We start from the raw sequence: 57,671 nt of genomic DNA on the forward strand, positions 1-57,671 counted from the left end.
ACATTCATGGTTAGAAGCATCAACGGAACCAAAAATGAGCCTCCCGATACGCCTACCATCCCCGAAACAAATCCGGAGAATATCACCACAGGCACTGTCACCAAAAGATTTACATAAAATACCTGATCGTCTGATTTTAGCAATAATACCCACGCCTTATCCATATTCAGCTTTCGGTTGGGTTTTCGAAGCATTAATAAGGCTGCCAAAAACATCATCACAGCAAATGTGACCTTTAAAACCCGATCATTAAAATATGATCCCAAGAAACCGCCGGCCACAGCAGAAAAAAAGAGCATCCCCCCAAGCAATAGCGTCAATTTCCAATGATTCATTTTTTGCTTACTAAAGAGGATCGCAGCCATAAGGGATGAAAACATTAAAACAAACTGCCCTACCGATGCAGAAAGGTTCATTCCCACTCCTGAAATCACCAAGGTAAGCACATAAAAATTACCACCCCCACGGCCGGTCATGGTCATAAAAAAAGCAATGAGCATAAAGATTACAGACAGGATCAATTCGCTCATCGGTTCAATTTTTTAAACAGCTTTCCAGGCTTAACAGCTTCCATCAGACCGGCATAACCACCCGGAATAATCCTTACATTATTGTAACCTTTACTCCTCAAATAAACAAAAATAATAACCGCGCGTACCCCTGCCGAACAAAAGACACCAACCGTCTTATCTTTTGGTATTTCATCTATTCTATCCGGCACTTCATTGGTTGGGATTTCCAACACCTCACAAAAATGCGACAAAGGAAATTTCACGGTCTCCACCTCTTCTCTAGCCCGGATATCCAAAAGAACGGTATTATCAGATGCCAAAAAGGTTTCTGCATCCAGATTGTGCTGTCCCATTCCAAAATACCGGAAATCCATCTCTTTAATTACTTTTTCTAATTCGTTCATCAATAAAAAAATTATAAAACTTAAATTGGGAGAAGCGCAGCATCCTGCCACCTCATCTTAACCATGGCAGGCTGTCTCCAGGAAGTTGGCAAACTTACTAAATCGATCGTAAAAAATTTTATTGTTGCTCAATAAATTAATTCCCCGGTTAAAGAAAAAAAAGTGTAGAATTTAAAACATAGAGCATTAAATTTGTATTGTCAGACCGCAGCAATCCAATACAATATCGATATAAAATGGTCAGGCCAAATTAAAATGGAAGAGGAAAACGGAGTCAACCGGGAAGAAAAAAATATTGCATGAATTCCCCAGACAATCAACCCGCCCCAAAGTCGACTAAACGATAGGGGACGGCCCATGGCCTGAGAAACAGAACGAACGATTAATGGGCACTTACCACAAAATACCCTCGGAATAGGGACAGACAAGTTTAACCTTTTAAACACATCATTATGAAAAAGATTTTAAATGTATTATTAGGTGAAAACTATCTAACCCAAAAACCAAATGCATTCATAGCCTACCCACTCACTAAAGGAAGGGTCTCCATCGATGACGTAATCCGTATGATGAAGCAAGATGGCATGGAAATACACGAAGCCACGGCCAAGGACATCGTGGAACGATTCCATAAAAAAGTAGCAGAGCTGGTGCTTGCCGGATTCATTGTGAATATAGGACTGGCCATTTTGCGGCCCATAATTAAAGGGATATTTCTTGACAAAATATGGGATCCGGCACAACACGCTGTTAAAGTTGCTTTCGTTCAGGGATCCATTATACGGTCGGCCCTAGCAGATACCGAAGTCCATATTATTGGTAAAAAAAATTCTTCCGTTCAATTATTTTCCGTTGTCGATAAAACAACGGGCAACACTGATGGTCAGTTGAAGGTTGGTCGTCCGGTCGAATTGAGAGGAAAAGGTATTAAAATAGCCGGCGAGGCCGACCAGGTAGGCATTTTCTTCACCAACACCGATACCGGAGAATCGATTAAAATACCGGATGAATTCATCGCCTTGAATAATCCCAAACTCATCCTTTTTGTCATACCCGACTATTTCGTCCCGGGTCAGTATAAACTGTCGTTGATAACAAAATACCTAAGAAACAACAAGCAATACAAGAAGTTACGAAGTGCTGTATTGCCGTTTGCTGTAAACATTGAATAATATATTTGCGACAATAAAAAGACGGGATGAATTTCATAATTACGATTTCCATCCCGTCACCTTTTTTAGCAATACCAAAATATCGTTTTGTGGAAGAAATATCCACCCCAAAGATCCACTAACAACTGTATTACCCTCCACCTTTTCAAAGGAGATTCCACTTCCTTTATAAAGCCAATGCCTGACACCCCAGGGGGTGTTTTTTAAGCACCTTATAAGGTGTTGGCCAGACACCTTATAAGGTGTCTGCTTGCGACCTCTTAGGGTGTCTGACAGACACCTCGTAAGGTGTCTTTTAGACACCCTCATGGGTGTTCATCCACAACATTGAAGTCTATTGGATAAACCATGGGAATACTACTCCCCATAAAATCGATCCTAACGCTTGAACATTGAATGGTTAAGATGCATCTCCGTAGCTGAAACGAACTTAACAATGGTCAAAACCTACGACACAGTCCCTTCCTGCCTCAATTCGTTAAATGATTTTATCGTATTTATTGATCGAATGGAACTCGCATGGCTTACCAAAAATTTTATCCATATTCTTTGGGGGCAACAATTGCCATGCTCGTTTCGTTCCAATCATTAAACAAATCCGAAAAATTTTTTATCTACAATATCTCTCAACAACGTCCTTTGGGCATTAGAACAGAAATAAAGGATTACAACTCAAGACTCCCAACATATTCAACAAATTTCTCATAAGAGGGAAATCCTTCTTCCTTCTCACAGGCAGAAGTAACCCATAACGACAAATACTTACAAGGTTTTGAAACCAATTCAAACTGATCCTTCTTTTTGGAAATGCTAGCAAAATTATCAGGATGATAAATGATGGCAGCACCAATATTCATTTGAAAGGCGGCCACATCTTCAGGATGAATTCCCCAAGTACAGATGAAGTTATTGCCTTGTTTTGTTTTGGTTTTCTCATGGTAGTTTATTCCGGTTAGAAAATGAACAGGTTTATCGGAAAAGGCAAAGGCTTCAACTTTCGCTTCCCGAAATCCAGAGAAAACTGTTACTCGAACCAAAATATCAAGTGAATCACCCATATATGGAACATTTTCCGAAAGCATTTCCATATATGATATATTGGCCTCTTTTCGAACATGTGCCGTTCTTTTGGATACAGGATTAAGAAAAACCGACTCCTTTTTCACCGGATCCCACAATCTGACGCCCCCCATACCGACAGTAGAACCAACCTTGTACTGATCAGCGCCCCATCCTTCTTTTTGTTGCTTTTCGGTAGGATACCACTCCGCTTCAGCCAGTTCTAATCCCGGACGAGTTTTATTATAAACATCTACTGCTACTTTATGATCAAAATAAAGTCGAAGCCCCATCCATTCATTCTCAATTGCAGGTCCATGATGCGCTAATTTTTGATACAAATCACCACTTTCAGATACAATCTCAGATTCCTGCTGGGTGCTGCCCTTCCATTTAAGACTGATATCAGTCATGTTTTGAGCATTAATACTCAGGCAAAAGAACACCAGTGCAATAAATACCAAATTTTTTTTCATTTTTACTCTATTAGTTTAAACTTAAAATCTTCTTTTTTCTCGATAACATTTCCGTCACTCAAAATAACCTCAACTGACTATTTAAAACATTGGACTCTCCCTTGCTTAATCTTGGAGCAGCCCATTCATCCAAAGTTCAATATTAGTATAAATTTCGGAAAGCGTAAAACTTGAAGCATCGGAAGGATCGCTTTTATCTAGGCCATTGGCATCTTCCCAGTCATCGGGCAGTCCATCGGCGTCCTGGTCACTGGCAGCTACTGTTTCCATTATAACAGGCCAACCACCCACGTCAGTTTGAGAATCAATGATACCTCCATGTCCATAGGTTGCAGTCCCAGTTCTCACCTCATGAATAATCCTCTCGTCCACAGAATCCCTTTTTAGTGAAGCGCCTGCGTGATTCAAAACTTCATCATAGGCATCCAAAGCATTTAATGGCTCATAAGCTGAAATCTCAAAAGGGCTTTCCACCAAGAAAGATGCAACCTCCACATCTTTTACCTTTACGCCTAATGAATTCTTCGCAGTGATTCCTTCATTGTTAAAAAGAATATTTCCAGAAATCCAGTACTTCCCATAGGGTTTATAAGGTTCAAAAAAATTTCTTCCTGCACTTTTTGTTGTTGCCGGACCGGGTTTAAAATAATTATTAATGATACTGTAATGCCCAGCCTCTCCCCCATACATGCACTTGAACTGCCAGTTATAAACCACATTGTTTACCAATTCGGCACGTTCCAGTTCAGGTTCTTTATGGTACCTGCTACCCTGAAAACGTGGATTACGACTGGTATTATGAGCCAGTAGGTTCCCAATAAAGGAAGCTGTTTTACCACCCCATATACCACCGTAACCATGGTCTCCTTTATGATGAACCGAATGGTTCATGCTTTCGCTTATGATACACCATTGCACAGTCACATTTTCGTTATCATACACCGAGCAAACCTCATCACTTCCCCAGCTGAAACTACAATGATCAATGATTACATTTCGATTATTAGTACATGTAAAGGCATCCATTTCTTCACCTGCAATATCTCCAGGCCGCACTCTCAAATAACGAACAATAACATTGTCTCCTTTAATCTTCAGAGGATACCCGCGCAGACAGATTCCCCCACCAGGTGCCGTTTGACCAGCAATGGTAATGTCTCCATTATTTACGTCTAAAGGTGATTTTAAATCGATATATCCCGATACTTTAAACACAATTATCCTTGGTCCGTGTTTGCGAACGGCATGCCTAAGGCTTCCAGGACCGGAGTCATTCAAGTTAGTCACCAAAATAATTTCGCCTCCTCTTCCTCCTGTGGTAAATTTCCCAGCACCCAAGGCCCCGGGGAAGGCAGGAACAGAATCAACCTCTTTATGGCTCCCCCTAGCCGAACATGCACAAATAAAAATTCCTAACCAGAGAATAAAAACAAGCAAATAAGAATGTTTCATCATCTATCGATTTAATTCAATGGCCGCAAGAATAAAAGGCGCTACCCCTTTGGGGTCGTTATCTACCTGCTTCTCGGTAGTGTAATATTCAAACGATCCATCTCTATAAGGGTTTCCACCTAATCCACAGGGGCCACAAATGTGATGCATAGTAACCAACCCATTTTCATCCACGGAAATCAAATTTTCCAGTATACCGTCAAAAACTTCATTCGCCACATTCAGATAGGCTTGGTCCAGATATCCTTTATTAGCTCCTTTGGCAAATGCATAAGCAAACATGGCACTTCCCGATCCTTCAATATAGTTTCCTTCACGATGGCCTAAATTCAACACCTGAAACCAAAGGCCGGTTTCTTCATCTCGCACTTTAAGAAGAGCATTCGCAGTTGACTGAAAGACAGATATCATAGAATCTCTTTGCGGATGAGTTTCGGGCAAATATTCTAGCACATCCACAATAGCCATCATATACCATCCCATAGCCCGACTCCAAAAATTCGGTGAACAACCGGTTTCCGGGTTTGCCCATCGTTGTTGCTTACTTTCATCCCAGGCATGGTACAATAGACCGGTTTGTTTGTCGTGAGTGACCTTGTAAGTTAAAAGGATCTCATGAGTCACCTCTTCAAACCATTCCGGGGCATTAAATTCCCGAGCATACTGTGCCAGAAAAGGTGTCGACATATAAACTCCATCCAGCCATATTTGCCAAGGATAAATCTTCTTATGCCAATATCCACCACTGTTGGTTTTTGGATGTTGGCGCATCTGCTCCACATGAAGTTCAATGGCTTTTCGGTATTTGTCATGCCCGGTGCGCTTGTAGACGGTAATAAGATTTTTGGCCGGATTGATACGATCAATATTAAATTCTTCCGGTCTATAATGCCGAACAGTTCCTGATTCAGTCACAAAATAATTCACATAATCTTCCATGTATTGAGAATAAACCGAATCGACATGACCTAATTTATCAATGGCCTGTCCTAACATGGCAATATCGTACTGCCATTTTATTTTTTCAGGATTTAGGTAACTTACCAAAGAAGGATACCTGGTCATAACGGAATTGGCCATCTTGACCGACCATTTTAGGTTATTTTTTTTGGCTTTAGGACTCTGACATCCTATTCCACTCCCTAAACAAATAATTACAAAAAGAAAAAACAGCTGTTTCATAATGATTATTCAAAAAAAACATTAAACATTCCCAGTAAAACTAATCTAAAAATTGCATAATTAACCTATTCGAAAAAAAATAACGAGGGTGTCTAAAAACTCAAATAAACTCTTGTGCATTTCATGGACTCTATGCAACCACCTAAATTTCAAAGACTCACCAAATCAACACAAAATCCTAAAGAGTAAAAATTTGCCTTTTTAGACACCCTCTAAAAAAATCAGTTAACCCATCATGGGATCCATCTCCTATCACCAATTTGATAAAAGATAATATCTTCTTGGGAAACAGTGAAATCTGCATTGGCAGGATCAGCAAATTCAGGATCCACAGTCAGGTAGGTTGTACTACCATCAAAATGCGGGAAACTGTTGTCATACAAATTAGGTGAATTATGATAATTATTTCTGTCGAATTCAACAATATTGGTTTGGGATTGACGGGAATAGTTTGCCAAAACATTACTAAACAAATTGTTTCTTACAAAAATCGAATGATCGGCATGCCGAACATACATAATCCGTCGTGTTGTCCCTTCTTTATTTATTACGTTATACAACGTATTATTTTCAAAGGTAACCACACAGCTATTTCCAGGGAAATTATCTGAGCCATCGTCATCCATACGAATTAAATCACGGTCGGCAGCACTGTTGTAGACAGTATTATTAATAAAATCAAGTTTTTTGGTCATACCACCTCTGAAATCAATGAAGTCTCCCCCATTACATTCTATGTCTGAATAAATAGTATTTGTAATAGAAACAGACTCAATCAATACAGCCTTACTGGCATAGAACACACCTTTGGTATAATTGGATATTTCACAGCCATCGATAACGACCTTACCGTAGGGTGTAGATAATTCTTCATCGTAAATAATAGTTTGATTTCCGTCTGATGTAGAACCATCCAAAATCAAATTTCTCAGTTCGAGGCCTGCACCGCCACTCATTCGAATAATTGCACCTTTAATAACTGGTTTCTGGTTGGGATAAACCCCTTTTAAGGATACTGTTTTGCTCACTCCAATATTACCATCTATGACATATTCGCCAGGCATCAACGCAAAAGCGTCATCTGGTTCAGCATTATCAATAATTGCTACCAGATCATCCTCTGGGAATACCTGAATGGCACCACCCAGATCGATGAGGGTTCTAAAACTAATGGTACCTCTCGTATCGTTATCCCTCTTCATGACTGCAACATAATCGGTTTCACTGGACAAGCCTTCGATAAGAGCAGCCCCCTCAGCAATTTCCTCATCGGTAATATTATGAACCAAATTCCCCGGGGCAATTGTAATGGTTGTGGCCACTTCCCCTGGAGGCCATCGTAAAATAACGGAATTATGGGTCAAATCATCAGGATCTACATCATAGAAAATTTGTTCGGTCCCTGTTTCAAAAGCAGTACTCACCCATTTAGAATCAGCAATATTCTCAGCAACCGCCTTCACCCTCACCGAATATTCCGTATCTCCTCTGAATCCTGGTTCTAGGTAAGGTAAATCTTTCATGGTTAAGCCTGATTTGGTTTTAACAGGCGTACCGGCAAAATCTTCATTTCCATTTTCATAAAACTCTACCTCATAGCTTTCGGCATAATTCACAGCATCCCAAGTCAATCTCACAGAAGTCTGATTAATAACCCTCACTTCCAGATTGGTTGGAGAAAACAGACGGCTCAATTCGAGATCCGTAATTTCTGGATCAATGTCGTCGGAACATCCATAAAAACCAATCATTCCGACTGTACCCAACAATATTATTAAATATTTAAATATTGTGTTCATAAGTCTAATTTTTTAATTCATAATCGTTCAGTTTGCAACCATTATTTCCATCAGGACTATCTTCATATAACTCACTGATATGAAAATATTCATACAACAAAGTTTGACACATTTCCCTTTTTAACCAACTTTCTTGTGATGGTTGTTCCATAACTGGATCATAATATTTTAAATTCATACATACCTACCACTGCAGAAGAGGTTAGTATCCGTAACCATCGTTGTTTAACATTCCGTTACTTGTATCGACAAATACCTGCCAGATAGGCCAGTATTGCTGTGCATCCGGATTACCTCTGTAAAGGGCATCCCAATAAGTAACCAGATCACCTTCCGATTCCATGGTCCATGTTTTACTTTCAGCATAACCTAAAGCAGCCCCTTCTTCATCGGTATCTCCAAAATTTAATCCATAAATTTGCACTGTTTCGCCATCCTCAGCGGTTTGGAAATAAATGTTTTGTGGCAGATTGGCATATTTGCCCTGGCGATTTTCCAGCTGTTCCAGCTTTTCGGCGGATTCTTGCAATTTTTGACCCAAAAGATTCCATCGTATCAGATCGGCTTTCCGAAGTTTTTCTCCCACAAATTCTAATGCCCTTTCATCCACAATAGCATTAAAGAAAGCTTCTTTGCTGACAGTTACTTCAGACATATAAGTCTCCACCTTTTCGGGATTATTAGGAAATGCCCTTTCGCGCACAGTCCTCAGATAGGGAGCAGCTGCCTCTGGACCATCGAGCTCGTTGATGGCATCGGCTGCCATTAACAACACATCAGAATATCTCATATAAAGAAAGTTCAAGCCATCATCGTTGGGGGCCTCTACTCTTCTTCCTGACTCCTCAAATAACCATTCATATCTATATTTTCCAAAATAAAACTTATTCAAATTGGTTGGTACTTGCACACCATTGGTCCACTCATAAGGAACACAAGAAATATCCCGGCGTACATCATCCACGTCAAAATCGTAGAATATAGAAGGATTTGGACCATTGCTTCCACCTCTATTTTGACCGGTATATTTATCGGTAGTAGTATGTCTTACACCCAAATCAAAGATAACCCGTCCTCGGCCGGCATCGAATGGAATTTCCCATAAAATTTCTTTCCCAGCAACATAGTCTTCCCGATGCAAAGATCTAAAAACCCCTTCAAAGGTTTCCAGCTGTGCAGTACCACTATTTATAACATCCAAGCATTCTTTTTTGGCAATTTCGTACATTTTATCTGGAGCCAGATCCGGATCATTGCTTCGGCGAATTCCATCAGGTCTTTGTCCAAAACCACCAGCTGCCAAAGCCAAGCGGGCCCTTAAACCTTTCACAAAAGCCTTATTAATGCGCTCTGTAGAAGAAGTTATTTCCGTTTCATTAGGCCATGCAACCAATTCGGCAGCTTCTTCCAAATCAGCTAGCAACTGTTTATAAATAACATCTCTGTCAGCTCTGGGCAAATACACTGTTTCTGCATTAACAGGTTCAAACCTTGCAGGGACATCACCCCATGCACGAAGAAGATCATTATAAATAACCGCCCGAAGGGTCAATACTTCTCCAAGCAATTGAGCCATATGTTCATTATCCTCAATATCTCCATAGGTTCGCAATCCCCGGATAGCGATATTAGCACGTTCAATACCTTCATAAAACTTTGCCCAGGCATTATTTTCAGTATTCATATTACCATTGTTCACATTGGTATTATAGTTTGATAACCTGGCTTTATCTCCATCCACATCTTTCAATGAATGGGTCACTTCAGTATCCGTATTCATTCCATAATAAAGAATAAAACGCCCCCTGTAAGAATTGGTTTCGCCAAAAGAATGGATAATACCTGCCACGGCTCCTTCTGCGAGACTGGGATTAGAAAATATCACAGATTCATCAAGAGAAGATTCTGATTCAACTTCCAGAGCCTCCTCACATGAGGTCGCTATTCCTGCCAGAATTACCATCCATATGATTTTATATAAAATATTTTTCATCGCTAATTATTTTTCTAAGTTATTGATCGAACATAACTCACATAAAGACAATCATAAAAATCTCCACAAAAACAGGATTAGAATGTCAAATTCAAACCAAGCACAAAGGATCTGCTTTTCGGATAGGCTGAATAATCAACACCTGGTGTTAAAGGCGTTTTTCGACGAGTAGAAACCTCCGGATCGAAACCGGAATAGTTGGTCCAAACAAAAACATTATAACCACTGGCATAAACCCTTAGATTTTGGATTCCGAATCTTGACACAAAATTGTCAGGAAGAGAATATCCCAAAGTAAGAGTATTGAGTCTCAGGAAAGAACCATCTTCGACTGCCCAATCTGAAAAAACATATCTCTGCATATAAGGCGACCACAAGGTGGTATTTGCATTCAGGGCAGCCAGCTCTTCCGGATCGTTGCTAATAGTTCCATCTTCTCTAAGGTTGGTCCATCTCTTTCCATCCTGCATAATTGTCAACATATTGCGCGAATGGTATTTACTCGTCGATGAATATTCAATTTTATTGGCATTATAAACATCATTTCCGTAGCTCCAGTTAAAGGCTGCAGATAGGTCAAACCCGTATGCCCTGGCATTAATTGTTAAACCGCCTGTATGCAAAGGATTGGCATCACCAATTTCCACTCGGTCATCCACATCCACTAAATCATCGCCAGTTTCATCATATAATTTCAATGATCCTGGTCGCAATGTGCCTACAACAGGAGAACTGTCCACCACTCCTTCTTTAAGAATCCAGGCACCATCTACGTACCCCTGAAAATCATCCACTTCATATCTACCGTCATTTCTATACCCCAACATCTTTCCAACAGATCCCCCTTCGGCCACAATGTAATCTGCCCCGATTTCGGTAGATGCCCAACCAGATGCCTGAGTAAATGTATCCATCTGCCCCAAAGAAATAATCTCATTTTTATTAAAACCGATGTTTCCACTAAAGCTCAATCCAAAGTTGGGATTATTTACAGCCACCCAATTTAAAGAGACTTCGATTCCTTTATTTTGGGTTTCTCCCATATTTCGGTATTGATTATCATATCCGGTCCCCGGTGTTGGAAACTGAATCAGCAGATCCTCAGTATTGTTAATATATCCTTCGAGGGATCCATTTAACCGACCATTAAACAAGATAAAATCAAGTCCCAAATTTCGAGTGATAGTAGTTTCCCATTTAAGGTCAGGATTGGCCATGGTTTTAGGGGCAGCCCAATAACTGTCAAAACCATTAACATAATTAGTGGTTTTGACCTCAAATGTCTGAACCATCTGTCCTGAAGGGATATTATTATTACCTGCTGTTCCGTAACTAAAACGGAGTTTCAAATCGTCGAGCCAGTAAGCTACTGACTCCATGAAAGGTTCTGATGTCATACGCCAGGCCACAGCGGCTGACGGGAAATATCCCCAACGATTTCCTTCAGCAAATTTTGAAGAGCCATCAGCTCTAAAGGTTGCACTAAAAAGATATTTATCATCGAAACTGTAATTGGCTCGTCCAAAAAAGGAGAGAAGAATATCATCAGGATTAATATAGTTTTCGATGGAATGAGCGGCACCTTGTGCAGACAGTGCAGAAGCCTCCTCTAAAGTGAATGACTCAGGCAGCCCGTGAACAGTTGTGGTATGCGACTCCTGTTTTGTAACAATGTATTCTTGCCCCATCAATAAATTTAAACTATGCCTGTCACTCAGTAGATCATCAAAATCATAATTAACGGTATTGGTATTACGGAAAGAAGTTCTATCTCTTTTGGTAAATATTATCGCTGGTAATCCCTTATAATCAGAAGAAGGACGATCTTTCACATAATAGGTAGTTAAACCGTAAAACCGTTCATCATTAAACCGATAATCATCCAACCCCACTTCTGATTTAAAAGTCAAATTATCGAAGACCTCCCATCTAGCTGAGGCATTTATATTATAACGTTTCCGTCTTTGAAATCGATCATTATCTTTAATAGCAGTAACGGGATGGTACAAATTAAATTCCTGATCCGTTTCTCCTGAATCGGTCAACCCTGTAACAGGAAACGGTGGGTATATCATTGCATATTTCAGACGTGAATCGGCAGACGATATTTCATTTTGTTCATTAGCTCCACCACCTTCAATATCGATATCAGAATAACGAAAAGAAAAATCCAGCGTAACTTTATCGTGAGGTTTATTGCTCATTTTTAACATCAGGTTATCTCGTTTATACCCTGACATTTTCATAATAGCCTCATCATCCATATGACTGTAACTGAACGCATAATTAGTTTTATCACTACCTCCGTTAATGCTCAGGTTGTGATTAAATGTAAAACCAATACGTCCAAACACTTGTTCCTGCCAATCGTTGCCTACTACTTCCCGATAAAGGTCCAAGTCCTGATAGTTTCCAAAAAAATTGGTATACTTCTCTGGTTCATTGGCTAAAAGAGATCTTTCATACTGAAATTTTGCATAATCATAAGGAGATAAAACATCCAGTGTATTGGCAATTTTCTTCCATGCAGTATAGGCATTATAATTAACTTTTACCTTTCCCTTATCCCCTCTTTTAGTTGTTATAATAACCACTCCATTTGCACCTCTGGATCCATAAATGGCAGTAGAAGAAGCATCCTTCAAAACATCTATTGACTCTATGTCGCTGGGCGCTATATCGGATATGCTTTCTACGGGGAATCCATCGACTATAAGCAGAGGCGTATTGTCTCCTGTAATTGATCCTCCCCCCCTTACACGAATGGTAATTTCAGCATCAGGAGATCCTTCGGTCGTGGTGATTTGGACCCCTGCCAGCTTTCCGGTAATAGCTTCAGCTGTGGAAGAAACGGGAATGTCCTGTAGGTTTTCTCCAGACACGGAAGCGACAGATCCTGTCAGATCACGTTTCCTGACTGTTCCATAACCAATCGCCACAACTTCTTCCAATCCAATAGATGTTTCTTCCAACTCCACATTAATAATACTCTGTCCACCTATCGGTATTTCTTGATCGGCAAAACCAATAAAACGGAAAATCAAAACATCACTTTGTGCATCATTAACGGTCAGAGAATAGGATCCATCCATATCAGAAACTGTTCCGGAGTTGGTTCCTTTAATTAGAATGTTGACACCAGGCAATGGTTCTCCGGAATTATCGGTAACCGTTCCCTGCACAACTTGCTGTTGCGCACTTCCCACCGATGGAAATACGATGAGTAGCAGCCAAATTAACAAACCTTTGAATAGATAAGTTTTCATCATAACAAATACTGATTAAAAAATGATTAACAGATATCAAGATGACTGACAATTATACATTTTTCACATTTGCTAATGTAATGCTACAATTGGCCATGTATATCTGAATAACTATCCGAAAAGGTGTTGTAAATTGTTAGTTAGAAGGGTAGACAAAACACTAAAACATTCTTTTCCAACAACAACCAACTAAAAGCAATTTAACTCAAATAAACAATTAGCTGAAAGGAAACAATGGTTTTTGAAAATAAACTCTCCAATGAAAAATCAATCAGATCCTCCAAGACCCAACGACCAACCTATGATTGGATTTTACGGAAAAATGGGGTAATAAATTTTACAGAGAAGTTAGGTAACAAGACATCTTGGTAGAATTATCATGATAACATTAAACGCAGAATTTTTAGACTTTAGCTAAATGAGATTTACCTGCAAAGATCCCAACCAATAGATTTTATTAATTACAGAAAATGAGTTTCGGCTCTATTCAATCAATCACTTCTAAAACTAGCATATATCATTGCACGTAATGGCTTTCTTACCTCCCATCCGAACAAGGAGCATTTACGAACAAGCCCACTCATTCACCATACCACATAAAAAAACGCTATCCAATACCAATGATGGATAGCGTTTTTAGCTTTTAATCTTCTTTTAATAAAGAAACTAAACTCTTTTCTCTTTAATCCGAGCTTTTTTACCGGTAAGTTCACGTAAATAGTAAATTCTCTTACGACGAACCTTACCTCTACGGTTAACTTCAACCTTTTCAATAAAAGGAGAATTCATTGGGAAGATACGCTCAATACCCACGTTGTTGGATATTTTACGAACGGTAAACCGTTTATTATTCCCGTTGCCTTTAATCTGGATCACTGTTCCACGGAAAATCTGAATTCTTTCTTTGTTTCCCTCTTTAATTTTGTAGTGAACCGAGATTGTGTCTCCTGCGCCGAATTCGGGGATCTCAACCCCGGTCTTAAAGGCCTCTTCAGCAACTTTCATCAAATCCATTTTCTGTGCTTTTGAAGATTTAACTTAACCGTGCAATATAACTGACACCTGAGTTCAGAAAGAGATTACACGAAACGGCTGCAAAAGTAATGCATTTGTTTTATATATTAAAGCTTTCCGCCTTCTTTTTCTTCAATTTTGTTTTCAACAACGCAAAATTCGCCTATGAGGTGAATTATACTATTTTTGTATGTCTGTTAGCCACACGTAAAATACGAAAATTTTATAATACCAAACTCTTTTTCACATGTCTGAAAATTCAGCAGTTTCCTGGTGGTATTGGTTTTACCAATTATATAAGTGGTTGATATTTATGCCTCTTTTTTTAGTCAGCTCAGTTGTCTGTGCTATCCTGGCCGCCCTTTTTTCCATAATGGTATCGCCCAATGCCGGAGACTTTTGGGGAAAAGCATGGGCAAAAATAACTTGCTGGATCACACCGGTCAAAGTTAATGTCCACGGACGAAAAAATGTTTCCCCCGGACAATCCTATGTAATTGTGGCCAATCATCAAACCGGATTCGACATTTTCATGCTATATGGCTATCTCGGTATTTATTTTAAATGGATCATGAAAAAGGAGTTACGTAAAATTCCTTTCATCGGGTTTGCCAGTGAAAAGGTAGGACATATCTTCATCGATCGCACCTCGCCCCGACATGCCATGCAATCTCTGGAAGAAGCCAGAAACAAACTAACAGGAGGAACTTCGGTTGTCATCTTTCCAGAAGGCACTCGTAGCGAATCAGAAAAAATGAAACCGTTCAAACGAGGGGCTTTTAAGCTGGCGCTGGACCTGAGGCTTCCCATATTACCGGTAACCATTGTTAATTCTTGGCGTATTAAAAGACGTGGCTTTTTGAATATTATGCCCGGAAAAACAGCTCTGGTTATCCATCCCCCTATTGAAACTTCAGGTTTTATCAACAAGCCTGAAGAATTAATGGATTTAACCAGAAAAGCCATCAAAGAAGGTAACCATCTACAATTTACCAGATAATTTATTTATGAAAAAAAAAGCCGGAATCTGCCTTGTCATGATGTGCCTCATCGCTCTTGGCACTATTGCTCAAAACAAATATAGCATCGGAAACAAACGAATCATAAAAATTTATGAACAAGGGCGCAACGAATATGCGTCAGGCAATTATACCAAGGCTGAAGAGTTACTGGTAAAAGCCATGAACAAGGAGCCCCAATTCCTGGAACCAATGCTGTTGTTGGGAGATCTGTATCACACGAAAAAGGAATGGAAAAAAGAAATTAGCATTTTGCAAAAAGTACTTCAAACCGATTCTTTATTCTTCCTGCCCACCTATTTGAATATTGCCAATGCTGCCTTTTTTGCTCATGACTACGATATGGCTATTGGCTATTTGAAACGCTACAAAAAGGTTAATTCAGACAAAAATGCCATCAAAAGGGCCGACAGTATGATCAAACAAATATTGTTCGTAAAGCAAATCATGAACAATCCTTACGACATCACTCTCAAAAACGAAGGAACTAACCTCAATAGTGATTTCGACGAATATTGGCCAAGCCTTACTGCAGATGAGCAAACCATGGTCCTCACCGTTCTCTATCCGAGAGACATGAATCTCTATAAAGAAAAAAAAGACGCCCTACCAAAATCTTCCATGTTTTACCAAGAAGACTTTTATATTTCTCATGTGGACAGTTCCGGACAATGGAGGCCACGCAGTCTGTTGCCCGGAAAAATTAACACCAACAGTAATGAAGGGGCCCAGACCTTATCGGCCGATGGCAACAAAATGTTTTTCACCGGTTGTGGCCGACCCGACTCAAAAGGAAGTTGCGACATATACTTCTCACAAAAGACTGAAAAGGGTTGGAGTGAACCGGTAAATATTGGTGCCCCGGTAAATTCGCCCTACTGGGAAAGCCAGCCACATTTTTCGGCCGACGGGCGTACCCTGTTTTTCATCAGTAACCGCCCCGGTGGGCTGGGCGGCAAAGACATCTGGAAAGCCACTTTATTAGGTTTTAAAAGTGATGGAACACCATGGTTTGGCAACCTTGAAAATCTGGGAAAACCGGTAAACACCCCCAAAGATGAAAACTCACCCTTCCTTCACCACGATGGCCAAACGCTTTACTTTTCCTCCAACGGACATCGCGGTTTGGGCGGAATGGACCTGTTTGTAAGCAGGAAAATAGCCGCAGGACAATGGTCTGAACCGATCAATATGGGTTCCCCCATCAATTCCACCAAAGATGAGATAGGCCTGATTGTCACCGCAAAAGGATCAAAGGCATATTTCTCTACCGACGGAAAAAAGGCTTCCACAAGGGGGAAGGACATTTACAGCTTTAATCTTCCCCGGGACTTTCAGCCGACCCCGGTTCTTTATGTTAAAGGCAAAGTGTTCGATGCAGAAACAGAAGAAGTACTTCCGGCTCAATTTAACCTTATCAATCTGGAAACAGAAGAAGTTGTGGTAACCTCAGAAGGGAACAGTTCTTCGGGGCAATTCCTGGTATGTCTTCCTACGGGCGGGGAGTATGCCTTTAAAGCAGACCACCCGGGTTATCTCTTCTTTTCCGGTAATTTCGATCTCAAAGGTGACCATCCACTTGACCAACCTTATCATTTGGATATCGCTCTTCAACCCATAAAACAAGGTGCCCTGGTAAGGCTGGAAAATGTCTTTTTCGAAACAGATTCATACAATTTGAAATCTCAATCAACCATAGAACTTCAGGAAGTTGTATCGTTTCTCAAAAAGAATCCCATGGTAAAAATTAGAATCGAAGGACATACAGACAATGTGGGAACCGAAAAATACAACCTTCAACTCTCCATCAACCGAGCCAAATCAGTTTACCAGTACCTCGTCAATCAAGGTATTGACAAAACCAGACTTGAGTACCAAGGTTATGGATATAGCAAACCTGTCGACACCAACGAAACGGAAGAAGGAAGAGCAAACAACCGCAGGACGGAAATGCGCATTCTTTAAAATTTGAATATTTTGGCAATGTAGAATTATCAAAAAATAGAGTGTATTCAACTATTGTCATTTGAGAAACATTCGGGTAATAACATAGATAACATTTATACTGATGATACAGGCATGACAATGTGAGATTATCACAAAAGAATTAGGTATAAACCAGGAGTCATGCGCGTTCTATCAGGCCAATGAACTAACCTAATTTTATACTGATGAAAAAAAATCTGCTTTTTTTCATTATATATTTTATCAATTGGATGGTTACGTTCCCCAATCCGGTTGAATATGGAATCTCTGATATTCAATATTTCAACCGTAGGGAGTATGGTGGCGCCACTCAAAACTGGAACATTTCACAGGCCGACAACGGTTTGCTGTATTTTGCCAACAATAATGGCATTCTGGAATTTGATGGCACACACTGGCGTTTACTTCCTTCCCACCCCAACCTAATGAATAATCTTCCCCGATCAGTTTTTGCAGACAAAAACCAGATTTATATCGGTGCGGCCGACGAGTTTGGAGTCTATAAAAGGGATTCAACAGGAAATTTCCAATACAACTCTCTAACCGACCGATACAATGTTCCCGACATGGGAGATTTCTGGAACATACTAAAAAAAGAAAATCAAATTATATTTCAGTCTCATAATGGACTTTGTCTTTATTCCCCCGGGAAGTCAATTGATATTATTCCTTCCATCTCCCGAATTTCGGAAGCCTTTCTTGTTAATGGAATGGTACTGGCACACGATGATAGTGAAGGATTGATGGAACTACGAAATGGCAGTCTTTTTAGGATACCTGGAGGGAATAGATTCATCGGAAAAACAATCGGAGCCATCATACCAATTTCCGCCGACGAAATGGTCATTGGAACCATGGATGATGGTTTATATCTATGGAATACCGACGGAATAAGCCGATGGACAGTTCCCGCAAGCCACTTCCTCAAAGAGACCAACATTTTTTGTGGTACCAAAGCGGGAGACGACCTGGCTTTTGGCACCATTCAATCGGGGGTTGTCATCGTGGATACCTCCGGAAACATAAAGATGATTGCAAGCAAAGACAAAGGCTTGAACAACAACACTGCTCTTGATCTGTTTGTCGATCAGCAAAAAAATATTTGGGTCGCTCTCGACAATGGCATCGCACGAATCAATTATAATTCGGCCATCAGTTTCATCCAGGGATATTACGACATCGGAACCGGCTATTGCATGACCAAGAAAGGTGAAACCTTTTACCTGGGCACCAATCAGGCACTTTACACCATTTCAGGCGAAAAATTCAGAAGTCCAACCAAGGATAGAACAGATTTTCACCTGGTTAAAAACTCAAATGGTCAGGTATGGACTCTTTTTAAAGATAAAACAACCGATGAATTATTAATGGGGCACAATCTGGGTATTTTCCGAATCGAAGAGGATCGCGCTGACCTGATCTCTCCACCAGACCTTAATGGGGCATGGATTTTTAAATTTGTGCCTAACACCCACGATTTGCTAATGATAGGGACCTACACCGGACTCAACCTATTGAAAAAAGACAAAAACGGGCGATGGAAATATTTCAAAGCCGTAGAAGGTTTTTACGAATCTAGCCGATTCATAGAATGGGAGTCGGATAGCACCTTATGGATTGCCCATGGGTTGAAAGGACTCTTCAGGTTAACTTTAAGCCAAGACTACTCTCAGGTAACAAAGGTGGAGACCCCCAGTCATTTCGGTGGCATTGAAGACATTCAGGGGTTTTCATTATCGAGGATCGACAACAAAATTGTCTTTACCTCACCAAACGGTATTTACTCTTTGTCCGATTCCTCTTCATTTACCAAGCATCCTTTGGAATCCTTCTTTCCCAAAGATGGGCCATTCCCTGTTCAGTTAAAACAAGACCCATTCAACAACATTTGGTTCTTTGCCGACAACGGAGTTGGTGTTTTGCGCCTCCAAGAAGACGGATCTTACAAAAAAATTGACAATCCGCTAATCCCATTTAAAAACAAGTTGGTCAATGGATTTGAATCGGTTTTTGTTTTGAATAAAGAAACGGCATTCTTTGGGATAGAAGACGGTTTTGGACAATACTCGGCCACCAATGAAGTAAATTATAATCAACCATTTCAAGCACATATCCGCGGTTTCAGGAGTCAAAAAAATCCCGATCTAATCTTTTACTCCCACAGCGATACGGGATCTCAGAAATTTGTACCGAGGTTTAAATTCAAAAATAATGCTTTCGACATAACCTTTTCGGCCACATGGTTCGGAGGTGGAGAACCGGAATATTCCACACTTTTGGAGGGCTTTGACACCGACTGGTCGCCCTGGTCTGAAATCAAAAACCGTCAATACACCCGACTTCATGAGGGCGATTATACCTTCAAAGTGAAAGCCCGAAATGTTCATGGCGTACAAACTATGCCCGCCTCTTTTAAGTTTATCGTTCTACCACCATGGTATCGAACCACCTGGGCAAAAACAATCTATTTTGTCCTGGCAGCCCTACTCGTACTCCTGATAATAGGGATCACCAATAGAATTGTTGAAAAAAGCCGGCAGCGTGAAATTATGCAGCAAAAAATGAAGTATCGCGAACGGGAAGAACAACTTAAACGGCAAACTCTGGAAAAAGAAAAGGAGATGATCCGACTCCGAAATGAAAAACTGAGGGATGATATGAAACACAAAGAAAAAGAGTTGGTCAGCTCTACTATGCATATCATTCGAAAAAATGACTTCCTGATAAAAATCAAAGATGAGCTTCAAAAAATAAAAAAGACTAACGACAAAAACCTAATAGATAAAAAAGTCGCCTCGGTTATCCGGCAAATTGACCGGGATATTGACAACGAAGCTCATTGGAAACAGTTTGAAACCCATTTGGAACTGGTTCATGAAGATTTCCTGAAACGCCTGATTGACCAACACCCAAACCTGACCGCCAGAGAACTCAAACTGGCCGCCTATTTACGAATGAATATGACTTCCAAAGAGATCGCTTCTCTAATGAACATCACCGCCAGAGCGGTAGAAAACAATCGCTATAAGCTGAGGAAAAAAATCGGTCTTACACAAGGCCACAATCTGGTCGAATACATCATGAAAATCTAATTTCTCCCCGACATCTTTCCACAAATAAAAACCGGACAATCCTTAGACTGCCCGGCTATACTAAAAACTATAGGAGGAATTTTTAGACGATTAAATTAATAGGCCATAAAACCGTCAGGCCATTAGACCGTTAAACGGTTAACCCCATAGACCATTTGATGGTTAGGCCATTCGTTGTTTGGCGGCTTTAAGAGTGTTTATCAACAAGGATGCACGTGTCATCGGCCCCACACCTCCCGGTACGGGGGTAATAAAACTACTTTTGGGTGCCACCTCATCAAAACGAACATCGCCCATGAGTTTAAAACCCGATTTGGTCTTATCGGAAGGAACACGTGTGGTTCCCACATCGATAACCACGCCTCCTTCTTTCACCATATCCTCGGTCACAAAACCGGGGCTGCCAAGAGCTGCAATCAAAATGTCGGCCTGCCGGCAAATTTCTTTTAAATTTTGCGTGCGACTATGACATACCGTAACAGTCGCATTGCCATAATCACTTTTTTGAGATAATAATACGCTCACGGGACGCCCCACTATATTACTTCTGCCCAGCACCACCACATGTTTTCCGGATGTTTCAATCCGGTAGCGTTTTATAAGTTCAACGATACCTTGCGGGGTGGCAGACACAAATCCGGGCAAACCCATGGTCATTTGCCCCACATTCTGAGGGTGAAAGCCATCCACATCCTTTCGCGGATCAATGGCAAGGGTTACCTTCTCTTCTGAAATATGTTTGGGAAGGGGTAACTGTACAATAAATCCATCCACCCCTTTATCCTTATTAAGGTCGTCAACACATTTCAACAACTCATCTTCCGTAACATCATCTTCATAGCGTATCAGTGTTGATTTAAAGCCAACCTCTTTACAATCTTTGATTTTATAGGCCACATAACTCTCACTACCACCGTCGTGTCCCACAAGAACAGCCACCAAATGCGGTTCCCGAATCCCCTGGGCTTTCATCGTTTTCACTTCTTCGGCAATTTCGGCCTTAATATTATGTGCTGTAGCTTTTCCGTCGAGTAATTGCATAATATTTATATTAAAAACAAAAAAGGAGAAGTCGCTTCAAGCGCTCTTCTCCTTTTTGCCATTTTTATTTTCGTCCCATCATGAAACTGTTCATCATTTTGGAGAGGTTTTTTCCTTGCGTCATCATACGCATTGCTTTGCGCGTATCTTCAAACTGCTTAATCAGCCGGTTAACCTCCTGTATGGAAGTACCACTTCCTGCCGCGATTCTTTTGCGACGGCTTCCGTTGATGATGGAAGGTTGTTGCCGTTCCAGTGGCGTCATCGACGAAATAATGGCTTCTACCCCCTTAAAGGCATCGTCATCAATATCCACATTTTTCAGCATCTTTCCCATGCCGGGAATCATGGCGGCCAAATCTTTCAGGTTACCCATCTTTTTGATTTGGCGTATCTGACCCATAAAATCATCAAAGTTGAACTGATTCTTGGCAATCTTTTTCTGAAGCTTTTTGGCTTCTTCGGCATCATATTGTTCCTGGGCTTTCTCAACCAACGAAACGATATCACCCATACCCAGAATTCTGTCGGCCATTCGGGAAGGATGGAACACATCCAGGGCATCCATCTTTTCACCCATTCCCACAAACTTAATGGGTTTTTCAACCACACTGCGGATAGAGATGGCCGCACCACCTCGCGTATCACCGTCGAGCTTAGTCAGCACAACGCCATCATAGTCGAGCCGGTCATTGAATTCTTTGGCGGTATTCACCGCGTCCTGACCGGTCATGGCATCCACCACGAAGAGTGTTTCTTGAGGTTTCACAGCTTCTTTAATGGCCGAAATCTCATTCATCATCTCCTCATCGATGGCCAAACGTCCCGCGGTATCGATAATGACCACATCATGACCTTTGGCTTTGGCTTCTTTGATACCTGCCTTGGCAATTTTCACCGGATCGGTATTCCCCTCTTCGGTATATACCGGCACTCCGATCTGCTCACCCAGCACTTGAAGCTGGTTGATAGCTGCCGGACGATAGACGTCACCGGCCACCAACATAGGGTGCTTGCCACGCTTGCTCTTAATCAGATTGGCCAGTTTTCCGGAAAAGGTCGTTTTCCCCGATCCCTGCAAACCGGCAATCAGAATAATGGCCGGGTTGCCTTTCAATTCAATATCGGTAGAGGTTCCCCCCATGAGTTTGGCCAACTCATCATGGACAATCTTTACCATCATCTGCTGAGGCTTAACGGCGGTCAGCACGTTTTGTCCCAGCGCCTTTTCCTTTACCGTTTCGGTAAAACTCCTAGCCGTTTTGTAGTTAACATCGGCATCGAGCAAGGCACGACGAATATCTTTGAGGGTTTCGGCCACATTGATTTCCGTTATCCGACCCTGTCCTTTCAGTATCTTAAACGATCGTTCCAGTCTTTCCGACAGATTCTCAAACATCCTGCTTCAGGTTTAAATTTGGGTGCAAAAATAAAAAAATATCTGTGATAAAGGAAGCAATGACCGATATCGATCCATGGATATGGAAAAAAGAGATGGAAAGTGAAGCCTTAGCCCAAATTATTTCTGACAAACAATCTTTTCCATCACCTGATTGGTCCGGGCCGCTGTTTCACCGGTACTGACACATTCTTCGTTACCCCGGATGCTTTCCACAACATTACGAATCAAGTTAAACTGAATATTTTCAGGGTTGATATAGGGAAACTCCAGAAAGTTATGACCATTAAACAATAATACCGGCTCATGCCCAAAGGCAGAAAATTCTATTCGTCCTTTTGTGCCAATAATCTCCATAACATCCCGGGTCGAAGAATTATCACTGACAAAACTCCAGGTACCACTGCCCAACACACCGTTCTCAAATTCCATGTGAGCCACCAACGTATCTTCCGCCTTATAATAACCCCCAAAGTTTTTGGCGATCCCCGAAACTTTGGTGATAGGACCAAACAAATAATCCAAAAAATCGAGCTGATGCGATGCCAGATCATAGAAGATCCCTCCTCCGGCAATTTCGGGCTGCACCCTCCAGGCCTGATCTTTCACGCTGGTCTCTTCCGGTCGGGGGGGACGAATCAGCATGACATTAACCACCAGCGGGGTTCCAATGGTGCCATCCTGAATCAGTGTTTTTACTTTGTTAAATCCCGGCAGCGTACGCCGATAGTAAGCCACAAAAAGCGGAACACCTGTTCTTCGGCTCACGTCATTCATCTCCAGGCATTGCTGATAGGTGGCCGCCATCGGTTTTTCCACATAAACCGGTTTACCGGCCTCCATGGCTTTGATGGCATACTCTGCATGGCTCGAGGGAGGGGTAGCAACATATACGGCATCCACATCAGAATCATTAATCAAAGCATCGGCGTCGGAATACCATTTGGGTACGTTGTGACGCCGGGCATAATCCATGGCCAGATTTTGGTCTCGACGCATGACTGCCACCAACTGCGATGCTTCCACCTTGTTAAAGGCCGGCCCACTCTTGAATTCGGTAACATTACCGCATCCAATAATGCCCCATTTTATCATTTTCTTCATCTATTACAATTCGGTTTTTAAGGTTTGGCAATACAAAAAACCAGTTAAAAAGGTTTACTTGTCAAGCAAAAATACCTTTAATTTTCTTACTATACTTGCGTTTAAGAAGCATGAATGAAAAAATCAGAAAATCCATTATTTGGCCTCTGCTAAAAAAAAAGAAATAATTATCACTTTTGTTCATGGTTTGCATCGTTAAATTTGTCGCATGATTTTCAAGATCATTAATAAGGTAAAAACAACGCCCGTTGCCCCACTCAACAGACCCGAAAAGGTATTGTATGATATTATCGGGGATGTTCATGGGCACGCTCGTGAGCTCCAACTGCTCTTAAAGCAGATGGACTACCGGAAAATCAACGATGTTTGGTTTCATCCCGAACGTAAGGCTGTGTTTGTGGGCGACTTCACCTGCCGGGGCCCGCAAACCAGAGAAACCATAAACATCATTAGATTAATGGTGGAAAACGACAGTGGATTAGCCATTCTTGGAAACCATGAGATGAATGTAATCGGTCATTTCACCAAAAACGGGGACAATCAATCCTTTAAACCGGCTACCGGATCCAACAAAAGGCTCATGGACAATATTCGGGCTGAATATATTTATGAACGTGAGCAGCTGAAAGCCGACCTCAAATGGCTACGGCGGCTCCCCTTCGCCATTGACCTGGGCCCCATTCGGATTGTACATGCCTACTGGAACCCATCACATCTGGAACGCATCGAACAGCGTCGGACCAAAAGAAAGCTGACCAAAAAATTACTCCTTGAGATTTTTTCTCCCGATACCGAGCTGGGAAAAGCGGTTCGTCAAACCACGAGAGGCATTGAAATCAACCTACCTCACGACCTGATCATCAAAGATCAAAAAAATATTCGTCGCACCAGCTTCCGCGTGAAGTGGTGGGAACCACCCTACGGAAAGACTTTCCGGCAAATGGGGTTTGGAAATAAGTTTATTCTTCCAGAATACACGGTCCCTCCCGAAATCATTATACCGTTCGATGTATATCCGCCCGATGCACCCCCGGTCTTTGTGGGACATTATTGTGTTCCTCCTTCACACATGATGCCGGCCGATAATGTTTGCTGTGTAGATAATTGTCTGGCCAATGGCGGACAGCTGGCGGCCTATCGATGGAACGGCGAGCCCCATCTTAAAATGACCAACTTTGTGTTTCAGAGGAAAAGAACCTTGGAATAGATGGTTCGATTAAAAGATAGGTGATCGTGAAAACTTAGCCTTCTTTCACCAACAGAGGCTTTCACCATAATTTCTCATAAACAGAAGACCTTCTATTACTGATTATTTCATTTCCCGAATAAACCGACTTTCTCCCACACCTTAAGGTATCTTTTCCCCATATCATTTTACATATTCCCCGTATCATTTTTAATGTTCCCCAGTCCAATTTATTTATTCCCCATAACGGGGAAGAACTGATTTGATACCGGGAATGGCAAAAAAGAAACAGAGAGTGATTTAATTCCTTATGAATCCCCCCGGAATAACCTCAATGAAACGAGCATGACCAAGACAGATGCTGTTTAGTGCAGCTTCCGGTAATGCGAAACATACCCTTTTCGACGATCGGGGAGATAACGAAAAACAAAGCGACCATGCACACGAATGGTTTTCACAGCCTGTGCCAGGTAAGTATAAGCGCGGTTTCTCAGGTCTTTCAATCGGTCTTGCTCTGCCATGTCGCGGGTTCGTTGGGCATATAACCCGGCCAGTTCTTCACTCTTTTGGGCCGCCAAATCGAGCAAACCGGCATCAACATTAATTTTCTCCAGCAATTCTTTTTTTTCTTTTCCGATGGCAGACAAATCACTGAGATGTTGAATCATTGCCACAATTTTCCTGTCATTTCTAATGGAGCGGGATATTCTTTTCCATTGCGGGTCGTCCCGAAAAGCAAAGTCGAAAAAATGAAGCAGACGCGTCCTAAGCCCGAAACCTTCACGGATTCTTTCCTTAAGGCATTGATTTCGTTCTTTTCGCGAACGGTAATGGTTTTGCCATACCCTCTCTGCCTGGGTGCAGGCAGCGATTCTCACGGGCAGCGAAGCAACCACCGACCAGTCGAGGCCACTCCGGGTAAGGGCAACCTTATCGGCCTGACACCACTGATACAGGTTTTCAGCTTCCTGAAGCTCGGCCGCCACCGGGATGTGCGGATTCTTTACCTCCTCATCATGAATGGCCTCCAATATTGGCAACAATTGCTCAAATTCTTTGCAGGACATAAAGCTTTTCTTTTGATTCGGAAAAAGAAACGGGTCTTATAAAAAAAATATTATCAGCCTATACTGCAATGGCTGTCAAGCCATTTTACTCCTATAATTTGGGGCTGTGTTTCAAATCTACCTGTCAAACATCCCTGAAATCTTTGGCTTATCGTTTCCTTGTTTTGGTTTCCGGCTTCTACTTTCAAAAGACCTTCTGCCCAATCATTTTATTCCCCTACTTTTCTTCAAGCACCACCTGATATTTTTCGTTCCAGACCAGACGTCCGGCTTTATCGGTTCCGTCCTCAGCCTTAAAGCCTTTCAGCACATTGGTTTTACCTTTAAGAACCAGCGTTTCGGCCTGTTTATCGGTCAGTTTTTTTCCCATGAACACAAAGGGAATGAGCACTCTACACCCTTCCCGATAACGGTTACATCCCCAGGCATTTTTGCCTTTCACAATGTGGCCGTGCTTACAGGCCGGACAAATCCATTCGGGTGCCTCATCTTTTTCGAGACGCAACCGGTAGTTATCATCCAGAGAAAGTTTGCCATTCACTTTTTCGCCGTTCAGTTCAAAGCCTTTTATAAGTCCGGTTTTCCCTTTTTTCAGCAACGTTTCAATCTGCTTATCGGTCAGTTTTTTGTCCAAATATTCAAAGGGTATAAGCGTTTTGCACCCTTCCTTATAGCGGGAACAGCCCCAATATTTTTTACCTTTGAGCATGAAGCCTTCACCGCAACGGGGACAGGCAATTTTATCTTCAGGCTCCTCCGCTTGTTGGCTTTGTTTTTTACTCCTCGCAGTAGCTTCTTTCTTCTGTTCCTCAGTCACCTCAATTTTCCGTTGAGAATGGTCATTTTTGACCACACTGACAACATCATAAACCATTTGCTTCATCTCTTCCAGGAAGGCTTTCACATCGTAGTTCCCGTTTTCAATATCGCGCAGCTTCTTTTCCCACATACCGGTCAGCTCCACCGACTTAAGCAGTTCATTTCTGATGCTGTCGATCAGCTGAATGCCGGTGATGGTAGGTGCCAGACTTTTTCTGTTTTTAGTGATATAGCGTCTTTTGAAAAGTGTTTCGATGATGGCTGCCCGGGTGGAAGGTCTTCCTATACCGTTTTCTTTCATGAGGTCGCGCAGTTCCTCGTCATCCACTTGTTTTCCGGCGGTTTCCATGGCTCTTAACAAGGTGGCCTCGGTATAGGGTTTGGGTGGCTGTGTTTCTTTTTCCTGCAGGTCGGGCTCATGAGGTCCGGTTTCACCCTTTTCAAATTCAGGAAGCACATTGTCGTCATCGGCAGAATTTGTTGCAGAGCCGGTCTGAAAGACTTTACGCCAACCGGGGTCGAGAATCTGTTTTCCGGATGTTTTAAATTTTACGGTTTCCACGATTCCTTCGACGGTGGTAGTTGAGATGATGCTATCGGGCCAGAAGGCAGCGATGAAACGGCGCGCCACGCGGTCGAAGACCAGCTTCTCGTTACGGCTCAGCCCTGCCGGTATTTGCCCGGTGGGGATGATGGCATGGTGGTCGGTAACCTTTTTATCGTCAAAAACCTTTTTGGACTTTTTGATTTTTTTCCCGAGCAAGGGTTGCACCAACGCCTCATAAGGTTTTAGGCCTTTCAGAATACCCGGAATTTTAGGATAGATGTCGTTGCTCAGGAAAGTAGTATCTACCCGCGGATAGGTGGTAACTTTTTTTTCGTAAAGGGATTGAATGATTTTAAGGGTCTCATCGGCCGAGAAGCCAAAGCGGCGGTTGCACTCCACCTGAAGGGCAGTAAGGTCGAAGAGTCGTGGTGGGGCCTCTTTACCTTTTTTGCGGTTGAAGCGGGTTATCTCAAAGGGTTTGTCTTTGATGATTTCCAGTGCCTGTTGCGCTTCTTCCTTTTTAAAGAATCGCCCTTCGGCGGCCGAAAAGGTCACATTTTTGTAGATGGTCTTCAGCTCCCAGTAGGGTTGTGGTACAAAGTTATCAATCTCTTTTTGTCGCTGAACAATCAAAGCCAATGTGGGTGTTTGCACCCTGCCAATGGACAAGACCTGACCATGTTGTCCGTATTTGAGGGTATAAAGTCGTGTAGCATTAATACCCAGCAGCCAGTCGCCAATGGCCCGCATGCTGCCTGCGGCATACAAACGGTCGAACTCCGAAGCATCAAAAAGCTTTTCAAAACCCTCTTTCAGGGCCTCTTCGGTCAGCGACGACACCCACAGTCGTTTCACGGGACATTTACACCCGGCCTTTTGCAGCACCCAGCGTTGGATGAGCTCACCCTCTTGTCCGGCATCACCGCAGTTTATGACCTCTTCAGCCTCTTCCACCAATCGGGCGATGATTTTAAATTGTTTCATCACGCCCTGATTGCTCAGCAGTTTAATGCCAAACTTTTGAGGAATCATGGGCAGGGTATTGAGTCGCCACCGTTTCCAGTCAGGTGAGTAGTCGTGCGGTTCCTTAAGGGTACAGAGATGACCGAAAGTCCAGGTAACACGGTAGTTGTTTCCTTCATAGTAACCGTCGCGCTGGTGTTTGGCGCCCAATACACGTGCAATTTCTCTGGCAACAGAGGGTTTTTCGGCAATGCAGACCTTCATAAAGTGGATGATTGTTCAGATGTAGTGCGAAGATAACAAAAATTGTTCGGGAATGACTGAAATGGGGACAGCCCCAGGTCACTCCTTATGTCATGTCGGGCCACTAAAACAAGGACAGCTGACGGTTCTCATCTTCATTGGTTTCTCCCTGGTGATGAGACAAAAGGCGCTCAATGAACCGGTCGGGAATTTCGGCTATAAAGGAAGAGGGTTTTTGTTCCTGCTCATGACCAAAAACAGCTCTTTTTTTGGCCCATGAGATATACAATTCATCGCGGGCACGGGTCATGGCCACATAAAACAAACGCCGTTCCTCTTCCCTGTCGCTGTCGGGCAGGCAAGAAGGGGTAATACCCTCTTCGGCCCCACAGAGAAAAACCACCGGAAATTCCAACCCTTTGGCAGCATGAAACGTTAGCAGCCGAACGCCTTTAGGACCACTTAATGCCGCATTGGTAAAAGGATTCAGGGCGGCCTCCTCCAAAAATTTACGGGCATCTTTCCCTGCCTCTGATGCCAGGGTGAGGATGGTTTCCATTTGCAGTTTTTGCTCAGGACGCTCGTCGTCGGAAGAAAGGTATTTCCCGAAAACCTGTTCGGCTAAACCCCTGACGCCAGATTTCTCCAGTATATCGGGCATATTGTGATACAGTTCGAGCCACTGTTTCCATCCGTCCTGCGCCTTTCCCGAAAGATTGGCACCTGCATTGTGGCGCCAGTCCCTGTTCGACTCGAACAGCCGTATCATGAAGTCACGAACATCCCGGGGTTTCCAGCCGGGCAGTAGTGCCAACAATTCTTCCAGAGCAAGCCGATCGTCGGGGTTCAGAAAAAGACGGATGGCATTGTTAAGGATGGAAAAGGGCGGTTCGGAAAACCACTGTCGCCCATCGGCTGTCACCACAGGAATATTGGCTTTTTTCAGAGTCATAAGCAACTGCCGCCCCACCTGATGTGTTCTGTAAAGCACAGCTATATCGGGGAAAGCATAATTCCCGTCGTAGGCCTCCCCACCAGAAAGCAAATTAAATCCACCGACCTTTATCTCGATTTCCCGAAGAATAAAAGCCGCTTCCTGCTCGGGTGTTTCGGCATTGAACAATGAAATCTTTTGTATTCCGGTCCGACGGGGTTGCAAAGCGATATCACTACGCAACGAATTGTTACGAATCACTGCCGAGGCCGCATGAACAATGGCCGGGATGCTCCTGTAATTTTGTGTAAGGCTAATGACTTCAGGACAGAATTCTTCCTGAAACCTGAAGAAAAGATTCACATCCGAACCACGGAAACCATAGATGGACTGATCGGGGTCGCCAATGGCCAGAATATTACGACCTTGCCCCAGAAGCCGAATAAACTCATATTGGATATGATTAATATCCTGAAACTCATCCACGGCAATGGCCTTCACCCTTTCGCGCTGTTGCTCCAACATTTCGGGATTTTCTTTCCAAAACAAAACCAGCTGTCCAATAATATCAGCAATATCCGCCGCACCTTGCTGAGACAGGAATTCACGATAATGAGCAACATAACTGATAAATGATTCCTCTTCATCTGCGGGCCGGCCTTCGAAGAAAGCGGCCATTCGTTGCGAAAGCCCCCGGCAGTCTTTATCCACCATGTTGGGAAAGAGAAGACGCAATGCCGATAACCGGTTGTTGTCATCGCAGATAACTTTCAGGTTAGGGAAATAACTTCTGAGCATCTTCCATGCGATGGCGTGAAAAGTGCCGGCTACGACCTTTCCGTCCCATTCTCCGGACACCTTATTCAGTCGTTCCTCTATCTCGGCCGCGGCTTTATTGGTAAAGGTAATGGCCATTATTTCAGAAGGATTAACTCCCTCCTTCTCCATCTGGTTCTGAATCCACCGTATCATGGTTCCGGTTTTTCCGGTTCCGGGGCCTGCTTTAACCAGCACGGCGCCGGTCAGGGTATCTCTTACTTTCTTTTGGGCCTCATTCAACCCCTGGTATTGGTTTTTCGGGTCAGGCTCGGCAACGGAACGAAGCTCACCGGAAGGCAAAGAGGGCTTTTCATCCCTGCTTTTCATCCTTTTTTTCGGAACGATATCCGCCAGGCCAAACAAAGGTAACTGACCTCCCATGTGTTCGACCTCTCCTTCTTTAAATATCTTAATAACACCATAAACCCCATCGAAACCCGATTGAGGCATTACCTCCCCCCTGCGCATGCGACCTATGGCTTCCGATAACAAAGGACCGGCCTTTTGGCGAATATCCTCCAGCGGAACCTGATTCAACAGAGAAAACTCATTGCCGAATGAGGACAGGACTTGAATAAAACTATTCCTTACACCTTTTGAGGCAGGCCCTACCCCTTTTATTTCGGACAATATTTCCGGGAGAGGAATGATATATTTGTAATCCGGAGCATTAGCAGGCTTTTGCGCTTCAACCCTATCCGACAACGCCATCACTCTGTTGAGCACCCCCACGGTCAAAGGTTTACCACACACGGGACAGATGCCCTGGTATTTGTTGGTTTCGGCAGGATTCAAAGAAACGCCACATTTACGGTGTCCATCCATATGATACTTTCCCTCCTGGGGATAAAACTCATAGGTACCTAAAAAGCCATTCCGTGTTTTAAGTGCCTGAAACATGGCATCATAACTCAGCTCTGTATCGAACAAGGTAGCTTCCCGCCCCAACTTCTGCGGTGAATGAGCATCGGAATTGGATATGAGGGCATAGCGGTCAAGACTGCTCCAGTGCCAGTTCATGGCCGGATCGGATGACAAGCCGGTTTCCAGCGCAAAAATAAGATGCGACAAATCCCGGAAACAATCCTCCACGCTGTCATAACCACCTTTCGACCCCAAAGTACTGAACCAGGGCGTCCACACATGGGCAGGAATGAGACAGGCACGCTCCGAACATTCGGTGACAATCTCCAGCAGGTCGCGCGATGGAAGGCCCAGGATAGGACGACCGTCGGCGGTCAGATTACCGATCTGTGAAAGACGCGCATTGATGCGCTCCACCGTCTCCAGATCAGGGGCAAAAATCAAATTGTGATTTTTCCTGACCTTATCGCCATATTTATAGATGGAACTGATTTCGGAAGACAAACAAAAGCGTATGTCGATATCTTTAACCTTCACACCGGGTAATCCGGTCTCCCGAGGCGGTTCTTTCAACCGGAAGAACCCGTTTCCGTCGGGCTCCAGCTTTTCCTTAATTTCTCTAAACCATTGAGGATGGGTGAAATCGCCAGTCCCGATAACATTTATGCCTTTAATCCGGGCCCACTGATATAAAGACTCCAAGTCCAGACTTTTACTGGTAGCTCTTGAAAACCGGGAATGAACATGAAGATCGGCAATAAAAAACATAAGGCAAGTGAGTGATGGAAATGAATCCTAAAATTAATAATCATTTACACACCCAATGCATAAAATGGACAATTTATAATTAAAAGTCATTAGAAAAGCCATTATATTGAATAAGGTTTAAGCCAAAAAGGAAAGATTTTAGACTTTGGGATTCCAGCTATTCAACATTTATTACTCAACTTTCTGTTTGTCCCTGAAAGACTAGGATATCATTTTGAAGAACGGCCAATTATTGCGAGTTAATAAAAAAATAAGGCTGATAACATTAAAATTATCAGCCTCATTCAAAAAATGTTTTCGCCCAAAGAAATTCCATAGTGAATAAATGCTTATCAATGCAGGGGGCACCCCATTTTTACGCTGTTCATTTTTTTTGAAAAGCCATACCACAAATTTGGAATTTCTTTGAAGCGAAAACTACCCTAACCCAACTTTTTTATTCTATAATGCACACTAACCTAACGTAGTTTTAGATGCAAATGACATCACCTTGCGGGCCATTCCCTTCGGCAAAACCACCGGGATTTCCGGTTTTTAGAGTTTTATCGATACAAATATGTGTGTTTAGGCTTTCATTAGTAAATGGAATCGACAGTACCAGGGAATTAACCTACCAAACACAAGAATCTCTATACATATTTTTTCAGGCAATATCAGAATCCGAAAAACTATATAATATCGACTTCTTTAATCAGTGTCTGGTCAATTCATGGATAAAAATCCTTCGACCATGAATTTCACTCCCCCCGCCAAGACAACCTATATACGGTCCATAATTTCCGAAAAGCATAAAAATAACTGAGAAACCGGAAGAGGGGAATTATTCCGGTCTTTGCAAATGGTCGATTATTCCCCCCAAAAAAGAAGTTCTTCTTGGTCGTTCCGGATTGTTTTCATATCCAATAATCACTGAGCTGTAAACCACCATATGTTTAAAATCAAGTACCAGGGTAAGATAATCCTTAATGTCGGTTACATGCCAATTCAACAAATACAAATCATCCCCTATTTTGCGACTACGATAAGGAATACCTTTATTGCCTTTTCCTTTTCGGGATCCTTTAATCCATTCATATTTTCCCATCCCATCATAAAACTCCATATGGATTGCATTTCCTGACTGATATTGATAATTAAAGGAATAGCCATCCAATAAATGCTCAGGTTCACCAAATTGGTAGTTTTCACTGTCGGCAGACGAAGTTGTTTGGGCAAATACCTGTCCTAATCCCATCAATGCAACAATTGTTAATAGAAATAATTTTCTCATCATCATACTATTTTATAAGATTAATAAAAACGTTTTCGAAGCCGTAAAGCCTATGGATACACTTAAAGCAAAGAGATAATTCTAATCGGTTTAGAAAAACAATGGAAACGAAAAATATGGATAGATTGACATTCAAACCAATAACATGTAACCAATCGCCATGCGAGTCCCATTGCACAAAAAAGCTTTTATACAAACCTAGAGCAAAAACGAAGTTATGGAAAGGTAAAATCGGGAGTTCATAGGGTAAATATGCGCCATGGAATCTTAGGGGGCCGTCAATTGCAGAAGCAACGCTCTATTCAAGGTAAGTTCCACGGAGGTGAAAAGAGAAAAAAAGCCCAAAAAAGTCAACCACAATGGCAACTCTTTTGGGCCCGAAAAATATTCTTACGGATTTGATTTTTAATCTATCAATCCTCGATGTTTCAGCATCGGTGTAATATCGGGTTCTTTTCCACGGAAATCCACAAACATTTTATTAAGGTTTTCAGAATTTCCTTTAGAAAGAATCATATCACGGAACCGCTGTCCATTTTCGCGGGTAAGGCCACCATTTTCCTGGAACCAGGCAAAAGCATCGTTATCGAGCATTTCGGCCCAGAGATATGCATAATAACCTGCGGCATAGCCATGTCCCCAGATATGCAGGAAATAGGGTGTAGAATATCTTGGCGGGATCTGAGGAATATCCAAGTTAAGTTTTTTCAATGCTTGTTTTTCGAAGGCCTCCACGTCGTCGATATTGTCGTCAACAGTAATGTTATGCCACTGCATGTCTAGACCGGCAGCAGCCAATACTTCGGCCAAGGCATACCCTTGGTTGAATTTAGAAGCCTTCACTACTTTTTCTACCAGTTCCTTAGGCATGGGTTCACCGGTTTCGTAGTGTTTGGCATAGTTATTAAACACCTCAGGATAAAGGGCCCAGTGTTCGTTGATTTGAGAAGGCAATTCCACAAAATCTCGAGACACATTGGTTCCTGCCAGACTAGGATAAGTCTGATCCGAGAGAAGGCCATGCAAGGCGTGCCCGAACTCATGGAACATGGTGGTGACATTGTCGTAGCTCAACAAGGCAGGTTGTCCTTCTGCCGGCTTGGGGAAATTGCAGACATTGTAAATTACCGGCTTGTGATTCATCAGTTTCGACTGACCAATAATTTCACTCATCCAAGCACCACCCGATTTATTATCGCGTTTAAAATAATCGACATAAAACAGACCTACCGAACTGCCATCTTCATTGAAGATTTCAAACACCCGCATATCGTCACTATAAACAGGAATATCTTGACGTTCTTTGAAAGTAATTCCATAAAGCCTGGTAGCCGTATAAAAGACACCATCTTCCAGTACGCGGTTAAGCTCGAAATAAGGTTTTATTTCGCTTTCATCAAGGTCATATTTGGCTTTTTGCAACTTGGCGGCATAGTAATTCCAATCCCAAGGTTCCAGTTTAAAATTACCCCCTTCCTTGTCGATGAGCTTTTGAAGTTCTTCGGCCTCTTTTTTGGCTTTTGCAACCGTAGCAGGCACCAAATTGGCCATAAATTTATTGGCGGCTTCAGGAGTCTGCGCCATCTGATCTTTCAGGTTCCACTCGGCATAACTTTTAAAACCGAGCAGCTGGGCTTGCTCAGCGCGTATCTTAGCGATCCGTTTAAGGATGTCACGGGTATCGTTTTCGTCGCCCTGACTGGCACGGGACATCGATCTAAGGAACAATTCACGACGAATTTCGCGATTGTCGAGTGACGCCAGAAAAGGTTGCTGAGTAGTATTAAGCAATGGGAGCACATATACGGTTTTACCATCTTTTTCCTGCTTCAGAGCTTCCAGTTCAGCGTCGGACAAGCCTTTTAATTCATCTTTATCTTCCACAACCAAGCCACCTTTCTGTGCGGCAGCCAACAGCTTATTGGCATACTGCGTACTCAGCAAGGCTTCTTCCTCATTGAGTTTGCGCATTTTTGCCTTCGCCTCTGATGAAAGGTTAGCTCCGGACAAAACAAATTTTTCGTAATAATAATCAACCAAACGTAGAGATTCGGAATCCAATTCCAATTGATCTCGTTGCTCATAAATGGCTTTCACCCTCTCAAACAGTTTTTCATTCAAAAAAACCGCATTATTAAGCCCAGCCAGTTTGGGAGCCATTTCTTCCTCTACAGCCTGTAATTCCGCATTGGTATTGGCTCCGGTAAGCATACTGAAAACTCCGTAAACCCTGCTCAACGTTTGTCCGCTTTTTTCCAGAGCCACCAATGTATTTTCGAAAGTAGGGGCTTCCGAGCTGTTGGCAATAGCGTCGATTTCAGCCAGTTTTTCTTCAATACCGGCCTCTAGAGCAGGTTTAAAATGACTGTCTTTAATGGCCGCAAAATCGGGCGCATGATAGGGTAACGTACTCTCTTTCATTAAAGGATTGTTTTTCAATTCCTCATCATTCTGATGAGCACTCTTTCCGTTGCCGCAAGCTGAAATCAGCACAGCCAGCACAACAGAAGTGATTAAATTAGTTTTTCGCATCACAATTAGATTGAATTTAGGTATAATTTAGGTGCTAGTTATCTCTTAACTAATACACTATTTGTAATAACCTGCTAATAAAATCGAACATTTTTTTGATCATCCGAACGTAAAGATCAGGCCACCTTTAGCAGATCAGATGAAACGGCATCAAAAAGGAAAAAACCTGACCGGTCAATCCTCTTCATTCAAAACATTACCCACCAATCAATCTCTCAATTCAAAAGATCAGGGAAAAAAGGTGTTCCTATAAGAACACCTCTAAACCTATTCAATCTTATTTTCTTTTTTAGCTTTCACCCTGTTCTTCTTTCGTGGCCGGGTATTGCCATAAGACTTTGCAAATAATTTTCCTTGTCTTGTCTTTTTGTCACCTTTTCCCATAATCGATTAAAGTTTAAATTACAAAAATTTAAGTTATAATGATTTTGAAAATAGCTGTCAAAAAAACGACCACCCGCAAATATAAACAAAAATGACAGGATTGGATGAACGCATTATCTCTTTAGTGCTCCACTTCAAAATATAATTTATAGTAATTCAATCCCTTTTCCGAATCGAACCCTCGTTCCAAATGATCACGACGTCCATGAACATAGACATGAAAGTTTTTATCCAGCTTAAGCACTGACTTAAAATGCTTCTTCTCTGTCTTTACAGCAGTTTTGGCAATATCAAAGTTATCGTTGAGCGGTAGTTCCTTTTCCTCCTGGAACGCTTGGCGATAATCATTGAAGGCTTCAATAACTTCGGGATGACGAATGACCTGCTGCTCAAATTCATCCTTTTTAAAATTATTGTTTTTATTAAAAAAGTCGTATGAGCGATTCAGCATGTCAATCTGGTCGGGTTTGGGCACTTCATGTTCGTCATTAAAAACGTCGGTAACAAAATCTCTGCAAAGATTTAAATAGTTTTTGGTAAAGTAATAATTGTCTTCACGAGGCATAAGTCCAAGAAAATCATCTTTCCAGAATCTGGCTTCCTGACCTTTGTTAATGTTGTCGACCATGGTTACTTTATAGCCGGCCTCTTTTTCAGTATTAAAGACAATGCATCCCTTATCCAGCTTTTTAATATTTATTCCATCCTGAGTTCCCAGTTCGAACGTTTGATCTTTAAGATAAACCTTCAGAAAAGTCTCCTTATTCTCACTTTTAAATATACCAATAGCGTCAGTCACCTCGCCGTCGACAACACAATTACTGAAGTAGGCCATATAAAACTCACCCCCCCGGATTTTGGGATGGTTGGACTGTTCATACAGGTGTTCGGCCACTTTTATGGAGGTATCATAAAGTTGGTCGGGGCTTTCAAAAACGGCGGTTAACCATTGGAACATTAAGTTATTTTCCGGTTCTTCGTTTTCATCGGTAAAATTGAAATAAGCTTCGGTTTTAAAAGGTCGGAAAAAATAGGACAATAAAACATCTCCGACGGTTTCATCATCAAACAAACGCACCGGACTTTTAGAAAACCTGACGGGTTCCCCTTCTGTACGACTACCTATTTGATGAATCACCAAATTCTCGATCTTCACCTGCGAATAATCAATCATATATAAAAAAATTTACCTGCAAATTTAGAAAAATCATATCGGAATTAGACTAAAAACATGTTCTCTTTATAGCTCTTTTTAAACCTCCCGTCTCTACTCACACAAATTGTCCCCGCTTTTCCTTTATAATCAAGAAAAAGCAGGGACAATCAGTTAGGGTAAAGGTATCTTATGGAAACAATTCATAAGCCCTCTTAAGAGTCAACAACGAGCATGTGTTATAGTATTCTCTAACTGCACTAACCCGGAAATAATAACAAGGCGCCAGAGAAAACAAACAACACAATTTCAATCGATCAGAATTAAAAACCATCAAACCAATGACTGATGATTTTTTCTGCCGGTTTTCCCCGTACCGATGCGGCCTTTTCGAAGGCGGTATTCATATCGCGGGGCTCATATTTGGTGAAACGGTCGTAGTACATATATCCATGCGAAATTACGCCTTGGATATCCACGCTACTTTCGTTCACAGCCTGAAGAATACCATGATAAAGGTCGGCCTGCTCGTAAAAATCAACAGCCCAGTTATTAGCAGATGCTGAAACATCCAGCACTGGTTCAAGATGGCCGTAAGTATTGGCAGCCCCGTCTACAGATGGTGCCCATACCCATAGAATCAAAGGTTTACTAAATCCGGAGAAATGGTTTAATATACCGGTCATCGCATCCTTAATTTGAGAAACGGAAGGATTAGTAATCTCAGTAATACTGGACACCACAATACCAAAAGCATCAAACAAATCGACAAAACTGTCGGTATAGCTATCATCTTCAAAATATTGCCACTCGGAACCACCTTCATAGTTATCTGCGGTAAACGGTCTGGCAACCCCAAAATAAGCAATCTTTCCGCTATAAACACTTCTCACCTCACTGATGAGATCATTCCAATGTGTTTCATACAACGATTCTGAGCTAAAGGCATCCGGGCTGGTAGCATAGGAAAGACCATGGCCCAGAGAAATCCATTCCACCCCTTTTGATTCTGCGGTTTGGGCATATTCCTTCAATATCCTGGCATATTCCGAGAACCAGTCTTCCCAGAAGGCATCACTCAACTTTCCTCCACTAAAAACAATCTCGTTAAAGGACTTACCGTCCAATTTTTCTTCATCCTGAGGCCAGACACCAAACCAATACATCATATTGAGGTTTCGTTCCGACGCCTTGTCCGAAAGCGATTGGTATTGGCTTTGGCTCAACATCTCCCAGTCATAATAAGTATTAGCTTTGGTACTCATAGCAACAGAGTCATTGCCTACGGCTGTGACAAATACCGGATCGAACACCGTCACGGTGTTGGCATTCATATCTTCAAGGCGTTCAAAGGTCTGCTCAAAAGCTTCCGGATAGAGTTCCTGCCCCATCCAGGGACCGGCGTCGAAGAGGGAAACCCCTTTAATAAAATCAGAGTTTTGTGAATTGATCCCAGACACTTTAGGATAAGCTATCAGAGAAATATCGTAGGTTTCATTTCCCTCAAACTCCCAGGAATACTGTATTGGAATATACTCCCCGGATACATCGGATGTCAAGGTACTAATACCCACCTCATTATTTTCGAAAGAAAACTTACCGTCAACATCGGTAGTAGCTGTCAATTCGCCAAAAAGAATTTCAATATTATCCAGAAAAGTATTGGTTTCTGCAGACTTTAAAGTACCATTAATAATATAATTGCCAGCCGCAGACTCTGTAATAGTAATGGTGATGGATACTTTGGAAGATTTACCTTGGTCGTCATCCACACTGACTTCCACCGTATTTTCTCCTATTTCTAAATGATAATTGGAATCCCAGTTAACGGTATAAGGTTCATCTTCCCAATGGTGGACACTATTTCCGTTAAATAAAAGATCTACCAACAAGATATTGCCATTTTCATCGGAAGCTTCTATTTCAAACGGGATGGTAGCACCTTTTTCAAAGATATCCCCATCTTTCGGTGAGATTATTGACACTTTGGGCGCATCCGGATCAAATACATCTTCCTCGGTAATAGTTATGGTTACCATCTCTTTCGATGATTTACCTTGATCATCTTCCACCACACACTCCACGGTGTACTCTCCAACCTCCATATCCCGGGTATCCATATCGTAAACAAATGGTCCAGACTCCCAATGATAAACACTCTCACCACTGATTCTCAAGTCGACCAACAATATATTTCCGTCAACGTCAGAAGCTTCGATTTCAAAGGGAATAAGGGAACCCTTTTTAAATTGGTCTCCATCTTCAGGAGAAAGGATTGTTACCTTAGGGGCTTGGGGTTCCGGCTCACTCCCTTCTTCTTTATCTGAGCAACCCCAAATAAGAAGAAGAAAGAAGATGCAAAAAAAAGGAAGTGAAGTTTTCATTAGTATAAAAGTTATTTAAGTTATTGATTTCCGAAGTATCACCGAGACATCTGGCAGGAAGGGACAGGCAGAAAGAACTCGCATGGCAAGGCCTTTTTTTATACATATTCTTGTTGTGACAAATGATATCATGCTCGAATTAGAATAACAAATTTTAGCTAAGTAGGCACTGCCCTTGTCTGGTCAAATAATATTCACAGTAAGGACAGAGATTTTATTTTTAAATCTTAGAAAAATTCACCTAAAGAAGTCGAAAGTATATGACCGGGCCACATAGAAAGTCCAAAATAATCTTAAAATCTAAAACAAACAATTCAGGAAAATTCAAATCAACAGCAATGCAAATAAGCATCAATCCTAATTCACATTAATATACATTTTTTTATACGAACAACATTCAAAAATGTTTTATCTCTATTCAAAATATCATAAAACAATATTAATTACGCCATTATGCATACCATATTTTACCTAAAAAAACATTTTTTTGTATCACCTCAAAGAATAAAACAATTACTTTTACAACGCAAAAACGGGAAAAACAGATATTGAAATTCAAAACTTCAAGCCAGTATTGTGGTTATTAAATTTCCCGAATATCGTTGAAATCCAACTCAACATTTGATCCCAAAAAATAAAAGCATCGAAGGTTTAACGTTTCAATTCACGTTAAAAAACGATAAAAATCATAAGTCATGCGAAGGTTTACAATTGCACTACTCTATATTTTTTTCTTAGTTCAGGTTTATGGCCAATATTACTCTTCAGGTTCAGATCCGGCTTCCATAAATTGGAAGCAAATCAATTCCGATCGTTTCAGGCTGGTATTTCCTGATGAATTTTCAGAAGCAGCACTTGACCTAAGTTTTTATTTAGATAGCATTGCCCCCAAGGTAGAAGCATTGCTCAATCATAGACCACGCAAGATTAATATCTTAATACACGGACATTCCACCTATAGTAATGGCTTTGTATCATGGGCTCCACGACGCATTGAATTATATCCCACTCCAGACCAGAAGAACTATAGTACCGACTGGCTTCGTCAACTGGCTATTCATGAATATCGACATGTGGTACAGATCGATAAGCTAAGGAAAGGCTTTACCAAAGTGGCTTCATGGTTTTCCGGTCAACAAGCTACGGGTGCCGTTCTTGGTGCGTATATTCCCTTATGGTTCATGGAAGGAGATGCAGTAATAACAGAGACCACCCTATCGAACAGCGGACGAGGAAGGTTGCCCTCATTCACACAACCTCTGAGAGCAAGACTGGTGGAGTATGGATATGACCATTTTGATAAAGCTTATCTTGGATCCTACAAAGAATTTATTCCCGATTATTACAAGTCGGGATACTACTTCACTGCAGCAGTTCGACAACGTTACGGAGCCCAAATTTGGTCAGATGTCATTGATAATACAGGACGTAATAGCTGGTCGCTGATCCCCTTTCGTCAAGCCTTGCGAAAAACCGGCTTTCGGAATCAAAGACTACTTTACAATGCTGTCTTTGACAGTCTTGTCACTCAATGGAAAAAGTATGACAACAATGTCATTCCCTCCAATTTCAAGCTCATAGCAGAAGGAAAGGACGACTATACAAACATAGAATACCCCGTAGTCACCAACCAAGGAGAAATTTTTGCTCAGATCAGCGGTCCCGGCCAACGAACACAAATTGTTCGAATCTTACCAAATGGCATTCAAGAGCCTTTGGTATATACAGGAGCTAGAAACAATGACCCCATCACGGCCAATGATAGGTGGGTAGCCTGGACAGAATTCAAGTCTCACATCCGCTGGGAAAATGCAGACTATTCCATCGTCAGGATTTACAATAAACTCAATGGTCAAACCCAAAACCTCACCTCCAGGTCCCGATACTTCTCTCCGGCCCTTACCTCTAACTCTGACACACTCGCAGTGGTAGAAAGCACAACAGATTATCGATTTTATATCACACTTATTGATATAAATTCAGGAAATTCCATAAAAAGGATACCTACCCCTAGCAACGCTTTTCCGATGCACCCCTCGTGGAGTGACCAAAAACATGAATTGGTCATGGTTCTTCTGACCGAATCGGGAAAAATCATATCAACGCTAAATACGAAAACCAATGAATGGGTAACCGTTCGCGCTCCCTCCTTCGATGAACCAATGTATCCGACAAAAAGAGGAGATTACATCTGGTTTGCTGCTTCAACGCCTAACTCGGAAGAAATTTTCCGCATATCCACCAAAACAGGTGCCACAACCCAAATGACTCAATCACGTTTTGGGGCCTCCTATCCGGCTCTATCGGACAAAGACTCCCTACTCTATTGCGATTATTCACCACGAGGATACCGGTTGGTTAAGATTTCAGCAGATCAAACAATGAAAAAAGAGGTTTCTCCAGCTAATTTGACCAATCAACTTGTAAAAAAGCTTAAGGCACAAGAGCCGGAAATCCCTGTTTATTCCACTATGGAAAACCCAGAAATCGAGCCTTACAGCAAATGGAACCTTTTCAATTTCCATTCGTGGGCGCCGGCCTATTTTAACATCAACGATATGGAGCTATATCCAGGGTTCGCTTTGATGAGTCAAAATCTTCTGGGAACGGCTGTCATTACTGCCGGCTTTAATGGTGCAAAATCAAAGAGTCATGAAAAATACCACATAGGTTTCAAATGGCGGGGCTGGTTTCCCATTTTTAATTTTGATATAAAATGGGGGGATAACAAGGAAACATTCAATGACGTATTAATCGACTTCAATAGTTTTTATTCACTGAATCAACAGGAAAAGGAAAATCATCTAAAACTAGAAGCAGGAGCAAGTCTTCCTTTTTACCTGAGCCAAGGAAAATGGCAACGATTTCTCCAATTGGGAAGTGAGCTGGAATGGCAGAGCATCAGCAACCAAAACTATATCCAATCCATTTATTCTACAATTGGGAACTATGCTTTTCAGACCAGTGAAAACCTTATAAAATTGCCAAACCAGGATTACCTGGGAATGGAATATTCTATCTATTTCCACAATAAACTCAGAGGCTCCACTCGTGATGTAAATACCCGCTGGGGTCAAGCGGTCAGCATACTTTACAGGCATACACCTTGGGGCAATTTTAAAGCAGGAAAAAACTATGGAATTAGTAGCCGCCTTTACCTCCCCGGAATCTTAAAACATCATGCCCTGGTGTTGGACAACCAGTGGCAAAAAAAGGTTGGAGGAGATACAATCAGCACTGAATCGAACTACCTTACATATTTAAAATTCAATGATCTTTTAGACCTTCCGAGAGGATATCAAAGCATATACAATGATGAGATGTATATTTTTAACGCAACATATCAAATGCCGCTTTGGAATCCCGACTGGTCGTTGCCAGGATTGCTATACATCAAGCGGTTCCGGTTACATCTTTTCTTCGATGCTGCAATGGCAAAATACGAACTTCAAGAAAAAGCAAGCACAAGGGCCATCAAATTATCAAACACCTACACCTCCACGGGAATCGAATTAATGAGTGACATTCACGCTTTCAGATTCATCCTTCCATTCTCCATCGGATATAGGGGAGGATATCGGAACGGAGACAATTCATTGTTCCATGAACTCATTATTTCCACCAGTTTCAACAATTTCCTAGTCAGCAAAAAATAATTTTTAAAAAACAATAAGCTTGAATTAATAAAGACAAACAATTATTTGGAAAAGAAGTTTGTATGAAACCCATTAAACAAATTCCTCAAAAAAGGGAACTAACCTTCAGCGAATAATTCTCCTCGCTGTAACTCAATAACAGTAATCTCGGGCGGCATTCCGACACGGGCCGGCATACCCAGATAACCAAGTCCCCGATTTACGTACAAGAATTGTTTTCCCTCTCGATAAAGGCCTGCCCACCGTTTAAATCGGTATTTGGCAGGACTCCAGTTAATTTTTCCCACTTCCACGCCAAATTGCATACCATGGGTATGCCCAGACAAGGTAAGGTCATAACCCTTTTTTCGAACCACTTCAGCATCCCAGTGATCAGGATCATGTGAAAGCAATACTCTAAAGGGTGCAGACGGAGCTTTTTCCCATGTTCTCTCCAAATCTCCATATTGCGGGAATGGTGGTCGTCCCCAATTCTCCACTCCACTTAAAACAATACTCTCACCCTCTTTTTCTATCAAAACAGATTCGTTCCTTAAAAGTCTGAAACCAAAACGTTCAAATGCACTCAAAATCCCCTTAAAATTGACTTCTTTCCGCTCTACTGAATACCATGTGCTGTAATCACCATAATCATGATTCCCCAAAATAGCATACTTCCCCATCGGCGCGACAATGCTTCCCAAAACATTCTCCCAGTCTTTGGTTTCCCCAGCAAAGTTATTAACCAGATCTCCAGTAAAAACAACAATATCGGCATGCTGCGAATTAATCAAATCCACCGCATCCTGCAAAGGTTTCTGATTAGATCCGAAGCTGCCAAGATGGAGGTCAGAAATCTGAATCATACGCAAACCATGGAATGCTTTAGGAAGATTGGGAAAGGCAAGCTTCACAGGACGGGTATAGAATGCAAACCGTCCCTTAAGAACACCGAAAAGAATAGTCACAAAGGGTGCTGTAGCCATAATAATCCCAATCTGACTTAAAAACTTCGCCCTCGATACAGTTGGATAATGTCTTTTGGTATAAGTCTTTGAAGTTCGCTGAAGGGAAAAATTTGATATCCATCCAATCCCCTCCACCAACAAATAGACAAACTTGGGAAGATAAACTAAAAGAAAAGCTGTTAAAAAATAGCTGAAAGCATTAAACAGATGGTGATTTCCTGCGTGGGGGATCAAAAGTCCGAAAATAAAAAAAACGGATAAAAAGACAACCGGAAATATTACAAATCCGACAATAACCATCCATTTACCACATTTTTTATCCTTAAATATTCTCCCTTTTTTCCAGAGTTTCCAAAACAACCAGTCAATTCCTACAACAACCAATAATAAAACCCACAAAAACACCACCTGATATCTCATTACTATTCTCTTTTTGGCCCGGAAGTTTGCGCCGGCAGTCTCATTTTACATGCATCAAAAAGCGTAACCATATGATTTTTAGACGCACAAATCTAACATCACAAAAACAAAGAGAGCTAAAATGATTGTTAAAGTTTTGTAAAAACAATTTACAATTATAATATCAATAAGGCATTTATAAAATAATCCCCGGCTGAATCCTGCCTTTAAACAGGCAATCAAACAAGCCGGGGAAAAATAAACAGAATCAAATAATTCCTCTCAAAAGCACGATGTGAAGTGACGCACCAATAAGGATCAAATTTCCGCCTTTTCTGAGCCTATCTCATCCGGTTGCACGGTAAAATAAGCAATAATATGCACAACCCAGCCGATAAACATCACTACCGCACCAATAAAAAACAAAACAATTCCGATAGCCCCTATAAAATAGAGTAAACCGGCTGTTTTGAAATATTTTACTCCCGTTTTTTCAGCCAATAATTTTAATGCTTTCCAAAAAAAGTAGTACCCAATTATAACCCCCGCCAGCACCACAAGACCTCCAATAATAGTGGCAGAATTCTCAAAAATCAGACCGCGTAAATTCTGAATGTTGCCGGGATCAAAACCACTTCCAGATGAAAGACCAATTGCCGCGGTGCCAATAGCCAAACCCAAAATTAGGGAACCAACCAATCCTACAGCAACCTGAATAATAAAACCAGTTAACGCATTTTTAAACACTGCCGGATTATTGTAAAATTTGGAAAAATAATAATGCGACATAAGCAAAAGAACAATAACAGCAATACCAACAAAAAAATTGATAAACGGTATAATGGTCGCTATGGGCAACAATATACCTATTCGTCCTAATGTGATCGCTTGTTTTTTCATAACTTCTCTTTTTTTATTTATCAATATTAAATATGGGATCCAATATTTTTCAATTTTGGTTAATCAACAAAACCAGAATCAAAACGACTTCAGCAACCAGGACGATTAGGGTTAACAAAATGCCTCCCCTCATCTTTTTGCCTTTCCTTTAACCTCCGAACCATCATACTGGTTTTCAATCAATAAAATCGATAGGAAGTTAAAAATAAAAACCATTAGTTGCAACAAAATTTAACAAACAAATTTTTAACTATTGGTTCTCCGATGAAAAAATGCGATCCTTCTATGAATCTATTTAATGAGATCGAAATGATGCCGCTATCTTTTGAATTCAAACAAATGAAGTTGTAGAAACTGATTGCGAAAGAACAATTCCATTTTACCTCTACAAACCTTCCTCAATAATTTCTATATTTTTGCGTTAAATCAGAACATTTGCCACCATATGTATTTCAAACATTACTTCTTTTTGATTCTTATATTCTTTTCTGAACTGACTATCCAGGGACAGGAATATATTACCATTAAAGGAAGAGTTGTTTCGGATAATGGCATGCCCATTGAAGGTGCTCATGTTGTGGTATCGGGTAAAACGGCCGGAACCGCAACCGAACCAAATGGTTTCTTTGCACTTACCCTGCCAGCCCCATTTCCCGTTAGCCTTCAAATTTCCCACATAGAATACATTCCTCGCGAAGTAACCATTCCTCAAAATAACCGGGCCGAAACTCCCTTAAATATTACATTAATAAAACGCATTCGTAAAATCAGTGAAGTAAAAATCTCTGGCCAAAATTCCGATGATCAGTCGTCTGTAAAAATAAATCCCGGACTAAATCCTTTTCTTCCCTCTCCATCAGGTCCGGCCATAGAAGGATTGATCCGCTCCCAAATGGGCGTTGCATCCACGAATGAACTAAGCACCCAATACCGGGTACGCGGAGGCAATTTTGATGAGAATCTTGTCTATCTTAACGGTTTTGAAGTGCATCGTCCTCAACTTATAAGAAACGGACAACAGGAAGGCCTTAGCATCGTCAACCCCGATCTTACGGAATCTATCTATTTCTCTTCGGGTGGGTTCGGAGTAAGCTATGGAGATAAGATGAGTTCGGTTCTGGATGTTCATTACAAACAACCTGACACTCTAAAAACCGGTACCAACATCAACTTACTGGGTGCCAGCGTGTATACTATGGGAAGTGTCTTAAACAAAAAAATCACCTGGTTGGTCGGAGCAAGGCACAAAACCAATCGTTATCTTTTAAACACTCTTGATACCAAAGGTAACTACAATCCAGAATTTACTGATGCTCAAATTTATCTCACATATCAATTTTCTTCCCGCCTTTCAGCAGAAGCTCTAGGGTATTACGCCATCAATCGTTACCGCTTTGTCCCTACGGACAGGGAAACCACCTTTGGAACCATAAATGAGGTTAAACGTTTGAAAATATATTTTGCCGGACAAGAAAAAGACCTTTTTAAAACACGGATGGCAGCTCTAAAGCTAAAATTCAAACCAACCGAATCAGGACGATATGAGTTTCAGACAATGCAGTACCGAGCCACTGAATATGAAGCTTATGACATTGCCGGAGCATACTGGCTTCAGGAAATCGATGGAATGAATGACTCTGAAACTGCAACCAATATTGGCATTGGTGAGTATTTGCAACACGCTCGAAATGACTTACAGGCTACGGTCACCTCTGCATCCTTCAAAGGAACTAATTTCCTCGGACAAAACGAAGCCATTAACTGGGGAATAGATTGGCAAATAGAGCATTTTGACGATAAGATCAATGAGTGGGAGATGATAGATTCGGCTGGCTATTCAATGCCTCGCAATCCAAATCTGGAATTGTATTACAGCCTTAATGACAAACTTCATAAAACAACCAGTCACTTTAAGTTATTTATATCACACCAAGCAACATTAACTCCCGATTGGGGAAGAATTAAGGTCAACTATGGTACAAGAGTGATTTGGTCGGATGAAGAAAAACAGCTTCATTTTACACCTCGTTTTCAAGCCACCATACTGCCTTTCTCAATGCCAGAAACACGTTTCCGTCTTAGCGGAGGATGGTATTTCCAACCACCGTTTTACAAGGAGTATCGTCCTCCCCGATCCGGAGAAATCAACCGACTAAAATCGCAGAAGTCTAAGCAAATACTGGCGGGCATAGATCACTATTTTTCACTTCTCGGACGACCTTTTAAATTCTCATTTGAGACCTATTACAAATATCTTTACGACCTAATTCCTTATCAAATCAACAACGTTCGCATTCAATACAGTGGACAAAATGAAGCCAAAGGGTTTGCCACCGGAGCAGATTTCAAACTACATGGGGAATTTGTCCCAGGCACGGAATCTTGGGCTACACTCTCTTTTCTCAAAACCGAAGAAGATATCATTACCGACACATGGAATCAGTCAGGTGAACCTGGATATATCCCTCGCCCATCAGACCAACGCCTCAATTTTTCCATGTTTTTTCAGGATTATCTTCCCAATAATCCGACGTTTAAGGTGCACCTAAGTCTCTATTACGGATCGGGTCTTCCTTTTGGTCCTCCCCAATCTCCCAGATATATGGCCACATTCCGTATGCCACCCTACAGACGCATTGACATCGGTTTCACCAAAGATCTCCTCCCCCTCCTTTCCCGCCATCATAAAATCCACTTTTTAAAAGATGCCTGGATCGGGATGGAAATATTTAACCTATTTGATATTAACAATACCATTTCTTACTATTGGGTAAGCGATGTAAACAACCGCCAATATGCCGTTCCCAATTATCTGACAGGTCGACGCATCAATCTCTCCTTAAATATTGAGTTTTAGCAAGTAAAATCCTGCTAGTCTGATAAAATTCAGCGTTTTTGACAGAAAAAATTCTTTTATTTGAAAGAACAGTTTAACATTTTGCATCAAACGCTAAATCAGTTTAATATGAAACAACCCAAGACAAGCAGCGACTACATCGCACGAGAAGAGAAATTTGGTGCACATAACTACCATCCGCTTCCGGTAGTTTTGGAACGAGGCGAAGGAGTTTTCGTATGGGATGTGGAAGGAAAACGTTATTTTGATTTTCTTTCGGCTTATTCAGCTCTTAACCAAGGGCATTGTCATCCGCGTATCATCAACGCCCTAAAAGAACAGGCGTCAAGGCTTACTCTGACGTCCCGTGCCTTCTACAACAATGTATTAGGCGAATTTGAGGAGTACGTCACCAATTATTTTGGCTACGACAAAGTATTGATGATGAACAGCGGTGCCGAAGCCGACGAAACGGCCTTAAAACTATGCCGAAGATGGGGATACGAAAAAAAAGGCATCCCCGAAAACCAGGCAAAGATAATCGTGTGCGAAGGCAATTTCCACGGACGAACCATCACCATTGTAAGTATGTCTACCGACCCAGACAGTTATGGAGGTTTTGGGCCTTTCACCCCGGGGTTTGTTACCATTCCATATAACGACCTCGCCGCACTGGAGAAAGAGCTAAAAGATCCCAATGTTGCAGGTTTTTTGGTAGAACCTATACAAGGAGAGGCAGGCGTTTATGTCCCGGAGGAGGGATATATTAAAAAGGCTTACCAGCTGTGTAAAGCCAACAATGTATTGTTCATGGCCGACGAAGTGCAAACGGGAATTGCCAGAACAGGTAAAATGTTAGCCTGTGATCACGAAGGCGTCCGTCCCGATGTTCTTATTCTGGGTAAGGCCATCTCCGGTGGGGTATTACCGGTTTCTGCCGTATTGGCTGACGACGACATCATGTTAGTAATTCGTCCAGGAGAGCATGGCTCTACTTATGGAGGAAACCCTCTGGCATGCAAAGTAGCCATGGAAGCTCTAAAAGTAGTAAAAGACGAAATGCTGGCCGAAAATGCAGAGCATCTTGGGAAAATCTTTCGGGAAGAGATGACGAAAATTGATTCTGACATGATCGAACTCGTAAGAGGAAAAGGTTTGCTCAATGCCATTGTAATACGCCCCAAAAACGGTAAGGAAGCTTGGGATGTCTGTGTAGCCATGAAAGAAAATGGACTAATTGCCAAACCCACCCATCAACACATCATTCGGTTCGCACCCCCACTTATCATTACTGAAGATCAACTTACAGAAGCCATCGAAATTATAAAGAAAACCATTATGGAATTCAAATAGTCAGAAGCAACAATAAAAAAAAGCTGCAACAAATTAACAAATAACTTGCTGCAGCTTTTTTTGTGCCCGGAACAGGACTCGAACCTGCACGTCCTTGCGAACACTAGTCCCTGAAACTAGCGCGTCTACCAATTCCGCCATCCGGGCCAATATTTTCGGGTATTGCCGTTTCATTTAACAGCGGTGCAAAGATAGAAACTTAATTTTTTTCGACAATAATAATTCTAGATTTTTTTTGGCAATGAATCTGTCCAATGGGAAAGCACGGCTACCCATTGAGAACTCCTTACGACTCTCAAAATAAAATGTAAACGACATCATTCCAACACACCATAATCCAATGTATTCACCTGCACTTTACACCTCAGGTATATTGATTAAAAAAAAGGATATTATTAAATTTGAATTCATCCACAACTGATTATTAACCTTTTAACCTTTAAAACATAAAAATCATGTCCATCCTTTCAAAGATTTTCAGTGGAAGCCTCACCGGTGTAATAGATAGTTTGGGAGGCGTAATAGATCAATTCTCTCTTTCCAAAGAAGAAAAACAGCAGTTCAAGCTGGAAATGCATAGCTTATTAATGCAAAAAGAAAAAGAGCTGGAAGAGACCTACCGAGCCGAGTTGGAGGCAAGAGCCGACATCATTAAGTCGGAGATGGAGCAGGACGACCTCTTTACCAAAAGAGCACGTCCCTCTATCATTTACGGAGGGTTACTATTTATTTTCATTGTTTACGTGATTGTCCCGCTGTTGGCGATTATTGCCGGCACACCTGCCGATTCTATTCCCGAGATAAGTCTTCCCGAAGAATTCTGGTGGGCTTGGGGAACCGTTGTCGGTGTCTATGGAGTAGGTCGATCTGCTGAAAAAATGGGGACTACCAATAACTTTACCCGCTTCATTACCGGATCTAATGCAGGCAAAATGAACACCACAAAAAATGCGAAAGGATGATAACCATAAAAGATCACATTCTGGTTTCGAACGATGGCTCATCGTCGGTTTCTTATGACCCTACACCGAACCATGGGACCATCTTTAGGGATGGCCTCCCCGACACCGTTGTCATTCATTATACCGGAGGCAACTCGCTGGAGTCATCGGTCAAATGGCTTCAGAATCCCGTTTCTAAAGCCTCCGCTCATTTGGTCGTCGGCAAAAAAGGGGAAATCGTTCAGCTGATACCCTTTAACCAAAAAGCATGGCACGCAGGAAAAAGTGAATGGAATGGTCGCAAAAACCTCAATCAATTCAGCATTGGGATAGAGATTGACAACGCAGGCTTACTGGAAAAAAGAGCCGACGGTTTCTATACTTTTTGGGGGAAACGCATAGACAACAGCCAGGTAGTTCTGGCCTCCCACAAACACGACAAGCGCGAGCAGGCATGGGAAGCCTTTACCGAAAAGCAAATAGTGACCGTTGAAATGATTATTCTGGAACTGAAAAAACATTATCCAATCAAAGAAATCGTCGGTCATGATGATATTGCTCCAGGGAGAAAAATAGATCCCGGTCCGGCATTTCCCTTTCAAAAAATAAAAAACAGATTGTTTTCCACCAGAAATGAAGATGTACCTACCGATACAACCCCCAAAGATTTACATTATGGCATCGTAGTGGCCGATTATTTAAATATCAGAACTGAACCATCCAGAGACTCCCAAATGGCATCCGATCCATTACCGAAAGGCACAAAACTCAGAATTATCGAAAGAAAAAACGGCTGGCTCAGAGTTAAAGTCGAACTTCAGGGGTGGGTCAGCCAAAGCTGGGTGAATCAATTCTGAGCCTTATGCCGGTCTATTTTATAAAGTCTCCACTTTTCGATTAATAAACGCAAGTTCATCAGCAGACAGATGAACATCGGCAGCCTTTGCATTTTGTCGTGCCTGCTTGGCATTTCGGGCCCCGGCAAGAGCAATGGTAATGCCCTCCCGCTCCAGCGTCCATCTTAGAACCAACTGAGCAAGAGTTGCCCCTTTTTGATCGGCTATGTCTTGGATGCTATTCAAAAATTCATTGGTACGAACAATATTTTCATCCGTAAATGATTGATGAAATTTTCGGTGATCACCATCCATAAATTTATATCCGGGTTTTATTTTACCCGTTAATAATCCTCTTTCTAATGGGCTATAAGCCAGAATAGATTTATTATGATTAATACACCAGGGGACAATCTCTTTTTCTATGCCCCTATTTACCATACTAAAAGGAACCTGATTGGACAATATTTTCACCGATTTATTGGCCGCTTCCATCAATTGGGGATCATAATTACAAACCCCAACGTATCTTACTTTCCCTTGTTGAATCAGTTTTTCTACCGCTTCAAAAGTCTCTTCCACAGGCGTTGTATCGTCCGGCCAATGAATCTGATAAAGATCGATATAATCGGTACCCAGCCTTTTCAAACTGTTTTCACACTCTTCGATCACACTTTCTTTACCGGCATATTTATAAACATCAATACCTTTACCGCTATTGTCCTTTGACTTCATATAAAACTTACCCTTTGGCAAATCCCATCGAAGCCCGAACTTGGTCAGAATTTGAACTTTATCACGGGGAATATCCTTAATGGCTTCCCCCACTATCTGTTCGCTGGTTCCCTGGCCATAAATAGGCGCAGTGTCAATGGTAGTAACGCCTTCCTCCCAGGCTACACGGATGGCCTCCACCGCTTCCTTACGGTCGGTTTTTCCCCACATCCAGCCGCCTGCTGCCCAGGCCCCAAACGTGATGGCCGACAATTCCAAATCCGAATCCGATAATTTACGATATTCCATAACTCAATAAAATTAAATTTTTTATAGTAAACATATGAATTTCACCCAAAAGACAGAAGTGAATAATTGGCACTATTTCTGTTGGTAATAGGCGCTAGAAAACGACGATCTGTTCATCTACTGTTTTCGTGGGATTTTCCCGTGATGGTCTGTCTAAATTAATTATTTTTGTCCAAATAATAAACCTTTCTGACATCACTAATGATATTAAAAGATTTACGGTTATGCATTACACTTTACGACTGACTTTTTCATTGGCAATATATGGCATGATTTGTTGGCCAGGTCATACGCAGGAAAAACCTGATTGGCAAAATGGTGTTCCGGAGGCCTGCACCACCATTACCGTTGGGAAAAAGGCCACTTTTGATGGTTCGGTAATGACTTCTCATACCGACGATAGCCATCGCACCCGTGCCTGGATGAATATTGTGCCTGCCGAACGACACGGTCGCCGCGATAAAGTTACCATGTATAAAAGAAAACCCGATGATTCGGGGCCAATGCCGGCCTACAAGCATGTCGCCATTGGTGAAATACCGCAGGTAAGAGAAACCTTCGGCTACATTAATACGGCCTATCCATGCATGAATACAGAACAGCTGGCCATTGGCGAATCCACCTTTGGAGGACGTGAGTCGCTCATATCCGAAAAAGGACTGATCGACTGCCAACGTCTCATAAAGCTGATGCTAGAACGGTGCACCACGGCACGTGAAGCCATTAAAACGGGCGGTGAACTACTAAAGAGATACGGATGGAACGATGCGGGGGAATGCCTCACCATTGCCGACACCAAAGAGGTATGGCACCTGGAAATTGTAGGACCTGGCAAGGGCAATATTGGGGCTATATGGGTCGCACAGCGAGTCCCCGACGATCACGTAAGTGTCAATGCCAATGCCGCACGAATCCAGGAAATTGATTTGGATAACCCCGACTATTTTATGGCTTCGGATAATATTTTTGATATGGCTCGCGACAGCATGTGGTGGAATCAGGCCACCGGTCCATTCCGATTTGCCGACGCTTACGCTCCCGAAAGCCGTAAATCAATGGCCGCCCGTCGGCGTGAATGGCGGGTTTTATCTTTAATGAATCCCTCTCTCAATCTGGATCCTGAAGCCAGGGATTATCCCTTTTCGGTAAAACCCTCCGAAAAAGTGACGCTGGAAAAGATGATTGCAGTCTTCAAGGATTATTATGAGAACACGCCTTATGATATGATTGGTCATATTAAAAAGGTTACCGAAGAAGGCGATACCATCCCCCACCCTCTTGCCAGTCCTTTTATGCCCTACGACGCTTATGATTTATTTGACATCCACGGTGGCTGGGGCGATTTAGGAGAACGCGCCATAGCACGATGGTACACCATGTATGCCACCATCACTCAAAGTAGGGATTGGCTGCCTAATGAAATTGGCGGACTGGTATGGCTGGCTCAGGATAATGTGGCCACCTCTGTTTATATCCCTGTTTATTGTTCGGTCACAGATTTGCCAAACGCCTATAAATATCCCGGCCGCAAAGGGTTTAGCCGAAACTCCGCATGGTGGGCGTTTAATCGTCTGAGCACACTGACATCACAACGGTGGAATGAAATGCGCCATGATGTGGACAAGGTTTTGATCCCCCTGCAAAAGAAAATTTTTGAAAGTCAGGTACAGGCTGAAAAGGATGCCATGAACATGGGCCCCAAACAAACCAGAGATCACCTAACCAGATATACCAACGAATGGGGCAATAAAGTAGTTCAGGAAGCCTGGAAATTGGGCGATTATCTTTGGACTAAATACGACGAAAAATTTTAAACTCCAATTATTCATAGAAAAGGGTTGTCCGGTATTTTTCCCACAACCCTTTTTATTTGAATCTCTATTCATTCCATTTTTCCACGGAAGGGGATTCCCCTTTTGACAAGCCCACGGCATTTATGGCTCATAGATCATTTTACGGGTCATCCCCCCATCCACATAGATATTTTCAGCATTCACGAAATCATTTTCGGGATGGCAGAGCCAAATCACCAACGAAGCAATATCTGAAGGTTTCCCTACTCTACCGCTCAAATGTTGGGAATGATCATGAGCCCGTAGCACTTCAGTTTCGTCTGTATGAATCCATCCCGGACTAATACAATTTGCAGTAATACCAGTACCGGACAAAGAGTTGGCTAGGGCATGTGTCAAAGACACCAGACCTCCCTTCGAAGCACTATAGGCTTCACCTCCCGGTTCAGACATCAAATGACGGGTGGAAGCAATTTGAATGATGCGGCCATAACTGCCACGTTGATGTCTTTTGGCAAATTCCCGTGCACAAACAAATGCCGCTCGAAGATTGCTGTTAAGAATGTAGTCCCATTCTTCAATCGAAATTTCTGTCAAGCGGATAAAACGACTAAGACCGGCATTGTTTACCAGAATATCAATTTTCGGCCATGCCTCATCAAGATTACTAAAAAAATTAATGACCTCCTCAGCATCGGCCAAATCCAAACAGCTAGTGTGCATCCTTGGGTAATGTTGCCGGAGGTGATCCAAGGCCTCCTGATCCTTGTCAATAACCCAAACCCTGGCTCCGGCCTCTTCCAAAGCGATGCCAATGGCTTTCCCGATTCCTTTAGCACCACCTGTTACAATAGCCCGTTTCTCTTTTAGTTTTTTTTCCATAATAATTTCACAAATTATTGAGATGCGTTTCCAACAAACAAACGACCTTTCCTATTTGCTGTTCTCATTTTTTTAATGGATATCCGTAATTGAATTTCTCACTTTTCATTAGGCCGTAACTTTTTCCCGTCTTAGAAGAGGCTTGCCCGCTGAATCACGTATTACCCTGCTGGGATTTCTATTGCCCTGCCTAAATTCCTGCTGCCCTGCTTAAATTCTTAGCGCCCTGCTTAAATTCTTGATGTCCTGCTTAAATTCTTGATGTCCTGCTTAAATTCTTGATGTCCTGCTTGAATTCTTGACGTCCTGCTTAAATTTTTGGCGTCCTGCTTGAATTCTTGGCGTCCTGCTTGAATTCTTGGCGTCCTGCTTGAATTTAATCGCCCTGCTGCGGTCTTCAAAGGTTCAGAATGGTTTAAATTGATACCAACGTATTCCATTCATTGCAACGCCGAACCGGATTCAAGTGAATGACTCCCTTATTTCATCCCAAAAAGGAAGGGGAAAATGAATACCACAACGAATGTCCAGACAAAATAAAGAGGCAAATATTTGCTAAGAGTGAGCTCTATTCTTCCAATATCTCCGCGTCGAAAATTAACCTGGAAAAGATCAATCATTATCATTAACAAGTTTCCAAAAACCAAGAGATTGGATCCCAAAACAACGGTTCTGTTAGGCGTAAAACCAAATTCACCGATTCTGTATAAAATTGCGGTAAGAGCTATCATATCAACAACTAAGGTAATGGCAGCCAGAAAGAATAACATCAAAGATTGAAACGCTCTCTGCTCATAACCTGAGGATTCCGTAATGGAAAAAACGATCAACCCCATCACGACCAATAGTAAAAGATTGAAGACAATCAAAAAATCCCGATCATTATATGGATCTTTCCCGGTGATTAAAGCTACCGCCAGAAAAACCACCAGTGTAATCAGCACCAAAGGACTGAAAATACGAGCTATAATGGGGGCAATTTTACTGGTTACATTTGGATAATTTTTAACGATAAAAGTGGCCACCACCGGAGCCGAAACAACTCCCAAAAGAACAATATTTTCTGTATAAAATTTCTGAATATCTATTTCTATGGTCGAAAACATCCCTATCGTCAAGACGGTTAAAAACACTCCGGCTATCAGAATAATCCCCATCATAATAACCAAATCGCCATTATATTGGATGTACTGGATCCGTAAATGGAGATCTTTTAGGTTGAAATCAATAAATACCAAACCATAAAGACACCATAACATCAGCGGAAGATGAAAACAGGCCAACATTATGGAGTGACTTTGTGACGCATCAGGCAGCCTATTGATATAAACCGCTGAAACAATAAAAACAGCAGTAGAAATCAACAAATCCCGGAGATTTATATGCTCCTTTCTCAAAAAGCTGTACAGTGTGAGACCAAAAAAGACAACGATTCCAAAATTTTTCTGATAAAACAATTGTTCAGAACCATTTATTCCAAATATTTCAGGAATTTTAATGAGAAAACCCACCGACAAACAACTAAAAATTAAAAACCAGAGATCCTTTTTCCTGTAATTCAACACCCCGGACATGACCTTTTCTTGTTCGAGCCGTGTTTTCCAAAAAATCATCATCTTTTGATCCTGAATCTCAGGATAAACCTCCCAAAATGCATGTTCAAAAGTTTTCTTGTCAGTCCTGTAAAGCTGCTCCAGCATTTCAGGATTATCCATATACTCTTTTATTTTATTTTGCATGACATAAATAAATATTATTCACATTGAGGAAATGATGACTAAAAAAAATCGATATCTGCATCAATCAAAATGAAATCAAAACAAAATTAACCGAAACTTCCGTCCTTACCATGAAGCCGGAGCCATTCATTGGCAAAACGCCGGGGGTAAAAACGGCATTTTTGATCCTGCACCCTTTAAAGCAGCCATGCACCTACCTCCTGAAAGATAAAAACTCCTTTGAGATCATACAAATACGACACCCAAAAGATCATTAATTCTTCTCTATAATGCATAAAGGTAAGCACACATTAATTCCCTAAAATCAACACATTGCACCCCCATCTTCACCCGCCTTCAACCATTAAAGCTTATCAACAAAATTATTACCATCTCTTCATCTGACATTTTTTAATGAACATCTGGAATCCAAATTTATGACTATTTTTCACTCCCCCACCTCTAAAAAACGCCCCAATTTCAG

At 41.8% G+C, this 57,671-nt stretch carries 36 protein-coding genes and 1 tRNA gene (1 of these 37 cut by a window edge); 11 read left to right on the plus strand and 26 right to left on the minus strand.

The window, feature by feature from the left end:
• Positions 1-530: the 5' portion of a sulfite exporter TauE/SafE family protein gene (locus ACT29H_RS12340; RefSeq protein WP_444821940.1), read on the minus strand. It extends 247 nt beyond the left edge of the window; 530 of the gene's 777 nt are visible here — the first part of the coding sequence; it begins with the start codon at positions 528-530; its stop codon lies beyond the left edge, outside the window.
• Positions 527-916, minus strand: a complete 390-nt coding sequence (locus ACT29H_RS12345) for a rhodanese-like domain-containing protein (RefSeq protein ID WP_444821941.1) — start codon at positions 914-916, stop codon at positions 527-529. The genes ACT29H_RS12340 and ACT29H_RS12345 overlap by 4 nt, the downstream gene beginning before the upstream one ends.
• A 452-nt stretch (positions 917-1,368) precedes the next feature.
• Between ACT29H_RS12345 and ACT29H_RS12350 the strand changes: the two genes are divergently transcribed.
• Positions 1,369-2,088, plus strand: a complete 720-nt coding sequence (locus ACT29H_RS12350) for a DNA-binding domain-containing protein (protein ID WP_444821942.1) — start codon at positions 1,369-1,371, stop codon at positions 2,086-2,088.
• Positions 2,089-2,753: 665 nt separating this feature from the next.
• Here ACT29H_RS12350 and ACT29H_RS12355 read toward each other — a convergent pair.
• The 7 genes from ACT29H_RS12355 to rplS form a co-directional block, all read right to left on the minus strand.
• Positions 2,754-3,623 (minus strand): DUF4861 family protein, encoded by an 870-nt coding sequence (locus ACT29H_RS12355; protein WP_444821943.1) that lies wholly within the window; start codon positions 3,621-3,623, stop codon positions 2,754-2,756.
• A gap of 105 nt (positions 3,624-3,728) precedes the next feature.
• Positions 3,729-5,078: a pectate lyase family protein gene (locus ACT29H_RS12360; protein ID WP_444821944.1), complete on the minus strand. Its 1,350-nt coding sequence runs from the start codon at positions 5,076-5,078 to the stop codon at positions 3,729-3,731.
• Complete coding sequence (locus ACT29H_RS12365) at positions 5,079-6,155, minus strand: glycoside hydrolase family 88/105 protein (RefSeq protein ID WP_444821945.1); 1,077 nt, start codon at positions 6,153-6,155, stop codon at positions 5,079-5,081. It lies immediately after the preceding gene.
• A gap of 335 nt (positions 6,156-6,490) precedes the next feature.
• Positions 6,491-8,056 carry a fibronectin type III domain-containing protein gene (locus ACT29H_RS12370; protein ID WP_444821946.1) on the minus strand — a complete coding sequence of 522 codons (1,566 nt, stop codon included), beginning with the start codon at positions 8,054-8,056 and terminating at the stop codon, positions 6,491-6,493.
• A 202-nt stretch (positions 8,057-8,258) separates the two neighbouring features.
• Positions 8,259-10,049 carry a RagB/SusD family nutrient uptake outer membrane protein gene (locus tag ACT29H_RS12375; RefSeq protein WP_444821947.1) on the minus strand — a complete coding sequence of 597 codons (1,791 nt, stop codon included), beginning with the start codon at positions 10,047-10,049 and terminating at the stop codon, positions 8,259-8,261.
• Positions 10,050-10,126: 77 nt separating this feature from the next.
• Positions 10,127-13,318 (minus strand): SusC/RagA family TonB-linked outer membrane protein, encoded by a 3,192-nt coding sequence (locus tag ACT29H_RS12380; protein ID WP_444821948.1) that lies wholly within the window; start codon positions 13,316-13,318, stop codon positions 10,127-10,129.
• 663 nt (positions 13,319-13,981) lie between these two features.
• Positions 13,982-14,329 (minus strand): 50S ribosomal protein L19, encoded by a 348-nt coding sequence (gene rplS, locus ACT29H_RS12385; protein WP_444821949.1) that lies wholly within the window; start codon positions 14,327-14,329, stop codon positions 13,982-13,984.
• Between the two features lie 247 nt (positions 14,330-14,576).
• Between rplS and ACT29H_RS12390 the strand changes: the two genes are divergently transcribed.
• From ACT29H_RS12390 to ACT29H_RS12400, 3 genes are all read left to right on the plus strand, one after another.
• Positions 14,577-15,329 carry a lysophospholipid acyltransferase family protein gene (locus tag ACT29H_RS12390; protein WP_444821950.1) on the plus strand — a complete coding sequence of 251 codons (753 nt, stop codon included), beginning with the start codon at positions 14,577-14,579 and terminating at the stop codon, positions 15,327-15,329.
• A 7-nt stretch (positions 15,330-15,336) separates the two neighbouring features.
• Positions 15,337-17,313, plus strand: coding sequence for an OmpA family protein (locus ACT29H_RS12395; protein ID WP_444821951.1), 1,977 nt, complete (start codon positions 15,337-15,339; stop codon positions 17,311-17,313).
• 206 nt (positions 17,314-17,519) lie between these two features.
• The gene (locus ACT29H_RS12400) at positions 17,520-20,426 is read left to right on the plus strand and encodes a triple tyrosine motif-containing protein (protein ID WP_444821952.1); all 2,907 of its coding nucleotides are present in this window, start codon (positions 17,520-17,522) and stop codon (positions 20,424-20,426) included.
• A 162-nt stretch (positions 20,427-20,588) separates the two neighbouring features.
• On the opposite strand, the gene ACT29H_RS12405 is transcribed toward ACT29H_RS12400, so the two are convergent.
• The 3 genes from ACT29H_RS12405 to ACT29H_RS12415 form a co-directional block, all read right to left on the minus strand.
• The gene (locus ACT29H_RS12405; protein ID WP_444821953.1) at positions 20,589-21,467 is read right to left on the minus strand and encodes a bifunctional 5,10-methylenetetrahydrofolate dehydrogenase/5,10-methenyltetrahydrofolate cyclohydrolase; all 879 of its coding nucleotides are present in this window, start codon (positions 21,465-21,467) and stop codon (positions 20,589-20,591) included.
• 64 nt (positions 21,468-21,531) lie between these two features.
• A complete protein-coding gene (ffh, locus tag ACT29H_RS12410) occupies positions 21,532-22,866 on the minus strand; it encodes a signal recognition particle protein (RefSeq protein WP_444821954.1) in 1,335 nt (444 codons plus the stop codon).
• A 120-nt stretch (positions 22,867-22,986) separates the two neighbouring features.
• The gene (locus ACT29H_RS12415; RefSeq protein ID WP_444821955.1) at positions 22,987-23,970 is read right to left on the minus strand and encodes a Gfo/Idh/MocA family protein; all 984 of its coding nucleotides are present in this window, start codon (positions 23,968-23,970) and stop codon (positions 22,987-22,989) included.
• 208 nt (positions 23,971-24,178) lie between these two features.
• On the opposite strand from ACT29H_RS12415, the gene ACT29H_RS12420 reads away from it, so the two are divergent.
• Positions 24,179-25,177 (plus strand): metallophosphoesterase, encoded by a 999-nt coding sequence (locus ACT29H_RS12420; RefSeq protein ID WP_444821956.1) that lies wholly within the window; start codon positions 24,179-24,181, stop codon positions 25,175-25,177.
• Positions 25,178-25,521: 344 nt separating this feature from the next.
• On the opposite strand, the gene ACT29H_RS12425 is transcribed toward ACT29H_RS12420, so the two are convergent.
• The 8 genes from ACT29H_RS12425 to ACT29H_RS12460 form a co-directional block, all read right to left on the minus strand.
• Positions 25,522-26,223 carry a hypothetical protein gene (locus ACT29H_RS12425; RefSeq protein ID WP_444821957.1) on the minus strand — a complete coding sequence of 234 codons (702 nt, stop codon included), beginning with the start codon at positions 26,221-26,223 and terminating at the stop codon, positions 25,522-25,524.
• A 217-nt stretch (positions 26,224-26,440) separates the two neighbouring features.
• On the minus strand, positions 26,441-28,816 hold the full coding sequence (locus tag ACT29H_RS12430; protein WP_444821958.1) for a DNA topoisomerase 3: 2,376 nt from the start codon (positions 28,814-28,816) through the stop codon (positions 26,441-26,443).
• Positions 28,817-28,919: 103 nt separating this feature from the next.
• Positions 28,920-32,180, minus strand: coding sequence for a UvrD-helicase domain-containing protein (locus tag ACT29H_RS12435; protein ID WP_444821959.1), 3,261 nt, complete (start codon positions 32,178-32,180; stop codon positions 28,920-28,922).
• An 820-nt stretch (positions 32,181-33,000) separates the two neighbouring features.
• Complete coding sequence (locus ACT29H_RS12440; protein WP_444821960.1) at positions 33,001-33,450, minus strand: hypothetical protein; 450 nt, start codon at positions 33,448-33,450, stop codon at positions 33,001-33,003.
• Positions 33,451-33,855: 405 nt separating this feature from the next.
• Positions 33,856-35,982 carry a peptidyl-dipeptidase Dcp gene (dcp, locus tag ACT29H_RS12445; RefSeq protein WP_444821961.1) on the minus strand — a complete coding sequence of 709 codons (2,127 nt, stop codon included), beginning with the start codon at positions 35,980-35,982 and terminating at the stop codon, positions 33,856-33,858.
• Between the two features lie 267 nt (positions 35,983-36,249).
• A complete protein-coding gene (locus ACT29H_RS12450; RefSeq protein ID WP_444821962.1) occupies positions 36,250-36,366 on the minus strand; it encodes a 30S ribosomal protein THX in 117 nt (38 codons plus the stop codon).
• A gap of 121 nt (positions 36,367-36,487) precedes the next feature.
• Positions 36,488-37,540, minus strand: a complete 1,053-nt coding sequence (locus ACT29H_RS12455; protein ID WP_444821963.1) for a nucleoid-associated protein — start codon at positions 37,538-37,540, stop codon at positions 36,488-36,490.
• A gap of 302 nt (positions 37,541-37,842) precedes the next feature.
• On the minus strand, positions 37,843-39,903 hold the full coding sequence (locus ACT29H_RS12460) for an Ig-like domain-containing protein (RefSeq protein WP_444821964.1): 2,061 nt from the start codon (positions 39,901-39,903) through the stop codon (positions 37,843-37,845).
• A gap of 695 nt (positions 39,904-40,598) precedes the next feature.
• Between ACT29H_RS12460 and ACT29H_RS12465 the strand changes: the two genes are divergently transcribed.
• Positions 40,599-43,559: a hypothetical protein gene (locus ACT29H_RS12465; protein WP_444821965.1), complete on the plus strand. Its 2,961-nt coding sequence runs from the start codon at positions 40,599-40,601 to the stop codon at positions 43,557-43,559.
• A 98-nt stretch (positions 43,560-43,657) separates the two neighbouring features.
• Here ACT29H_RS12465 and ACT29H_RS12470 read toward each other — a convergent pair whose 3' ends face one another.
• Both ACT29H_RS12470 and ACT29H_RS12475 read right to left on the minus strand, forming a co-directional pair.
• Entirely contained in the window at positions 43,658-44,926 is a 1,269-nt protein-coding gene (locus tag ACT29H_RS12470) for a metallophosphoesterase (RefSeq protein ID WP_444821966.1), read from the minus strand.
• Positions 44,927-45,223: 297 nt separating this feature from the next.
• The gene (locus tag ACT29H_RS12475; protein ID WP_444821967.1) at positions 45,224-45,829 is read right to left on the minus strand and encodes a DUF996 domain-containing protein; all 606 of its coding nucleotides are present in this window, start codon (positions 45,827-45,829) and stop codon (positions 45,224-45,226) included.
• A gap of 445 nt (positions 45,830-46,274) precedes the next feature.
• Here ACT29H_RS12475 and ACT29H_RS12480 point away from each other — a divergent pair, with 445 nt between their 5' ends.
• Positions 46,275-48,662, plus strand: a complete 2,388-nt coding sequence (locus ACT29H_RS12480; RefSeq protein WP_444821968.1) for a TonB-dependent receptor — start codon at positions 46,275-46,277, stop codon at positions 48,660-48,662.
• 108 nt (positions 48,663-48,770) lie between these two features.
• Positions 48,771-49,994 carry an ornithine--oxo-acid transaminase gene (gene rocD / locus ACT29H_RS12485; RefSeq protein WP_444821969.1) on the plus strand — a complete coding sequence of 408 codons (1,224 nt, stop codon included), beginning with the start codon at positions 48,771-48,773 and terminating at the stop codon, positions 49,992-49,994.
• Between the two features lie 63 nt (positions 49,995-50,057).
• On the opposite strand, the gene ACT29H_RS12490 is transcribed toward rocD, so the two are convergent.
• Positions 50,058-50,141, minus strand: a tRNA-Leu gene (locus ACT29H_RS12490).
• A gap of 308 nt (positions 50,142-50,449) precedes the next feature.
• Here ACT29H_RS12490 and ACT29H_RS12495 point away from each other — a divergent pair.
• Positions 50,450-50,956, plus strand: a complete 507-nt coding sequence (locus ACT29H_RS12495) for a holin family protein (RefSeq protein ID WP_444821970.1) — start codon at positions 50,450-50,452, stop codon at positions 50,954-50,956.
• Positions 50,953-51,792, plus strand: a complete 840-nt coding sequence (locus ACT29H_RS12500) for an N-acetylmuramoyl-L-alanine amidase (protein WP_444821971.1) — start codon at positions 50,953-50,955, stop codon at positions 51,790-51,792. Before ACT29H_RS12495 ends, ACT29H_RS12500 begins: the two co-directional genes overlap by 4 nt.
• Before the next feature lie 18 nt (positions 51,793-51,810).
• Here the strand turns inward: ACT29H_RS12500 and ACT29H_RS12505 are convergent, their stop codons facing one another.
• Positions 51,811-52,794 carry an aldo/keto reductase gene (locus tag ACT29H_RS12505; protein ID WP_444821972.1) on the minus strand — a complete coding sequence of 328 codons (984 nt, stop codon included), beginning with the start codon at positions 52,792-52,794 and terminating at the stop codon, positions 51,811-51,813.
• Positions 52,795-53,018: 224 nt separating this feature from the next.
• Between ACT29H_RS12505 and ACT29H_RS12510 the strand changes: the two genes are divergently transcribed.
• Complete coding sequence (locus ACT29H_RS12510) at positions 53,019-54,608, plus strand: dipeptidase (RefSeq protein ID WP_444821973.1); 1,590 nt, start codon at positions 53,019-53,021, stop codon at positions 54,606-54,608.
• 120 nt (positions 54,609-54,728) lie between these two features.
• Here the strand turns inward: ACT29H_RS12510 and ACT29H_RS12515 are convergent, their stop codons facing one another.
• Both ACT29H_RS12515 and ACT29H_RS12520 read right to left on the minus strand, forming a co-directional pair.
• The gene (locus tag ACT29H_RS12515; protein WP_444821974.1) at positions 54,729-55,469 is read right to left on the minus strand and encodes an SDR family NAD(P)-dependent oxidoreductase; all 741 of its coding nucleotides are present in this window, start codon (positions 55,467-55,469) and stop codon (positions 54,729-54,731) included.
• A gap of 479 nt (positions 55,470-55,948) precedes the next feature.
• Positions 55,949-57,208, minus strand: a complete 1,260-nt coding sequence (locus tag ACT29H_RS12520) for a DUF4153 domain-containing protein (RefSeq protein WP_444821975.1) — start codon at positions 57,206-57,208, stop codon at positions 55,949-55,951.
• Positions 57,209-57,671 lie beyond the last annotated feature (463 nt).

The sequence above is a fragment of the Thermophagus sp. OGC60D27 genome (assembly GCF_052400625.1).
GTDB lineage: Bacteria > Bacteroidota > Bacteroidia > Bacteroidales > Marinilabiliaceae > Thermophagus.

Coding starts and splice junctions, on each gene's coding strand:
- ACT29H_RS12345 (WP_444821941.1), bottom strand. CDS start 916: ATGAACGAATTAGAAAAAGTAATTAAAGAGATGGATTTCCGGTATTTT.
- ACT29H_RS12350 (WP_444821942.1), top strand. CDS start 1,369: ATGAAAAAGATTTTAAATGTATTATTAGGTGAAAACTATCTAACCCAA.
- ACT29H_RS12355 (WP_444821943.1), bottom strand. CDS start 3,623: ATGAAAAAAAATTTGGTATTTATTGCACTGGTGTTCTTTTGCCTGAGT.
- ACT29H_RS12360 (WP_444821944.1), bottom strand. CDS start 5,078: ATGATGAAACATTCTTATTTGCTTGTTTTTATTCTCTGGTTAGGAATT.
- ACT29H_RS12365 (WP_444821945.1), bottom strand. CDS start 6,155: ATGGCCAATTCCGTTATGACCAGGTATCCTTCTTTGGTAAGTTACCTA.
- ACT29H_RS12370 (WP_444821946.1), bottom strand. CDS start 8,056: ATGAACACAATATTTAAATATTTAATAATATTGTTGGGTACAGTCGGA.
- ACT29H_RS12375 (WP_444821947.1), bottom strand. CDS start 10,049: ATGAAAAATATTTTATATAAAATCATATGGATGGTAATTCTGGCAGGA.
- ACT29H_RS12380 (WP_444821948.1), bottom strand. CDS start 13,318: ATGATGAAAACTTATCTATTCAAAGGTTTGTTAATTTGGCTGCTACTC.
- rplS (WP_444821949.1), bottom strand. CDS start 14,329: ATGGATTTGATGAAAGTTGCTGAAGAGGCCTTTAAGACCGGGGTTGAG.
- ACT29H_RS12390 (WP_444821950.1), top strand. CDS start 14,577: ATGTCTGAAAATTCAGCAGTTTCCTGGTGGTATTGGTTTTACCAATTA.
- ACT29H_RS12395 (WP_444821951.1), top strand. CDS start 15,337: ATGAAAAAAAAAGCCGGAATCTGCCTTGTCATGATGTGCCTCATCGCT.
- ACT29H_RS12400 (WP_444821952.1), top strand. CDS start 17,520: ATGAAAAAAAATCTGCTTTTTTTCATTATATATTTTATCAATTGGATG.
- ACT29H_RS12405 (WP_444821953.1), bottom strand. CDS start 21,467: ATGCAATTACTCGACGGAAAAGCTACAGCACATAATATTAAGGCCGAA.
- ffh (WP_444821954.1), bottom strand. CDS start 22,866: ATGTTTGAGAATCTGTCGGAAAGACTGGAACGATCGTTTAAGATACTG.
- ACT29H_RS12415 (WP_444821955.1), bottom strand. CDS start 23,970: ATGAAGAAAATGATAAAATGGGGCATTATTGGATGCGGTAATGTTACC.
- ACT29H_RS12420 (WP_444821956.1), top strand. CDS start 24,179: ATGATTTTCAAGATCATTAATAAGGTAAAAACAACGCCCGTTGCCCCA.
- ACT29H_RS12425 (WP_444821957.1), bottom strand. CDS start 26,223: ATGTCCTGCAAAGAATTTGAGCAATTGTTGCCAATATTGGAGGCCATT.
- ACT29H_RS12430 (WP_444821958.1), bottom strand. CDS start 28,816: ATGAAGGTCTGCATTGCCGAAAAACCCTCTGTTGCCAGAGAAATTGCA.
- ACT29H_RS12435 (WP_444821959.1), bottom strand. CDS start 32,180: ATGTTTTTTATTGCCGATCTTCATGTTCATTCCCGGTTTTCAAGAGCT.
- ACT29H_RS12440 (WP_444821960.1), bottom strand. CDS start 33,450: ATGAGAAAATTATTTCTATTAACAATTGTTGCATTGATGGGATTAGGA.
- dcp (WP_444821961.1), bottom strand. CDS start 35,982: ATGCGAAAAACTAATTTAATCACTTCTGTTGTGCTGGCTGTGCTGATT.
- ACT29H_RS12450 (WP_444821962.1), bottom strand. CDS start 36,366: ATGGGAAAAGGTGACAAAAAGACAAGACAAGGAAAATTATTTGCAAAG.
- ACT29H_RS12455 (WP_444821963.1), bottom strand. CDS start 37,540: ATGATTGATTATTCGCAGGTGAAGATCGAGAATTTGGTGATTCATCAA.
- ACT29H_RS12460 (WP_444821964.1), bottom strand. CDS start 39,903: ATGAAAACTTCACTTCCTTTTTTTTGCATCTTCTTTCTTCTTCTTATT.
- ACT29H_RS12465 (WP_444821965.1), top strand. CDS start 40,599: ATGCGAAGGTTTACAATTGCACTACTCTATATTTTTTTCTTAGTTCAG.
- ACT29H_RS12470 (WP_444821966.1), bottom strand. CDS start 44,926: ATGAGATATCAGGTGGTGTTTTTGTGGGTTTTATTATTGGTTGTTGTA.
- rocD (WP_444821969.1), top strand. CDS start 48,771: ATGAAACAACCCAAGACAAGCAGCGACTACATCGCACGAGAAGAGAAA.
- ACT29H_RS12495 (WP_444821970.1), top strand. CDS start 50,450: ATGTCCATCCTTTCAAAGATTTTCAGTGGAAGCCTCACCGGTGTAATA.
- ACT29H_RS12500 (WP_444821971.1), top strand. CDS start 50,953: ATGATAACCATAAAAGATCACATTCTGGTTTCGAACGATGGCTCATCG.
- ACT29H_RS12505 (WP_444821972.1), bottom strand. CDS start 52,794: ATGGAATATCGTAAATTATCGGATTCGGATTTGGAATTGTCGGCCATC.
- ACT29H_RS12510 (WP_444821973.1), top strand. CDS start 53,019: ATGCATTACACTTTACGACTGACTTTTTCATTGGCAATATATGGCATG.
- ACT29H_RS12515 (WP_444821974.1), bottom strand. CDS start 55,469: ATGGAAAAAAAACTAAAAGAGAAACGGGCTATTGTAACAGGTGGTGCT.
- ACT29H_RS12520 (WP_444821975.1), bottom strand. CDS start 57,208: ATGCAAAATAAAATAAAAGAGTATATGGATAATCCTGAAATGCTGGAG.